Consider the following 57,671-nt stretch of genomic DNA (forward strand, 5'->3'; position numbering starts at 1 on the left):
CAGCAGCCATAAGGTCATGGCCAAACCGGTGAAGTTGTAGCCGTCACTGAACAGGAAAGGTTTCCAGTATTCGGAGATCAATTCGATCATCGCGTCATCCCTCGCACGCCCTGGTTGTAGCGCCGTTCAAGCACGCGCAAGACATAGTTCGAAGCGCTGGTGATCAGCAGGTACAGCGCTGCCGCCAGCAACAGAAAATCCAGCATGTTGAAGGTGCTTTTGCCGGCCTCCTGCGCGACCTTGACCAGGTCCGACAAGCCGATGATCGACACCAGCGCCGTAGCCTTGAGCAGCACCAGCCAGTTGTTGCCCAGACTCGGCAAGGCAAAGCGCATCATCTGCGGGAACACCACGCAGTAAAACCGCTGCCAACGGCTCAGGCCAAACGACGCACCAGCCTCCTGTTGCCCCCGAGGGACACTGAGGATCGCGCCACGAAAGGTCTCGGTGAAATACGCGCCGTAGATAAATCCCAGGGTCACGATACCGGCCACGAACGGGTCGATTTCCATGTACGGCCATTGCATGAACTCGGTCAGGCTGCTCAGCCAGCCTTGCAGGCTGTAGAAGATCAGCAACATCAACACCAGGTCCGGTACACCGCGAATCAGCGTGGTGTAAAAGGTTGCCGGCAGGTTCAGCAGCCGCAGCGGCGAAAGCTTGGCCGCCGCACCGAGCAAACCCAGCAGCATGCTGACCAGCAGCGACAGCGCCGAGAGTTTCAGGGTCACCCAGGTGCCGTGCAGCAGCAGTGGGCCATAGCCTTGCAGGGCCGAGAGATCCAGGCCCAGAGCATTGAGGAAGGTATTCACGCAAGTCACCTGTCTTGAAGCACCACAGCGAGGCATTGGGTCGTGAACCACGGCCCAATGCTTCAGGTGCGCTGATCAGTTGTTGTAGAGGTCCAGATCGCCGAAGTATTTCTTCTGGATCTGCGCGTAGATGCCCTTCTCGTGCAGGGCCTTGATGGCGGTGTTCAACATGCCTTTGAGCTCGTCGTTGTCCTTGCGTACACCGATGGCGATATCCGCCGGCACCAGCGGATCACTGATGCCTTGGCTGTTCTTGAAGGGGGCGCCTTGTGGCGACTCAAGGAAGCTCATCTGCGCTTGCAGCTTGTCCTGAATCGAGGCGTCGAGGCGGCCGTAAACCAGATCGGCGTAGACCTGATCCTGGTTCTGATAGGCGCGCAGTTTCACCCCGCCCGGCGCCAGTTTGGCCCTGGCGTAGGTTTCCTGAATGGTGCCTTGCATGAAACCAATGGTCTTGCCCTTGAGCGACTCGGCGGTGGGCTCAAGCCCCGAATCCTTGCGGGTGACGATGGCGGTCGGGCCGGCATACAGACGGTCGGTGAAATCGATCTGCTTCTTGCGGGCGTCGGTGACGGTCATCGACGACTCGATGGCATCGAACTTGCCGGCCTTGAGCGCAGGAATCAGCCCGTCGAAGTCATTGCTGACCCACACACACTTGAGCTTCAGTTCGGCGCAGATTGCGTTGCCCAGGTCTACGCCAAAGCCTTGCACGCCACCGTCGGCAGTGGTCGACTCAAACGGCGGGTAGCTTGGGTTGGTGCCGAAGCGCAGTTCGGTCCACTCTTTGGCGCTAGCGCCGGCCGAGCAGAACAGCATCGCGAGTACAGGCAACGTCAGCCATTGGGTTTTCATCTTCATAAGTCCCGATTTGATTGGAATTATCGCGACCGGGCACAAATGCCCGGGCGCCTTTATGGGCAGGAACAGAGAGTCGATGCGGCGTCTGCCGCAGCAGCGTTCTTATTGTTTGTGTTCGGTGCACCGCCAAAGGCCGGCCACACCCCACCCTGAAACCCTTGGCGCAGACGGCTTCGAATGGAACGCCAGAATGCCAACAGTCGATTGTGCCGAGGTGTCGAAAGGACCGTCGCAGACAGCTCGCTTGTGCTGATGTCAGCATTTTCACAGCCGATCCTGTCGTGAATGCCCTATTAGGGGATTTTTGCGATGAAGGCGTTTGCAGGTATTACAAAAATGCAGACCGGACCTGCATCTATCACGGTTGTACATCGCAAATTTGCACTGTTACGATCCGGCATCGTTCGCGCGCGAACACTTCTATAAAGAACAATAAAAGCAGGGAGTTAGTGATGACTGCTCAGGTTTCATCCCAGGCGACCCGCGGCATTGATGCCAGCGCCAACGACGTGCTGGCCGAGGTCCGCAACCATATTGGCCACCTGACCCTCAATCGCCCCGCCGGCCTCAACGCCATTACCCTGGACATGGTCCGCAGCCTGCACCAACAGCTCGATGCCTGGTCGAAAGACCCGCATATCCATGCCGTGGTGTTGCGCGGGGCTGGCGAAAAGGCCTTCTGCGCCGGTGGCGATATCCGTTCGCTGTACGACAGTTTCAAAAGCGGCGGCACCCTGCATGAAGACTTCTTCGTCGAGGAATACGCCCTCGACCTGGCGATCCACCATTACCGCAAACCGGTACTGGCGTTGATGGACGGTTTCGTCCTCGGCGGCGGCATGGGCCTGGTGCAAGGCGCAGACCTGCGAGTGGTCACCGAACGCAGCCGCCTGGCAATGCCGGAAGTGGCCATCGGTTATTTCCCGGACGTTGGCGGCAGCTACTTCCTGCCACGGATTCCCGGCGAACTGGGCATCTACCTTGGCGTCAGCGGCGTGCAGATCCGCGCCGCCGATGCGCTGTATTGCGGGTTGGCGGATTGGTACCTGGAAAGCCAGAAACTCGCCGAACTGGATCAACACCTCGACAGCCTCGAGTGGCACGACACCCCGCTCAAGGACCTGCAAGGCCTGCTGGCGAAACTCGCGCTACAGCAACTGCCCGATGCACCGTTGCAGGCACTGCGACCAACGATCGACCACTTCTTCGCCCTGCCGGACGTACCGAGCATCGTTGAGCAACTGCGTACCGTCACGGTTGCCGACAGTCACGATTGGGCAATGACCACTGCCGATTTACTCGACAGTCGTTCACCGCTGGCCATGGGTGTAACGTTAGAGATGCTGCGTCGCGGCCGTCAGCTGAGCCTGGAAAACTGCTTCGCCCTCGAACTGCACCTCGATCGCCAGTGGTTTGAACGCGGCGACCTGATCGAAGGCGTCCGCGCCTTGCTGATCGACAAAGACAAGAGCCCACGCTGGAACCCTCCGACCGTGCAGGCGCTGGACGCCAAGCAGGTTGCGAGTTTCTTCAGCGGTTTTGACCAGAGCGGGAGCTGAGCCATGCACGATATCGAATTGACCGAAGAACAAGTGATGATCCGCGACATGGCCCGGGATTTTGCCCGCGGCGAAATCGCCCCTCACGCCCAGGCCTGGGAAAAAGCCGGCTGGATCGATGATGCGCTGGTGGCCAAGATGGGCGAGCTGGGTTTGCTCGGTATGGTGGTTCCCGAGGAATGGGGCGGCACTTACGTCGACTACGTGGCCTACGCGCTGGCGGTGGAAGAGATTTCTGCCGGCGACGGTGCGACCGGTGCCTTGATGAGCATCCACAACTCGGTGGGCTGCGGGCCGGTTCTCAACTACGGCACTGAAGAACAGAAACAGACCTGGCTGGCGGATCTGGCCAGCGGTCAGGCCATCGGCTGCTTCTGCCTGACCGAGCCGCAGGCCGGTTCCGAGGCGCATAACCTGCGCACCCGCGCCGAACTGCGCGACGGCCAGTGGGTGATCAATGGCGCCAAGCAGTTCGTCAGCAACGGTCGACGGGCAAAACTGGCGATTGTGTTTGCGGTGACCGACCCGGAGCTGGGCAAGAAAGGCTTGTCGGCGTTCCTGGTGCCAACCGACACACCGGGTTTTATCGTCGACCGCAGCGAACACAAGATGGGTATCCGCGCTTCCGACACCTGCGCGGTGACGCTGAACAACTGCACGATCCCCGAAGCCAATCTGCTCGGTGAGCGCGGCAAGGGTTTGGCGATTGCCTTGTCCAACCTTGAAGGCGGTCGCATCGGCATCGCCGCGCAGGCACTGGGCATCGCCCGTGCAGCGTTCGAAGCAGCGCTGGCCTACGCCCGTGACCGGGTGCAGTTCGACAAACCGATCATCGAGCACCAAAGCGTCGCCAACATGCTCGCCGACATGCACACCCGGCTGAACGCCGCACGCCTGCTGATCCTCCATGCCGCGCGGTTGCGCAGCGCCGGCAAGCCATGCCTGTCGGAAGCCTCGCAGGCCAAGCTGTTTGCCTCGGAGATGGCTGAGAAAGTCTGCTCGTCCGCGATACAGATTCACGGCGGCTACGGCTATCTGGAAGATTATCCGGTGGAACGCTATTACCGCGATGCGCGGATCACGCAGATTTACGAAGGGTCGAGCGAGATTCAGCGGATGGTGATTGCGCGGGAGCTCAAGAACTACCTGGTGTGAGGCCCTAAAAGCATCGCGGGCAAGCCTTGTTCCTACGGATTCAGGTGATCCGTAGGAGCAAGGCTTGCCCGCGATGACGTCAGTGAGGACGCTGCATTACTTACCGACGAACTGCGCCTCACGCTTGGCAATAAACGCCGCCATGCCTTCTTTCTGGTCCTGTGTGGCAAACGCCGCATGGAACACCCGGCGTTCAAAGCGCACGCCTTCGGACAGGCTGACTTCAAAGGCGCGGTTGACGCTTTCCTTGACCATCATCGCAATCGGCAAGGACTTCTTGGCAATCAACGCGGCAACCTTCAGCGCTTCATCCAGCAACTCATCCACCGGCACGATGCGCGCAACGATGCCGCAGCGTTCCGCTTCCACCGCATCGATCAGGCGGCCGCTGAGGCACATTTCCATGGCTTTGGCCTTGCCAACGGCGCGAGTCAGGCGCTGGGTGCCGCCCATGCCCGGCAACACGCCGAGGTTGATTTCCGGCTGGCCGAATTTGGCGTTGTCGCCGGCCAGAATGAAGTCGCACATCAGCGCCAGCTCACAGCCACCACCCAACGCAAAACCGGCGACCGCGGCAATAATCGGTTTGCGTCGGTTGGCCACCCGGTCACAGTCGCTGAACAGGTCGTCAAGGTAGATCTGCGGGTAGGTCAGCTCGGCCATTTCCTTGATGTCGGCACCGGCGGCAAAGGCCTTTTTCGAGCCGGTCAGCACGATGCAGCCGATTTCCGGATTGGCTTCCAGACCGTCCAGCGCGTGGTTCAGCTCGCTGACGATCTGCGCATTCAAGGCATTCAGGGCTTGCGGGCGGTTGAGGGTGATCAGACCCACGCGACCCTGGACTTCCAACAAAATCGTTTCGTAGCTCATGCAACGTTCCTTCTCAAAGATTGCGCGAAATAACCATGCGCTGAATATCGCTGGTGCCTTCATAGATCTGACAAACCCGCACGTCGCGGTAGATCCGCTCCAGCGGGAAGTCGCTCAGGTAACCGTAACCACCGAGGGTTTGCAAGGCCGTCGAGCAGACCTTTTCGGCCATTTCCGAGGCGAACAGCTTGGCCATCGAGGCTTCCACCAGCGCCGGTTTGCCGCTGTCACGCAGGGCGGCGGCGTAATGCACCATTTGCCGGGCGACAGCGATTTGCGTGGCCATGTCAGCCAAACGGAAGGCAACCGCCTGATGCTCGATGATCGGCTTGCCGAAACTCTCGCGCTCGCGGGCGTAATCGCGGGCAGCTTCGAACGCGGCGCGGGCCATGCCGACCGACTGCGAAGCAATCCCGACGCGCCCGCCTTCAAGGTTGGCCAGGGCGATTTTGTAGCCTTCGCCCTCCTCGCCCAGACGATTGGCCACCGGCACCTTCACATCCTCAAAGAGGATTTGGCAGGTGTCCGAGGCGTGCTGGCCGAGCTTGTCTTCAACCCGCGCAACCTTGTAGCCCGGTGAATCGGTGGGCACGATAAAGGCACTGATCCCGCGTTTGCCGGCGCTCGGGTCGGTGACCGCGAAGACGATCACTACCCCGGCGTTTTGCCCCGAGGTAATGAACTGCTTGCAGCCGTTGAGCACGTAATGATCGCCGTTCAGGCGGGCGCGGGTTTTCAGGCTGCTGGCGTCGGAACCGGCCTGCGGCTCGGTCAGCGCGAACGCCCCGAGCATGGCGCCGCTGGCCAACGGCTTGAGGAAGCGCTCTTTCTGATCGTCGTTGCCGAACTTGAGGATCGGCACGCAACCCACCGAGTTGTGCACGCTCATGATGGTCGAGCAGGCGCCATCGCCAGCGGCGATTTCTTCCAGGGCCATGGCGTACGCCAGGTAACCGGTGTCGCAACCGCCCCACTGCTCCGGTACCAACATGCCGAAGAAGCCCAGCTCGGCCATCTCGCCGATGGCTTCCTTGGGAAAGCGGTGCTCGCGATCCCACTCGGCGGCGAACGGCTTGAGCCGTTCCTGGGCAAATTGCCGGGCCGCGTCGCTGATTTGTAGTTGTTCGTCAGTCGGTAGCATGTTGATTCCTTAGTACAGGCATTCAACGGCCATGGCCGTGGCTTCACCGCCGCCGATGCAGATCGCTGCGACGCCGCGTTTCAGGCCTTTCTGGCGCAAGGCCGAGAGCAAGGTCACAAGTATCCGCGCACCCGAAGCGCCGATCGGGTGACCCAGCGCACAGGCGCCACCGTGGACGTTGACCTTGCTGTGGGGGATTTCCAGCTTGGTCATCGTCACCAGGCTGACCACCGCGAAGGCTTCGTTGACTTCGAACAGCTCGACCTCATCCAGCGACCAGCCGGTTTTCTTCAGCAGTTTCTTGATCGCGCCCACCGGTGCCACCGGGAACAGCTCCGGCGTATCAGCGAAAGCTGCGTGACCATGGATCACTGCCAGTGGTTTCAGGCCACGTTTTTCAGCTTCTGAACGACGCATCAGCAGCAACGCCGCCGCGCCGTCGGAAATCGAACTGGAGTTGGCCGCCGTCACGGTGCCGCCGTCACGGAACGCCGGTTTCAGGCTGGCGATCTTGTCCAGTTTGGCTTTCGGTGGTTGTTCGTCATCGGTGATGAGTTTCTGCTCTTTGCCGACCATGACCTGCAGCGGAACGATTTCAGCGTTGAAGCTGCCGTCCTTGATCGCCTGTTGCGCGCGCGTGGTCGAAGCGATTGCGAACTCATCTTGCGCTTCACGCGTGAAGCCGTTGGCCTCGGCGCAGTCCTCGGCGAAGGTGCCCATCAGGCGGCCCTTGTCGTAGGCGTCTTCCAGGCCGTCGAGGAACATGTGGTCAAGCACTTTGCCGTGGCCCATGCGGTAGCCGCTGCGCGCACGATCCAACAAGTAAGGTGCGTTGGACATGCTTTCCATCCCGCCAGCAACCACCACGTCGGCACTGCCGGCCAGCAGCATGTCGTGGGCCAGGATGGCGGCTTCCATGCCCGAACCGCACATTTTGTTCAGGGTGGTGCAACGGGTCGATTTGTCCAACCCGGCACCCAGCGCGGCTTGACGGGCCGGAGCCTGGCCGAGGCCGGCGGACAGCACGCAACCAAACAGCACTTCTTCTACCGCGTCGGCGGCCACACCGGCACGCTCGACGGCGGCGCGGATCGCAGCAGCGCCCAGTTGTGGCGCGCTGAGGCTTTTCAGTTCACCTTGAAAACCACCCATCGGGGTGCGGACGGCGCTGACGATAACGATTGGATCGTGGGACATTGTCATGACAAATACTCCTTATTTGGCGGCCATACGCAAGGCACCGTCGAGACGGATCACCTCGCCGTTGAGCATGCTGTTTTCTATGATATGCCTGACCAACGCGGCGTACTCAACCGGTTTGCCAAGGCGTGGCGGGAACGGCACGCCAGCGGCCAGCGAGTCGCGAACCTCCTGGGTCATGCCGGCCATCATCGGCGTTTCGAAGATGCCTGGGGCGATGGTCATCACCCGGATGCCGTAGCGCGCCAGTTCACGGGCGGCAGGCAAGGTCAGGCTGGCAATCGCGCCTTTGGAGGCAGCGTAGGCGGCCTGGCCGATCTGGCCGTCGAAGGCCGCCACCGAAGCGGTGTTGATGATCACCCCGCGCTCGCCGTCTTCATTGGCTTCGGTTTCGGCAATCGCCGCAGCCGCCAGGCGCAGCATGTTGAAGCTACCGATCAGGTTGACGTTGATCACCTGGCTGAAACTGGCCAGTGCGTGCGGGCCGTTCTTGCCGAGGATTTTCTCGCCACGGACCACACCGGCACAGTTGACCAGCCCGTGCAGGCCACCAAACGCTGCGACCGCTGCCTGCACCGCCGCTTCTGCCGCCGCTTCCTGACTGATGTCCGCGACGACGCAATGCGCGCCGAGCCGTTTTGCCTGGGCCGCGACGGCTTCGGCATTCAGGTCCACCAGCATGACTTTGGCACCGGCACCCACCAGCATCTCAGCCGTGGCCGCGCCCAGGCCCGACGCACCGCCGGTGACGAGAAAAACCTTGTTTTCGATCTGCATCATTGTTTCCTTGGATTCAAGCTGAAACGTTCTTCGCCGTGGCCTCTTGAGCCTTGGCGATTTCCTGGTTGCGCAAGATAAAGCGCTGCAATTTGCCGCTTGGGGTTTTCGGCAATTCGCTGACAAATTCGATTTCACGCGGGTATGAGTGCGCCGCCAATCGCTTGCGCACATGCTGGCGCAGCTCCTCGACAAGCTCAGGGGATGCACGGTATTGCGCGCTGAGCACGACGAAGGCTTTCACCAGTTCGGTGCGTTCCGGGTCCGGTTTGCCGATCACCGCTGCTTCAACCACGGCGGGGTGTTCGATCAACGCACTCTCCACGTCGAACGGACCGACCCGGTAGCCGGAGGTGGTGATCACGTCGTCGCTGCGGCCGACGAAGCTGATGCTGCCGTCCGGGTTCAGTTCAACGGTATCGCCACTCAGGTAATAGTTGCCGACGAAAGCCTTGGTCGGCGCACCTTCGTAACCGGCAAACCAGCACATCGGCGATTGCGTGCGATCAATAGCGAGAATGCCCGGCTGACCGACCGACAGTTCGTTATAGGCCTCATCCAGCACCACGATCCTGTGACCCGGCGAGGCAAACCCTGCCGCTCCAACATGCACCGGATGCTCAAGGCCATGGTGGTTGCACAGCACCATACCGAGTTCGGTCTGGCCGTAATGGTCGTGGATCAGCACGCCGAGATTGTCGGCGAACCAGCGGATCACTTCCGGGTTCAACGGTTCGCCGGCGCTGCTGACAATCCGCAGTTTGCCTTTGATCGAACGGGCGAACTCCTCGCCGCCGGCGATCAGCAAACGGTAGGCGGTCGGTGAACCGGTGAGGTTGGTGATGCCGTATTTGTTGATCACCCGGCAGGTGCTTTCAAGGGTGAACGGGCCATCGTAAAAGGTGATCGGATGGCCCATGGACAACGGTCCGGTCACACCAAAGTAGATGCCATAAGCCCAGCCCGGATCGGCGACATTCCAGAACGCATCTTCAGGGCGCAGGTCCACCGCGTCGCGGGTGTAACTCTGGAACGCGACAATGGCCTTGAGCGGCACCGACAGGGCTTTCGACGGGCCGGTGGTGCCCGAAGTGAACATCAGCAGGAACGGGTCTTCGCCGTCCAGCTGCACGGGTTCACATTGAGCGGAATAATTGGGCAGTTCGGCCCAGAAACTGAAATCACCGCGGACGATGCCCTGACCTTTCGGGCCGCCGACGGTGACGATGGTCGGGCAGTCGGCAACGTCATTGAGTTTTGGACGATTGACCGCGTCGGTCACCACCACGGCGGCGCAGGAACTGTTGAGGCGGTGTTCGATGGCTTTCGGGCCGAAGGCGGTAAACAACGGCTGGTAGACCGCGCCGATGCGCCAGGTGGCGAACACCACAATCAGCAATTCGACATTGCGTGGCAACAGGCCGGCAACCTTGTCGCCCTTCTTCACGCCTTGAGCCAGCAGGAAATTGGCAAAGCGCGCAGCTTTGTCCTGCAGATCGCTGAAGGTGTACGTGGCGCTGGCACCGTCGCGGCCCTCCCAGAACAAGGCAATGCGCCCGGGTATCGCATGGCGGTCGCAGCATTCAACGCAGGCGTTGAGTGCGGTCAACGAGCCGCTGAGCGCAGCATCGACGGTGTGCTGATAGTTGAACTGTGAAGTCGCAGACAGGTAATCGCGCATTGCCAGAATCCCTCTGTATTTTTATTGGGTTGGGGGAACCGTAAAAATCCAGGAAATACTCGCTCCGCGGGCGGCGCGGGACAATGGTCAAAGCTTTCAAGTTGCGTGACTGGTTTGGCCAAGACAAGGATGCAAAATCCACGTGGCGAGGGAGCTTGCTCCCGCCGGGGTGCGTAGCAGCCCCAAAATCTGCAATTGCGTTCTATCAGAAGGTCACTATCAACGGGCTTTGCGACCGCTTCGCGATCGAACGGGAGCAAGCTCCCTCGCCACAGGAGTCAATTACTGTCCTGCTTCGTTGAGGATCAGGCTACGGTAATGCCCCGGATTGGACCCCGACCACTTGCGAAACGCCTTGTAGAACGAACTGGCATCGGCAAACCCGAGCCGCGTGGCGATCTCGGCGAAGCTGATCGAAGGTTCTGCCAGCCAGACAATCGCCAGCTCCTTGCGCACGCTGTCCTTCAAGCCTTGATAGGTTTGCCCTTCTTCTGCCAAGCGTCGACGCAGTGTCGAAGCGGACATGCACAGGCGCTGCGCCAGGCTGTCGGTTTCCGGCCACTGTTCGGCAGGCAGATGCCGCAAATCGTGTTTGATCCGGCTGGCGAGGCTTTGCGGATCGCGATACTTGACCAGGATATTGGCCGGTGCATGGGCTAAAAAGCGCTTGAGCTCGTCGCTGCTGCGCTTGATTGGCAGATCCAGGCAATCCGCCGAGAAAATCATCCGTGTACGCGGTCGGTCGAAGCGCAGGTTCTCGGAGAACATCACCTTATAGTCATCGCAGAAGTCCGGTTCCGCGCAGCGCAGTTCGATGGCCAGAATCGGTATCCGCCGCCCCGCCAGCCAGCAGGCAACACCATGGACGATCATCCAGTAGGTGAAATAAGTGAAGGCGCGACGCGGTTCCTGGTCGTCTTCGAGCAGGACGATTTCCGCCAGGCTTTGCTGATGAACCAGCTGCGCCGGCATGCGCTCCAGCATCAACGACAGAAACCCCAGCCCGGCGGTCAACCCGGCTGCCAACGTCGGCTGGGCCATGGCGCAACGACAGAGAAACTCCAGGCTGCCGGATTTCAACCGGCGCGGGTCCATGCCAAAGAACTCATCGTCCATGCGCCGCGCCAACAGTCGCCACAACCGTGCGTAGGCCGTGGCCGGAACACGCGCACCCGCCACACAGAGCAAGCGCGGTTCAATCCCGACCTTGAGCAAGACTTCAGTGCTGACAGCACTCGACTCGCAGCTTTGCAGCAATGCTTCGCGCACCAAATGAATGGAGATGGTGTCTTTTTCCGACATTGAACGTGGTGAACCCTGTTTTTTGTTTGTCGGCCATCTTAGCGCAGGCACAGGATCCGTAGGAGCAAGGCTTGCCCGCGAAATTGGCTATGAGGTTCATCAGGTACAGCACGTTATCGTTTTTCGCGGGCAAGCCTTGCTCCTACTCTTGTTCAGCTGCCGTTCAGGCAAATGACAATCACCTCTATTTAGTAATGAGTATCATTATGTTACAAATTAGCATCCACTCCATAGATGACGCGGTGCTGAATGCTGGTTCCCTTTCTGATCATGCTGCGCGAAGGCGTTGAAGCGGCGTTAATCGTCGGCATCATTGCCAGTTATCTCAAGCAAACCGGACGCGGCCAATGGATGCCCGCGATGTGGGTCGGGGTCTTCCTCGCCGTCGCGCTGGCCCTGCTGGTGGGCGGTGGCCTGGAACTGGTCAGCGCTGAATTCCCGCAAAAACAACAGGAACTCTTCGAGGGCGTCATCGGCCTGATCGCCGTCGCGGTTTTGAGCTCCATGGTGTTCTGGATGCGCAAGGTCGCGCGCTCGATCAAGCATTCGCTGCACGTTTCTCTCGATCACGCGCTGGCCGGCTCCAGGCACCAGGTTACCGCGCTGATCGCCATGGTGTTTTTCGCGGTTGCCCGTGAAGGCCTGGAAACCGTGTTCTTCCTGCTCGCGGTATTCCAGCAAAGCGAAGGCCCCGGGGCGCCGATCGGGGCCCTGCTCGGCCTGCTGCTGTCGATGGTCATCGGTTTCCTTATCTACAGCGGCAGCATGCGCCTGAACCTGTCGGCTTTCTTCCGCTGGACCGGGCTGTTCATTCTGGTGGTGGCGGCCGGCATTCTCGCAAGCTCAGTGCGCGCACTGCATGAAGCCGGGCTGTGGAATCACCTGCAAACCGTGCTCTTCGATTTCAGCGCAACCCTGCCGATGGATGGCCCGTTGGGTTCGGTGCTGGCCGGCATGTTCGGTTATCAGGATGCCCCGACCGTCAGCACCCTCGGCGTCTACCTGATTTATCTGCTGGTCGCGCTGGTGATGTTCTTCCTCCCGACTGGCGCGCCGGCCAAACCGGCCACCACGCCACCCTCTTCCGTCTCCAGCCATTAAGGGCATTCATGTCAAACCAGGCCCCTCTTCAGACCTCGCCTCCCCGCGCCCTGCGCTGGGCGGTGGCCGGTTCGGTGATCGTGATGATCGCCGCCGGCGGGTTGTTCTACTACGCCTCGCAAATGGCCGCGGCCAAGCGTCAGACAAATCATGACGAGATCACCGTCACGATTAATCCGCACAGTTGCGAGCCGAATGCGCTGACCGTTCCAGCGGGCCGCAGCAGTTTTCGCATCGTCAACCACTCGGATCGCGCGGTTGAATGGGAGATTCTCGACGGTGTGCTGGTGCTTGAGGAACGCGAAAACATCGCCCCCGGCCTGAGCCAGGTGATCACCGCCAACCTGCTGCCGGGTGATTATGCGATTACCTGCGGCTTGCTCAGCAATCCGCGCGGCACGCTGCACGTCACGCCCACCGTCGCATCCGATGCTGCGGCGCAGGCACGGCCGTCGATGGTGGCATTTATCGGTCCGTTGTCGGAGTTTCGGGTTTACCTGAGCAGTCAGGGCACCGCACTGATCAACGCTGTCACCGCGTTGCAACAGGCAATCGACGCCGGTGACCTGAGTCAGGCCCAGGCACTCTACGTGCCGGCCCGCGTGGCCTATCAACGCCTCGCCCCGGCGGCTCAACGCCTGGCGGAGCTGGACAAAGTTATCAATGCTCGCGCCGATTACTTTGAAAAGCGCGAACAGGATCCGCAGTTCGTCGGCTTCCACCGCCTCGAGTACGCGCTGTTCCAGCAACGAAACATCAACGGTATGGCGCCGGTCGCCCAGCGTCTGGTCGCCGACGTCACCGAACTCAAACAGCAATTGTTGGCTCAATCGCTGCCGCCAGAACAACTGGTGAGCATCGTCGCCCGCAATCTCCGCAACATGGCCGATGTACGCGCCAGCAGCGGTGAAGAAGAACGTTACAGCCACATCGACCTCAACGGATTCGCCGCCAACCTGGACGTGACCCGCAAAGTGGTCGATCTGTTGCGTCCGTTACTGACCAAGCCTGCCGCCGCGTTACTGACTCGATTGGACACGGCGACTCACGCTCTCGATGCCGAGCTCAATGGCTTGCGAGTCAAAGACGGCTACAGCAGTTACGACAGTGTTGGCGCCGATCAGCGCACCCGAATCGCCGACAAGGCCAAGGTTCTGGCCGATGCACTCGATGGAATCGATCCCGCCCTTGGCCTCTCCGGCCTATAAGCAGAAGACCTATTCAGATGAACGATTTAGACCAGTTTAATGCCCAGCGTCGCCGCGTACTGTTGGGCATGGGCGCCGCCGGTGTCGCATTGGCGGGTAGCACGTTGAGCTGCCCGGCCATGGCCGCCAGCCCGGCGCAAGTCACTGAAGCACCGAACAGCGACAAAACCCAGGATCGCCATGACTTCCACGGTCAGCACCAGACCGGCATCGTCACCCCACGCCCGGCGTGCGGCATGCTGGTGTCGTTCGACGTATTGGCCACCGACCGCGAAGACCTTGAGCGGCTGTTTCGCACGTTGAACCAACGCATTGCGTTCCTGATGACCGGCGGCCCGGTGGCTCAGGTCGACCCGAAGTTCCCACCCGTGGACTCGGGAATTCTTGGCCCGGTGGTGACACCCGACAACCTGACTATCACCGTCTCGGTGGGTGAATCGCTGTTCGACGAGCGTTTCGGCCTGGCCAGCGCCAAGCCCAAGCGATTGATCCGCATGGTCGGCTTCCCCAACGATGCACTGCAACCCGAACTCTGCCACGGCGACCTGAGCCTGCAGTTCTGCGCCAACACCGCCGACACCAATATTCACGCCTTGCGCGACATCGTGAAGAACCTGCCGGACCTGCTGCTGGTGCGCTGGAAACAGGAAGGCAGCGTACCGCCGCAAGCACCGGCAAAGCCTGGAACACCTGCGCAAAGTGCGCGCAACTTCCTCGGTTTTCGTGACGGCTCGGCCAACCCGGATTCCAACGACAAGAAAACCATGGAGCAGATTGTCTGGGTGCAACCAGGCAGCGATGAGCCGGCCTGGGCAGCCAATGGCAGCTATCAGGCGGTGCGGATTATCCGCAACCTCGTCGAGCGTTGGGATCGCACGCCACTGCAAGAACAGGAAAGCATTCTCGGTCGGGTCAAAAGTACCGGCGCGCCCATCGGCGGTAGCCATGAAAGCCAGGTGCCCGACTATGCCAAAGACCCTCACGGCAAACTGACCAAAATGGACGCGCACATCCGCCTGGCCAACCCGCGCACTGCCGCGACCCAGGCCAATCTGATCCTGCGTCGGCCGTTCAATTATTCCAACGGCGTGAGCAAAAACGGTCAGCTGGAAATGGGCTTGCTGTTCATCTGCTACCAGGCCGACCTGCACAACGGTTTCATCACTGTGCAAACCCGACTCAACGGTGAACCTCTGGAGGAATACCTCAAGCCCATCGGCGGCGGCTATTTCTTCACCTTGCCGGGCGTAACCGGCGACAAAGACTTTATCGGTCGCTCATTGCTCGATGCTACTCAACCGAAAACCACGGCTTAACCCCCTAAACACAACAAACCCACGGAAAAGTCCCATGAAGAAGTCGCCTCTCGCTTTGCTGATCGCCCTTGGCTTGCTCCACGCTCCACTGTCGGCTTTCGCCACCACAGCGCCGCTGGATCTGGTGGGGCCGATCTCGGATTACAAAATCTACGTCACCGAGCAGCTCGACGGGTTTGCCAGCCACACCCAGCAATTCACCGACGCGGTGAAGAAAGGTGACCTGGCCACTGCTCAAAAACTCTATGCGCCCACCCGTGTTTACTACGAGTCGATCGAGCCGATTGCCGAGCTGTTCAGTGACCTCGATGCGTCCATCGACTCGCGCGTCAACGACCACGAAAAAGGTGTCAAGGCTGAAGACTTCACCGGTTTCCACCGCATCGAATACAGCCTGTTCTCCGAGAAAAGCACCGAGGGCCTTGGTGATCTGGCCGACGGTTTGAACAAAGACGTCAAGGACCTGCAAACCCGCGTTGCCGGCCTGACCTTCCCGCCGGAAAAAGTCGTGGGCGGCGCCGCTACATTGCTCGAAGAAGTCGCTGCCACCAAGATCTCCGGCGAAGAAGACCGCTACAGCCACACCGACCTGTATGACTTCCAGGGCAACATCGACGGCGCGAAGAAAATCGTCGACCTGTTCCGTCCGCAACTCGAGAAACAGGACAAGGCCTTCGTCGCCAAAGTCGACAAGAACTTCGCCAGCGTGAACACGATTCTGGCCAAGTACAAAACCGCTGGCGGCGGTTTCGAGACCTACGACAAGGTCAAGGAAAACGACCGCAAGGCGCTGGTCGGCCCGGTCAATACCCTGGCGGAAGACCTGTCGACCCTGCGTGGAAAACTAGGCCTGAACTAAGGCCGCGCAATTTATGTGGCGAGGGGGCTTGCCCCCGTTTGGCAGGTCCGCGCTCGGGCGCGGCAGTCGTATATCCGTTGAACGCGGTATTTCTGATCGACCGCGATCGCAGATTCAGGGCCGTTTCACGACCCAACGGGGGCAAGCCCCCTCGCCACAGCCACCCTACAGTCTGAAAAGTCATGCAGTTGACCTCCATAAACCGTTAGCCAGCTTCCTTTTATTTCAGGCCCACGCCATGATGCAGCTCTCTAACCGCCCGCCCGCGAACGAGCGCTCATGTCCGTGCAACAAACGCCTCCCGCCCGCTCCACGGCGATCACCCTGCAGATCGTCTCCATCGTCTTTTATACCTTTGTTGCGTTCCTCTGTATTGGCCTGCCAATTGCTGTATTGCCGGGCTATGTCCATGAGCAACTGGGGTTCAGCGCTGTCATTGCCGGGCTGACCATCGGCTCGCAGTACCTGGCCACCCTGCTCAGCCGGCCCATGGCGGGCCGTATGTCTGACAACATCGGCACCAAATGGGCGATTGTCTACGGGTTACTGGGGATCATGCTCAGTGGCGTGCTGACGCTGCTGTCGACCTTGTTGCAGAGCCTGCCGTTGCTGAGCCTGATGATTCTGATCGGCGGCCGATTGTTGTTGGGGATCGCCCAAGGCTTGATCGGCGTCGGCACCATCAGTTGGTGCATGGGCCAGGTGGGAGCCGAACACACCGCCCGCTCGATTTCCTGGAACGGCATTGCCTCCTATGGCGCGATTGCGATTGGTGCGCCACTGGGTGTGGTGATGGTCAGTCAGTTGGGGTTCGTGAGCCTTGGGATTGCGCTCTCGGTACTGGCGCTGGCAGCGCTGCTGCTGATTCGTAACAAGCCCTCAGTGCCGGTCATTCGCGGTGAGCGGTTGCCGTTCTGGGCGGTGTTCGGGCGCGTCGCCCCCTTTGGCGCCAGCCTGAGTCTGGCTTCGATCGGCTACGGCACGCTCACCACCTTTATTACCCTGTTCTATATCAGTCGCGGCTGGACCGGTGCAGCCTGGTGCCTGACGGTCTTTGGCATCTGTTTCATCCTCTCGCGCCTGCTGTTTATCTCCAGCATCAACCGCTTTGGCGGGTTCAACTCGGCCATCGCCTGCATGAGCATCGAAACCCTGGGGCTGGGCCTGCTCTGGTTGGCCCCGTCGACGGCCGTGGCGTTGATGGGGGCGGGGCTGACCGGGTTCGGTCTGTCGCTGGTCTACCCGGCATTGGGTGTCGAGGCCATCAAGCAAGTGCCAAGCAGCAGCCGTGGCGCCGGCTTGAGTGCCTATGCGGTGTTTTTCGATCTGGCACTGGCGATTGCCGGGCCGTTGATGGGTGCGGTGGCGCTGAATCTGGGGTACTCGTGGATTTTCTTCTGCGCGGCGCTGTTGTCGATCACCGGACTGGGGCTGACCCTGCTGCTGAAACGTCGCTCAGCACTCAGCCCGTCGTAAGACCCTGGCGTCTACGGCAACGTCTGGTCAGCCGTCTGCATTCCCGCCCCGCTTGGCTTGCTCAGGGTTTGAGCAAAGAATCTCCCCGCTTCGGAGATCAGGTTACGGTGAATGCCCTCGCGGTCAACGCCCTCAGCATCGGTGCACAAGGCCGGCATCGCCGCGAGTTGCTCCTGGGTACACGGTGCCATGAACACGAAATGCCCGGCCCCCGCCAGCAGTTTGAAATCCGGAGCAACGGGTAGCTTACGAGCGAGCGCAGCAGCGTTTTTATCGAGGGCGACCAGTTTGTCGCCATCGCCGCTATAGAGCAGCACCGGCACATGCACACCGGCCAAGGTATGACGGCCGAACTTCAGGCTCAATGGCGCCATCAGTAACAGCGCGTGAACCCGTGGGTCAGCGACTGGTTGCAAGTCATCGCGGTCGACAATCAGTTCACCGTTGGTGCTGCAGGCGTCTCCGTCGTCGGGGCGTTCTTTACAGTACAGGCGTAAACGATTCAGGTCCGGCGTGGCGCCCGAAAGAATCAACGCCGTTTCGCCACCGGCCGAATAACCGATCACTCCGACCTCGTCGGGATTGACGAACGGCGACAGCATGGGATCGGCCAGGGTTGCGGTGATGGCTTCGGAAATCTGGATCGGCCGGCCATAAAGGTTGCTTAACGTACCGAGGCGGCTGTGGTCCTTGGAGTTGTCACCGGGATGAATCACCGCCACCACCACAAAGCCTTTGCGTGCCAGCGATGTGGCAAGGTCATGCAACGCCAGTGGGGTGCCGATGTTGCCGTGGGAGAGCATCAACATCGGAAAGCGGCCAATTGCGACCCTTGCGTCTTCGGTCGCCTGGATTTGATAACCCTCGAGCTTTCTTGAATGCTCGATGCCGGTCGACGGGTAAAAGGCGATGGCCCGCATGGGTTGTGAATCCAGCGGATCGAGAAACGTCAGCTCATGGTAGCCAACGCTCCAATGAGGGTGCGGCGCAGGCGCGGCTTGCACTGAATTCAGGCTGCTGAGCAGGCAAATCAGTAACATTGCACAAAGACGCATCATGGGATGCCCCACCTTGTTACCCGATTGGAATACCCGTTTTCCGCCAATCCCTTGGATTAAAGCCTTGCGCCGACGATTGCGGCTTTCAAGGTCTATGCAGAACGGGGCCGATAACCCGAGACTGCATAACCTGGGCCAACAACTAAAACGACAGCGCTTTTGATACAGATACAGAAAGACTCCGTACCCCGATCGTTTTACGACGATCAGAATACAGAGTCTAGTGGGTATTGCCTGAGCTTTTTAACTCTTTACGCAAGCCTTACGCGGCAGCGAACAATTGCTCGCTGATGTGCGCCTGAGCATCGCTCATGGCTTTGTTGCGAACGTCGTCACCGTAAGCCAGGCCATGGGCGCGGACGAACTCGATGTCGGTGATGCCCATGAAGCCCAGCATGACTTTCAAATACTCTTCGTGACCTACGCCAGTCGCTTGACCCACGTGCATCCCGCCAGAAGTCGACACCACCACGACTTTCTTGTTGCCGCACAGGCCTTCAGGGCCGGCTTCGGTGTAGCGGAAAGTCTGGCCGGCAACGGCAATGCGGTCGATCCAGGCCTTGAGCTGGGTCGGGATGGTGAAGTTGTACATCGGCGCTGCGATCACGACGGCATCGGCAGCGAGGAATTCGGCCAGGGTCGAAGCGCTCAATTCAGCTTCGTGCTGTTGTGCGGCGTTGCGCAGCTCGGCGGTGGTACCGGCAGCGACCAGCGTCGCGGCAGAGAAATGGCTGATGGCATCGCTGGCCAGGTCGCGGTAAGTCACCACGGCAGCAGGCTCGGCGGTTTTCCAGGCCTGGACGACACTGTGGCTCAGCTGACGGGAAGCAGAGTTGTCACCAAGGATGCTCGAATCGATGTGCAAGAGTTTCATGTGGGATCTCCAAGTGAGGATCGCCACCGGGCGATCTGATGGAGACAATCCTACAGATGAAACCAATAGCTGATTAGTCAGCAACAATGCGATAGTTTGTCCCACTGATAGGACAGTCGAGTGAAACCATGCAAGACCTCAATGACCTTTACTACTTCGCCAAAGTCGTCGAAGCCGGCGGTTTCGCCGCCGCCGGGCGCGTGTTGGGCATTCCCAAGTCGCGGCTGTCGCGGCGTATCGCCGAACTTGAAGAGCGTCTGGGTGCCCGCCTCCTCCAGCGCACCACCCGCCAGCTCAAGCTGACCGCTGTCGGCGAGCGCTATTTGCGCCATTGCCAGGCAATGCTGCTGGAGGCCGAAATGGCTGACGAGGCCGTCGCCAGCATGTCCAGCGAACCCCGAGGGCGCTTGCGGGTTTCCTGCCCCGTTGGGCTGGCTCATGAGTTTTTGCCATCGGTCATCAGCACGTTTCTGGAACGCTTCCCCCAAGTGCAATTGGAGATGCAGTTGCTCAATCGCCGGGTCGACCTGGTGACCGAAGGCATCGATGTCGCCTTGAGAGTGCGCGATCTGGGTGATGAAGACCCGCTGCTGGTCACCCGACGTTTGCGCCAGGCGCAAATGGTGATGATCGCCAGCCCGGCCTTTATACGCGAGCATCCCATCAACAGCCCGGAAGATCTGAAGCAGGTTCCGGTGCTCGGCGCCCTGGAAGCTGATCGCATGGTGCATGTGCGCATGCTCGACGCTCAGGGCACAACGTGCGACCTGACGCTGGAAGCACGACTGGGGATCGATGATTTCATCGTGCGCAAAGCCTGCACGCTGGCGGGACTTGGCTTCACCCTGCTGCCGATGATGTACTGCGAAGAAGAACTGGAAAACGGCTCGCTGGTGCAGTTGTTGCCCGAGTGGTCACTGCCTGGCGGTTGGCTGCTGGCGGTCTACCCTCATCGGCGCGGTTTGCTGCCGGCGGTGCGCGCCTGGATTGACCATTTGACCGAATCATTCAAAGCCTGCGGGGATCGACTGTTATGAAGGCCAAACCGATGACTGAAGAAGACGTGGCGCGTTTCTGCCTGGCACTGCCCGGCGCGCAAGAAGATTACAAATGGGGTGGCGTGCGGGTGTTTTCAGTGGCTGGAACCAAGATGTTCGCCCTGATAAACCTGCGGGGTGAATCATTGGCGTTCAAGGTCGACAAAGAGCTGTTTCTGGGGCATGTCGACCGCCCGGGTATCGGGCCGGCACCCTATTTGGCAAGGGCGCAGTGGATCATCATGCAAACGCCCTACCCACTTGGCGCCGATGAACTGCAAGGCTTGCTGCAACGTTCTCACCAACTGGTGGTGAGCAAGTTGCCCAAGCGCGTGCAGGTCGGTTTATTGCTTTAGAAGAGCCTGAAGAGGCCGGCACCAAGAAACAACTGGTCGATCCAGAACACCTCGTGCAACAGCACGATGATCCAGAACACCAGTTGATAAGACACTTTGCGGGTCTTGTGCCGAAACACTTGCTGGGCAAGCAAGGCGCCCGGCCAGCCACCGGCCAGTTCGATTGCGTGCAACACGTTTTCCGGTGTACGCCAGCTGTCGGCCCGGGCCTTGCGCTTGTCGTGCCAGTACAGGAGGAACGCCAGCAGGCTGACAATCCCATAGGCCGCGAGCGGAATCAGCGAAATCCCGCGCCACCACATAAGCATCGAGCCAATTGCCGGCAAAGCGCACAGCGCCAGGAACACCAGGCCTTTGAGGCGCGGGTTTTGAATCCCGCGCCCATTGCGTGGCTCAATCATGATGTAGCCGCCGCCCAGTCGACCCAACCGAACTGCCAGGTTGCCAGGATCAACAAGCCGAACACGATCCGGTACCAGGCAAACGCAGCGTAGCTGTGGCTGGCGATGAACTTGAGCAAGCCCTTGACCGCGATCATCGCGAATATAAACGCAGTGACGAAGCCGATGGCGAACACCGGGAGGTCAGCCGCCTGAAACAGGTCGCGATACTTGTAGCCGGAGTACACCGCAGCGCCGACCATGGTCGGCATGGCCAGGAAGAACGAAAACTCGGTGGCGGTTTTCCGCGACAGGCCAAACAACAAGCCGCCGATGATCGTCGAACCGGAGCGCGAAGTGCCGGGAATCATTGCCAGGCACTGGGCAAAACCGACCTTCAGGGCATCTTTCCAGGTGATCTCGTCGACAGTTTCGGCGTGCACGCTGTGCTCGCGACGCTCAGCCCACAACATGATGACCCCGCCCACTACCAGCGCCGTCGCCACGGTGATCGGGTTGAACAGGTATTTGTGGATCATATTGGCGAAGATCACCCCCAGCACCACAGCCGGCATGAAAGCGATCAACAGGTTGACGGTAAACCGTTGAGCATTGCGCTGCGTTGGCAACCCGGTCACCACGTCGAGGATCTTGCGGCGAAACTCCCAGACCACAGCCAGGATCGCACCGAGCTGGATAATGATGTTGAATGCCTTCTCGCGCTCGCCACCGAAGTTAAGCAAATCCGCGACGATAATCTGGTGCCCGGTACTGGAAATGGGCAAAAACTCTGTCAGTCCCTCTACAACGCCAAGAATCAAAGCCTGAACGGCGGTCCAAAAATCCATCAATCCCCCAATGAAACCATGCCTCCAAGGCATGCCTCGTTAATCAAATTCAAGCGTCCACTGCGATCAGCGTCACCGAATGACAATTCGCACGATCCCCACGCGAAGCCGTAAAACCCCGTAAAAAATCAGCGCAACTTCAGGTTTTTGCTGACGCGGCCGAAATCCTATCAGACATGCCTGAATTACGCTGCGCCGTAATTGGACTTGAGTAGGGTTGGCTCAACAGCAAAAGCGTGCCTGAATGCTGGCGGTCGTTTATGACAAGAACAAGAAAAAACCAGGAGTAACACGGTTATGAATAGCTTGCGCAGTGTGTCGATCAGCCGCCGTCTGTGGCTCATCCTGATTGTGGCTGTGCTGATGCTGTTGACGTTGGGTGTGCTGATGCTCAATCAGATCCACGATGACCTTTATCAGGCCAAGGCCCAGAAAACCCAGCATGTGGTGCAGACGGCCAGCGGCATTCTGGCCTTTTACCACGACCTGGAAACCGCCGGCACCCTGACCCGCGAAGCGGCGCAGAAACAGGCATTGAGCGTGGTGCGCGGATTGCGCTACGACCAGAACGACTACTTCTGGATCAACGACCTGACACCCGTGATGGTCATGCACCCGACCAATCCGAAACTCGAAGGCCAGAACCTTTCCACGATCAAGGATCCGGACGGCTTCGCGTTGTTCAACGAGATGGCGGCCCTCGCCAAGGCCAAGGGCGCCGGCATGGTTGACTATCGCTGGCCAAAGCCGGGTGCCAGTACACCGGTCCAGAAGACCTCCTACGTGAAACTCTTCGAGCCTTGGGGCTGGGTCATTGGTTCGGGTGTGTACATCGATGACATGCAGGCCGAGTTTTACGCACAAATGTGGCAGACATCGCTTGTCGGGCTTGCCATTGCTGTCCTTATGGCACTGCTGGTGATCCTGATTGCGCGCAGTATCGTGCGCCCACTCCAGGAAACCGTGCACGCCATGGCCAATATCGCCAGCGGTGAAAGCGACCTGACCCGTAGCCTTGATACCCATGGTCAGGACGAAGTGACCGAATTGGCGCAGCATTTCAACGCCTTCACGGAAAAACTGCGCCGGGTCATCACTCAATTGCAGCTGTCCGCCAGTGCCCTGGGGCAGTCATCCAGCGACTTGGGCAACGATGCGGCCCAGGCCCAGGCGCGCAGCCAGCAACAGTCCCAACAAATGGAGCTGGTGGCGACCGCGATCAATGAAGTGACCTATGGCGTGCAGGACGTGGCCAGGAATGCCGAACACGCCGCCAGCGAAATGCGCGATGCGCAAGCGCAGGCACAACAGGGGCAAGTGAACATCGATGGGAGCTTGCAGCAGATCGATCAACTGTCGAGCACCATCGATCAAGCCGTTGAGGTTATCCGCACCCTGGCCACCGAAAGCACACAGATCGGCAGCGTGCTCGAAGTGATCCGCTCGATCGCCGAACAGACCAATCTGCTGGCGCTCAATGCGGCCATTGAAGCGGCCCGTGCCGGTGAGCAAGGACGGGGCTTCGCCGTGGTGGCCGATGAAGTCCGGTTGCTGGCACAGCGCACGCAAAAGTCCACGGCTGAAATCCAGTCGATGATCGAGCGCTTGCAGAGCCATTCCGAGGCGGCAGTCAAAGTGATCGGCGACAGCAGTCGCGCCTCGCAACTGACCATTGAACAGGCCGGATTGGCGGGTGCCAGCCTGAACGCGATCGGCCAGGCCCTGAACAATCTCAACGGCCTGAACGCCTCGATTGCCAGCGCAACCCTGCAACAGGCGCATGTGGTCGAGGACATCAACCAGAACGTCACCCAGGCCGCGGGTTTGTCCCACAGCACCGCCTTGGCCGCTGAGCAGTCGAGCGTCGCAAGCGTGCATTTGAAAGAACTCAGTGAGCAGTTGAATGGCCTGCTCAAGCAGTTTCGGGTGTAGACGAACCTTGCGCTGAAACACTGCCCATGTGGGAGCGTGGCTTGCCCGCGAAGAACGATAACGCGCAATGCCTGAAAAACTGCGGTGTTCGCTTCGCGGGCAAGCCACGCTCCCACAGGGTCCGCGTCTTAACTGACCGGCTTCGGGCAAGCCCCCCCTCGCCACAATCCCCACCTGCGTTACAATCGGCGCCCTTTTCAACTTCACCAAGGATCCTTCATGTCCGGGCTTGAACTGTTTGCCGCCGCACTCGGCGTGATTGCCGTCTGGTTGACGGTCAAACAGAACCCTTGGTGCTGGCCGATCGGACTGGTCATGGTGCTGCTCTATAGCTGGATCTTCTTCGAGGTAAAGCTGTATTCGGACATGCTGCTGCAGGTGATTTACGCCGGCTTGCAGCTCTATGGCTGGTGGCAATGGACCCGTGCCGGCGAAGCGCAACATGGCCGGCAAGTTACGCAACTGGATGGCCGCTCGATGTGGGCAGGATTGGCCGTCGGTGCCGTCGGCAGCTTGCTGCTGGGCGCGGCCATGGCTCATTGGACCGACGCCGCGCAACCCTGGCTGGACGCAGCATTGACCGGTTTCAGTCTGGTGGCGCAACTGTGGATGGCGCAAAAGCGCCTGCAATGCTGGCCGCTGTGGATTGCCGTCGATGTGATTTTCGTCGGGCTGTTTATCTACAAGGGCTTGTACCTGACGGCTGCGCTCTATGGTCTGTTTACGCTGATCGCCGTGCAAGGCTGGCGCGAATGGCAGGCCGATCCGGCGTTGCGCGCATGAAGGTCCTGGTACTCACCGGCCCGGAGTCCAGTGGCAAAAGCTGGTTATCGGCAGAGCTTCAACGCCACTTTGGTGGGTTGCTGGTGGGTGAATTCGTTCGTTACTTCATTGAGCAGAACCCTCGTGATACCTGCCTTGCCGATATCCCGCAGATAGCTCGTGGTCAAATGGCCTGGGAAGACAGCGCCCGAGCCCAGCGACCCGCGCTGCTGATTCTCGACACGCACCTGTTAAGCAATGTGTTGTGGAGCCAAACCCTGTTTGGCGAATGCCCCGCCTGGATCGAAGACGCGCTGCTGGCAAGGCACTATGACTTGCACTTGTTGCTTTCCCCTGAGGTGGTGGACTGGACGGATGACGGCCAACGCTGCCAACCGGATCTGAACCAGCGCCTGGCGTTCTTCAACGCAACAAAAGCCTGGCTGGAACAACACCAGCAACGACTACAAGTCATCAATGGCGATTGGGCCGAGCGCCGTCGTCAGGCCTTTGCTGCCGTGGAGCAATTGCTCACGCCGTGAAAGCACCTGCATTTGAGGGAGCACATGTCCGTTCTTGAAACACTCCAGTGCCGTGTAACAGGCCTGTTAACGGTCCTTATACCCTTGTCATGCTGACTGTTAAGTCATTGGTACACTCGCCCGCAAACACTTGATTTAGAGCTTTTCGCCAGATAGGAGCGGCTCGCGATGGCCGGTACCGTCTCACGGTTGATACAGCTCATACATCTCCCCGCCCGAAATACCACGTAACCCATTGAATTAAATCAACAAATAAAAAGCGGCACGGCTTCTGCTCTCTCCTTCACAACGCTGACCAAGGCCAGCGCACAAAAGACGAGGGAGTGCCGACGTGGAGACAATCGATAAAGGCTTTATCCGCCTCCTGCTGATCGGATGTGCGTTCAGCTCTGTCATCAGTCTGCCTGTCCGGGCCGCCGATGGAATCATCGTCATCCAGCGGGAAGTTCAAACGCGTAACGCGACTCGCCGCCCCATGGTTCCCGACCCCACCCCCCTGACCGTCAATGCCAACCCGTCCAAACAAGTCATCAGTGCAACCAATGAACTGTCGGACAGTGACATTTCCGGCATCAGCAGCGGTGCAAGCATCGCCGGCACGATCACTCAAGCCACCGGCACGCTGAGCGGCAACATCAATGGTCAGACACAGTTGCCCGGTTTGTCCGCAGGACATTCCGCGGGCTCCGGCAACGGTATTGCCAACAGGATCGACGGCACCATCCAGCAAGGCCTGGGCAGTCTGAATGTTATCGGGGGGACAATGAAATGAATCGCACTCTGCTGATTCTGGCCATGTTTTGCAGTGCGCCGACCTTTGCCCAACCGCCTGTCATCGATACGGCCACCATCGACAACTCCGGCAGTCAGTACCAGGGCAACTTCTCGGTCAACCAGGCTGCCGGCGATCAGCAACAACAGGCCAACGCCCGAGCCATCGCCATTGACACCGACGCCAGCGCCACCACGCAGATTCGCCAACGGTTGCGTACTCAGGTCGATCCCAGGATCGATGCCCAGTCAGCCATTAAAGGCAACGCCTTCAGTAACGGCAATGGCGTACTGGGGGTCAACCAGAGTTCGGGCGCCAGCAATCAGCAAGCCAACGCCCTGCGGATAAGCATCAGTGCTACGCCGCAAAGTATCGACGACAGCGTCCTCAAGCAACAGAACGTGGCGCTGCTCAACAGCTCCGATTCAACGGATCCTACTCCTGGCCATCGCCAGGTCGCTGCCAGCGACCAGGCCTTCACCGGTAGCCGTGGGGTGATCCAGTTGAATCAGAGCGCCGGGGTGGGAAACCGAACGGCCAACACCCTGAGCGTACGGGTCGCGGATTGACCCAAAAGGTAAAAAAACAACACTTAACCTAAAAATAAAGTACGGAGAATCAGCATGAAACCCTCAATGGCACTCAAGCCTCTGGTTTTCGCAATCGCTGCGGTAATGGCTATTGCAGTACAAGCTGGCCAGCGTGATGACGAGCATCATCATCGTCATCACGTAAATCCAAAAGACACCACCAATGCCGGCGCCACTGCCAACGCCACGGACAAACAAACCAGCACTGGCAACTACATCAGCAATGAAGGGACTAAAAACACTGCCAACATGACCAATTCGGCCACGGGCGCCTCCGGTAACGTGGGTGTCAACGTTGCAGCAGGCGACGGCAACCAACAAGACAACGCTGCCGCCATCGCCAGCGGTGACGGCTCGTTTGTCTTCGGGTCTGTGGTAGCAACCGCCAAAGTCACGCAAACCCAAAGCAACAACGAGGTCTACAACCAATCCACCAACAACAGCGCCAATATGAGTGGTTCGGCTAACGGCGGCAGCGGCAACATGGGCATCAACATGGCTGCTGGCGACCTTAACCAACAGAAAAACACCATGGCGATCGCTGTGTCTGGCGGCAAGCACGCGACTGCAACCGCGAGTGCCGACCAATCAGGCCCAGGCCTGAGGGTGGATAACGACGCCGATCGGACCTACCGCCTGGATACGCTGTCGCGTACCGTCTCAGCCAGCGGTCATCAGTCTTTCAGCGAGGCATCCAAATCGCACTCTGCTTCGGACTTTACCAAGCGCTTGGATACCGCCTTTGCTACGCACGAAGCTACGAAATCTGCTTCGAGCTCTGCCAGCGCCTCTGCCAGCGCCGATGCCAGCGCCGCCGCCAGCGCCGCTGCTTCGCATGCTGCTTTGAAAGCTAGTCTGGATGTGGACGTGGATGTGGACGTTAGCTCTAGCAGGACTAATGGCTGGCACACCAGCAGCAGGAGTGCGACTTTCGACGCCGATATCGACGCATCGCTCGCCGCATCGATCGACAAATCGCGCAGCGCATCGAACAGCGCATCGCACAGCGCATCGAGCAGCGCATCGCGCAGCGCATCTAGCAGCGCATCGCGCGACGCATCGGGCAGCGCATCGTTCGCCGCTTCTGGCAGTGAATCGAAAGATAAATCGCAAAGCTTCAGCGAGTCCAGCGCCTTTGACTTGAGCAACACCGTGTCCTGGCAAGTGCTGACCCCAACTGGCTGGGCAAACCCTGTGACCAACACTGCTAACCTGAACGGTTCGGTGAATGGTGGCAGTGGCAACCTGGGCGTCAACGTGGCTGCCGGTGCTGGCAACCAGCAAAGCAACTCGCTGTCCATTGCATCCGGTTGCAGAACCTGCCTGTAAACCTGGCTCCAGAGTCTGGAGAGCCCCCTTCGGGGGGCTTTTTTTCACTCTTGCACGAGGGCTTCCGATCATGCGCATTTTCGCCCTGGCGTTCCTGGTTTTTCTGGCTGGTCTGAGCGAAGCGGGACAAATGCCGCTTTCCGTCTTGCCCGGCGGAGCGGTCGTTTTCAAACCGGTCCAGAGCATGCGTGAGCGCAAATTTGCCGACCTGGTCCAACAGAAAACCGACTTCAGTTGCGGTGCAGCTTCCCTGGCGACCATATTGCGCCAGGCCTATTGGCTGGACGTAACCGAGGCACAAATCATCGAAGGCATGCTGGCTCACTCCGACCAGAATCTGGTCCGCGTCCAGGGCTTCTCCATGCTCGACATGAAGCGTTACGTCGAAAGTATCGGCATGCGGGCCCGTGGTTATCGGGTAACGCCGGAAACTCTGACCAGCGTCGCCATTCCGGTCATCGTGCTCATGGACATCCGCGGCTACAAGCACTTCGTGGTCATGCAAAAAGCGGAGAAAGACTGGGTGTATATCGGTGATCCGGTACTCGGTCACAGACGCTTCAAGTTCGACGATTTTGTCAAAGGCTGGAACGGCATCATCTTCGCCGTCATAGGCCAGGGCTACGACAAGACCAACGTCTTGCGCGATCCGCCTTTGCCACTGACCGCCAAGAACCGCATCAACACCTTCAGTCCGGTGCGGGACACAGAATTGATGGATTTCGGATTCATCCAGAGCGACTTTTTCTAATGACAAGGGAGCACGAAGCTCCGGGAGTATCCAATGAAGACTCCATACTGGCTGGCCGTCGTTTGCCTGGCCGCCAGCCTGCCAACACAAGCACTCACGTTCAAACCGATTGAACTCAAGGATCAGGAGTTGGCGACCCTTCGCGGCCGGTATGTCATGCCGGGTCGGATCATCAGTTTCGGGATTGTCATGACCAGTACCTGGCAAAATGCCAGCGGCGAAGTGATCGGGGCAACCTCCTCGATGCAGATTCAGGAATCGACCATCAAGCCACAGTTCTATGTGTCGATGATCGACAAGAAAGGTGATGGTTCACCGGTCTCCCAGGGTTCCGGCAATGTCAGCGGCGGCGCCGGCCTCAGCACCACCCAGGGCGTAACCCAGGTCGTGCGCGCCGCTGGCGACTACAACAGCGCCTACAACAATGTCGACATCAACGTCAAAGAAGCCAACCAGGCACCACAAATGGATACCCAGGGCCAGCCATTGGCCGCCGGTACGACCCTGTCTGCGTCCAACGCTGCCGGCACCTTCAGTATGTCGTCAAGTAACACTGGCGTGCAGTTGAGCATCCAGGCCAACAACAATCAGGGCAGTACCGTGCAACGCCTTGCCCAGGGCGGCCTGATGCAGAACGCGACCTTGCTCGGCGGAAGAAACCAGGTGAACAACCTGACGTCCCTCAATGTTGTCCTGCGCAATAACCTGCCGACCGTCGGGGCGCTGGACTGCAATCTGGACCAACTAAAAGGCCTACGCACTCTAGGATACTGATCTACGCTGAGTCTCATTGAATGTAGTCAGAAGGGACGACAAACCCATGCACAGATCTTTTACGTTCAGAGCTGTCGTTTGTTTGAGTACCTTGGTCCCGGCCACTTTGCTGCAAGCCGCACCGGACCCCCAGGTAGAAGCCTTAAAACAAGAACTCATGGAGCTGAAACAGCGTTACCAAGAACAACAAAACGCGCTGATGGTACTTGAGCAGCGCGTTAAACAAGTCGAAGAAACACCAGCAACACCTGCTCCCAAGCGCCTGACCCGCTCCCCTGCCGAGAAGACCGCAGGCGCCAAGACCGTGGCCACGGGTGCCCCGGGGACCAGTTCGTATGGGCAGTCGCTCAAGGACGACTCGGGACCGGCGCAAAGCGTGTCCAACCTGTATGACGAAGCCAGCGGTTTCTTCGGTGGTGGCAAGTTCAGTTTCGAAACGGGCATGACCTATACCCACTACGATACCCGTGCATTGGTGCTCAATGGCTTTCTGGCCCTTGACTCGATTTTTCTCGGCAACATCAACATTGACCGCATCAAGGCCGACAACTGGACCCTGGACCTGACAGGCCGCTACAACGTGGCGCAACGCTGGCAGTTCGATATCAACGTCCCGGTTGTCTACCGAGAATCGACATACTCTTCTGGTGGTGCAGGAGGCGCAGCCCCGGTCTCATCCGACGCCACCGTCAAGCGCGATCCGACCATAGGCGATGTCAACTTTGGTGTTGCCTACAAGTTCCTGGATGAATCGGAAAACCTGCCCGACGCGGTCGTCACTCTGCGAGTCAAGGCGCCGACCGGCAAAAATCCGTACGGAATCAAGCTGATCAAGGACCCGGGCAACGACAATTTGTCGGTACCTCAGTCACTCCCTACCGGCAACGGTGTCTGGTCGATTACCCCGGGTATCTCACTGGTCAAGACCTTCGACCCTGCCGTGCTCTTCGGCAGCCTGTCCTATACCTACAACATGCAGGACTCCTTCAGCGATATCAGCCCCACTGTAAATTCTACGGTTCCGGGAGACGTGAAACTCGGCGATTCCTGGCAGATCGGCGCCGGCATTGCGTTTGCCTTGAACGAGAAAATGAGTATGTCGTTTTCGTTTTCCGACCAATTCGCCCGCAAAAGCAAAGTCAAACCCAGCGGCCAGGACTGGCAATCAATCCCGGACAGCGACTACAACGCTGCCAACTTCAACATCGGCCTGACCATGGCGGCAACCGACAAACTGACGATAGTCCCCAACCTCGCCATCGGCTTGACCCAGGATGCACCGGCCTTCTCCTTCAGCCTGAAATTCCCGTACTACTTCTAAACATCACGCAAGGAAAAGGCCCGCTGCGACGTAAATCGCAGCGGGCCTTTTCGTTTCTCCGCGCCCTAGCGGATCTGGTGCTTATGCAGCAATCGGTAAAAAGTCGGCCGGGAAACGCCCAGTACTCGAGCGGCCACACTGAGGTTGTCACTGTGGCGGTTCAATACGTCGCACAATGCCTGGCGTTCGGCGCGGGTCTTGTAGTCTTCCAGAGTGCCCATTGGCGTGGTAATCACCTGTTGGCCAATCAACCCCAGGTCCCGTGCCTCGATCTGTCGGCCTTCAGCCAGCACCAACCCTCGACGCACCCGGTTCGCCAGCTCACGGACATTGCCCGGCCAGTCGTGCTTGCCCATGGCGATCAGCGCGTCTTCGCTGAAACTGCGCGGCCGACGTCCGGTTTCCTGGCTGTAAAAGTGGGAAAAATGGTTGGCCAGCAACGCCAGGTCGCCATGACGCTCGCGTAGCGGCACAGTGACCACCTGCAGGACGTTGAGCCGGTAGTACAAATCCTCGCGAAAACTCTTGGCCTCGATCGCAGCTTCCAGGTCCACGTGAGTGGCTGCCAAGACCCGGACATCCACCGGAATAAGCTGACTGCCCCCCACCCGTTCGATGTGCTTTTCCTGCAGGAAACGCAACAGGTTCGCTTGCAGTTCAAGGGGCAGATCACCTATTTCATCCAGAAACAGGGTGCCACCATTGGCGGCTTCAATGCGTCCGACTTTACGTTGGTGTGCACCGGTAAAAGCGCCCTTTTCGTGACCAAACAGCTCGGACTGAATCAGATGCTCGGGAATCGCCCCGCAATTGATCGCGACAAACGGTTTACTGTGGCGTTGCGACTGACGGTGCAAGGTTCTGGCGACCAGCTCTTTACCGGTACCACTTTCCCCTCGAATCAACACCGGCGACTCGGTAGGCGCCAATTTGCTCAGCAATTTGCGCAGTTCGCGGATCGGCCGACTGTCGCCCAGCAGTTCATGCTCGGGCTGGTGGACGTGAATCGTGCCCTGGCCGCGCAAACGGGCCATGCCAAACGCCCGCCCAAGGGTCACTTGAACCCTGGAGACGTCAAACGGCAAGGTATGGAAATCGAAAAACCATTCGCAGACAAAATCGCCGGCATTCTGCAACCGCAGGACTTCCTGGTTGAGAACAGCGATCCATTCAGTGCCGCTACGGCTGATCAGTTCCTTGACGGCTTCAGGACGCTCAAAATGAACAGGTTTAAGGCGCAGCAGGCCGACATCACAGGAACGATGGGAAGCGTTCTCCAGGGTACAACTGTCGACATCCCAGCCGATCGTACGCAGGCCGGGTAATAAGCGATGGCAGTCGTCACACGGATCAACCACTAGCAAACGTCGCAATGCAGGCGTTTCGGTCATGACTGTTCCTTGGCGCCAAAAATTAGAAAATTTATTAGAAACAGTCGTTTGGCGTCCCTGAATGTAACGTTAGCAAGATCTTGACGCGGCCTTGTATCGTTTAATAATAAGGTCAACGTTGTTTACGTTATAAAACCTGCCCATATTAGCGACCTGATACGTTTGAACCTTTCATCCAGCTTTCAACGCGCCCCTTGTCATTGCCTTTATAAAAGAAAGTTGAAAATTCTTTTGAATGTGTGTGACCCGCCCCCCCATTGCGCGCATCAGTACAAGTAACCAGCCGAACGGTAAGCCCAACCGACGGCACATCACTTGATTGGGCACAGACGAGAGAAGACCCCATGAACGCCCCGCTCCGTATCAACGAAGCTCTTTTGATTGCCGACCGCGCATTTACCCCCTTCCAATGCGTGGCCTGGGCTCCACAGGACGGCACCGGCGAACTCAGCCTGACCGTCATCGACCGCACCAGCACCCCTATCGGCCGCAAACAGATCCCCAGCAGCACCTATACCGACCCGGCCCAACTTGCATCCTTGCTGGAACAAGTTCGCGCCGAATTGAGCGAGGAAGGTTATCAGTTGCAATCCTGGACAATGCCGCAGTAAACAAAAAGTGCGGATCACTGCGCCGTGATCCGCACTTTTTTATCGATACCTCTCAAGATATCCCCTCCTCTTCGACCCTCTCGGTTAAGGCTTTATTGCGATAGACGGTCGTATAAGCCAGACCAACTTGTCAGCGGTTCGCAAAGACATTGTTCTGGCACAGAACGACGCTCCGTCTGTGATTTCAGACCGTTGTGCATTGCATCAATCAGGGATTGAATATTTCCTTCAAGGTCTTCCTCCGAGGTTCTGGATCTGGTCGACTCGCAAGGAGATGCGACATGCCCATCCATAACGCTTTTGCCTTCGCGGCCCCTCTCGGCACAGCGGGACAACTCGACTCAAGTTTTGCATCATCCGGCAAGGCCTGGGTGCAGTTCGCGGGCAGCCTTTCAAGTATGGCCAACGATGTGGCGGTCGATTCGATGGGCCGCTTGCTGGTCGCGGCCAAGGTCGGAACCTGGGACGGTTACGGTTATGGGCTGGCCCGATTACTTGAGGATGGCTCAGCGGATCGGAGCTTCGGCATGGAGGGCAGCATTACCGGACAGTTCGCAAGCGGCTTCGAAGCCACAGGAGGCAAGGTTCGAGAACTGCCCGATGGAAAAATCCTGTTATCCGGCCTGCATTACGAAAGCCCCCACCGCACACTCCCGGCACTGGCAATGTTTGACTCGCAGGGACACCCGGTTCTGCAATTTGGCGACCGGGGGGTACAGATCGTGCGTTTGCCCGGTGATTTGTCCAGAGGCCTGCGTGACGACTGGTTACCACCGGGAGTCTCGGGCGCCGAAGCCTGCGACTTTCGGGTACTGGCCGACGGCCGAATCCTGCTGTTGGCCAACCATCACTACAAATTCGCGGATCACGTCGGCATCCTGATACGGCTCAATCCGGACGGGACACTGGACGAGACATTCAACGGCCACGGATTTGTCATGGTCAGGCACCTGCTGATGAATACCTGGCTGAGCAGCCTCCTGTTGCAGGCAGATGGTCGGATTGTGGTCGCCGGATCGATCAACCTGCCGCAGGAAGGTTTGCTGGCACGCTTCGACAGCACCGGCCGGCTGGACGAAGACTTCGCTGAAGACGGCTTTTTAAGCTTCAAGGTCCAGGGGCGCAGTGCCCAGGTGAGTCAGGTGATCGAGCAACCGGATGGGCGCCTGCAGTGTTTCGGTAGCAGCCGCGACCCGATGCAATGCCTGTCGCTGACCGTGCGCAACAATGGTCGGCCGGACACTCATTGCAATAACGGTCACGCGCGACTCACTGAAATAGGTAACAGCGGCTGCCAATGGACAGCCGCCCAGGTGCTCGCCGATGGCCGGGTGCTCAGCGTCGGAGCAACCATTGGCGGCATTGCAGCGGATTTTCTTTTGGCGCGGCATCTCCCGGACGGACGCCTGGATCGCCATTTTGCCAATGGCCAAGGGTGGGTTCGTACTCGCCTGGGGCGCAGCCTGGACACCGCAACCTCGCTGGCCGTGCAGGCTGACGAGCGAATTGTGGTCAGCGGCTACTCGCTGGACGGCCACTACCGGGCGGTATTGGCGCGCTATCTGGGGTAGTGCTGTGTCGTTGTTGCGCTGCAGGTGCGCCGTCACCTATTGATAATGAAACTCAAGAGCTTGATCTTCCGGGACTGTTACGGCAAGTTGCGCGCTTCTTGATAGAAGGAGCAACTGATGTCCGGCTCAATGGCCCAGGCGTTTACACACAATTTCCTCGGGCATTCACCGCGCTGGTACAAGGCAAGCATTCTCGCCTTCCTGATTTTCAACCCGCTGGTGCTGTGGACGGCAGGTCCGGTAGCGGCTGGCTGGTTGCTGGTGGCTGAGTTCATTTTCACCCTGGCCATGGCACTCAAATGCTACCCGCTGATGCCGGGCGGCCTGTTGATGGTCGAAGCGCTGCTATTGCGCATGACCACACCTGAAGCACTGTATGACGAGCTGTTGCATAACTTTCCGGTGATCCTGCTGCTGATGTTCATGGTGGCGGGCATTTACTTCATGAAAGACCTGCTGCTGTTTCTGTTTTCGCGGCTATTGCTCGGGGTTCGCTCCAAGGCACTGCTGGGGCTGATGTTCTGTTTTCTGTCGGCGTTTCTGTCGGCGTTTCTCGACGCCTTGACGGTGACCGCCGTGATCATCAGCGCGGCCGTAGGGTTTTACTCGGTCTATCACCGTGTGGCATCGGGCAACGATCCACGGCAGGACAGCGAATTCAGCGATGATCAGAACCTGCCGGTCCTGCATCACGAAGACCTTGAACAATTCCGTTCATTCCTGCGCAGTTTGTTGATGCACGGCGCAGTGGGCACCGCGCTCGGTGGTGTCTGCACCTTGGTGGGTGAGCCGCAGAACCTGCTGATCGGCCATGAAATGGGTTGGCACTTTGCAGACTTCTTCCTGAAGGTCGCCCCGGTCTCGCTGCCAGTACTGGTCGCGGGCCTGGTGACCTGTGTGTTGCTGGAGAAACTGCGCTGGTTTGGTTATGGCACCTTGCTGCCAGACAACGTTCGCGCGGTGCTGGCCAACTATGCGGCACAGGACAACGCCGAACGCACCGCCCGCCAACGCGCTGCACTGCTGGTACAAGGCGCGGCCGCGCTGATTCTGATTGCCGGGTTGGCGTTTCACATTGCCGAGGTCGGGCTGATCGGCTTGATGGTGATCGTCTTGATCACGGCGTTCACCGGCATTACCGAAGAGCACCGGATCGGCAATGCCTTCAAGGATGCGATGCCGTTTACCGCCTTGCTGGTGGTGTTCTTCGCCGTTGTGGCAGTGATTCACGATCAGCAACTGTTCACGCCGTTGATCCAGTGGGTGCTGTCCCTGCCGGCAGATCAGCAACCGGGCATGTTGTTTATCGCCAATGGCGTGTTGTCGGCCATCAGCGATAACGTGTTCGTGGCGACGATCTACATCACCGAGGTGAAACAGGCATTCATCTCCGGCCATATGAGCCGCGAGCATTTCGAAACGCTGGCGATTGCCATCAATACCGGCACCAACCTGCCTAGCGTGGCAACACCCAATGGTCAGGCAGCGTTCCTGTTTCTGCTGACCTCGGCAATTGCCCCACTGATTCGGCTGTCCTACGGGCGCATGGTCTGGATGGCATTGCCGTACACCGTGGTGATGGGCGTGCTGGGCTGGTATGCGGTGAGCTACTGGTTGTAACACTTACCTTGTGGGAGCGAGCCTGCTCGCTCCCACAAGGGGTTTGTATGAAGTATTGCCTGACTCAGCCGAGGCTGTGCCAGACGCGACCGTCACGGGTCAGTAACTCATCGGCAGCCGTTGGACCATTTTCACCTGCTGCATAGGTTTGCACACTGGCATCCTCTTTCCAGGCATCGAGGAACGGCTGAACCGCACGCCAGCCATTTTCGATGTTGTCAGCGCGCTGAAACAGCGTTTGATCACCGGTCAGGCAGTCGTAGATCAAGGTTTCATACCCAGTGGACGGCTGCATCTCGAAGTAATCCTTGTAGGCAAAGCCCAGCTCGATGTTAGCCATGTTCAGTGCCGGCCCGGGACGCTTGGCCAGCAGGTCGAACCACATCCCTTCATTGGGCTGAATCTGGATCCTGAGGTAAGTCGGTTGTAGCTCATCGACTTCGGTGTCGCGAAACTGCGCGTAGGGTGCAGGCTTGAAGCAGATGGCGATTTCGGTGTCGCGTACGCTCATGCGCTTGCCGGTGCGCAAGTAGAACGGCACGCCGACCCAACGCCAGTTATCGATCATCACCTTGAGCGCAACGAAGGTTTCCGTCGTGCTGTCTGGCGCGACATTGGGTTCTTCGCAGTAACCGGCCAACGGCTTTCCGGCGATTTCACCGGCAACATACTGACCGCGTACCGAGTTGGCTCGCGCCTCTTCGGTGGACCAGGGACGAATCGCCCCGACCACCTTGGCTTTTTCACCACGCACCGCATCGGCACCGAAGGCCGCCGGCGGTTCCATCGCAACCATCGCCAGCAACTGGAACAGGTGATTAGGCACCATGTCCCGTAGCGCCCCCGTGTGCTCATAAAAACTGCCACGGGTTTCGACGCCAACGGTTTCTGCCGCGGTGATTTGTACGTGGTCGATGTAATGGTTGTTCCAGAACGCTTCAAACAGGCTGTTGGAGAACCGACTGACCAAAATGTTCTGCACGGTCTCCTTGCCCAGATAATGGTCGATCCGGTAAATCTGTTTCTCCGTCATGACCTTGAGCAAGCATGCGTTCAAGGCTTCGGCGGTGTGCAGATCGGAACCGAAGGGTTTTTCGACCACGACCCGGCGGAAGGCGTCGTCGCCCTCTTCCAGCAGCCCGGACGAGCCCAGACGACGCACCACTTCACTGAAAAAGCGCGGCGCGGTGGCCAGATAGAACACCGCGTTGCCGGTACCACTCTCGGCGATTTTTGCGTCGAGCGCCTGATAGGTGCTGTCGTCGAGAAAATCGCCCTGGACATAGCTGATGCCCTTGGCCAGCTTGGCCCAGAGCACCGGGTCCAGAGAGTCATGGCCGACCTTGTTGGCCGCCTCGGCGCGAATGAAGTCTTCAAGCTTTTTGGCGAAGTCCGCGTCGCTGATCGCATTGTGGTCGACACCGATGATCCGCAATCCATCGCCAAGCAAACCGTCACGACTGAGGTTGTACAGCGCCGGCATCAGCAAGCGCTTCACCAGGTCGCCGTGAGCACCGAACAGGAACAGCGTGGTGGGTGGTGCGGGGTGTGCCTTGGATTTCTTGCGGATCGAAGTCATTTTTTCGGCGTCTCGACATGGCCGCCAAAGCCGAAGCGCATGGCCGACAGCAGCTTGTCGCCATAGGTACTTTGCTGGCGCGAACGGAAACGGGCAAACAGCGAGTTGGACAATACCGGCACCGGAACCGACTGTTCCATGGCCGCTTCGATGGTCCAGCGACCTTCGCCGCTGTCAGCCACGGCACCGGAGTAGCCATCGAGCTTCGGATCGCTGGCCAAGGCATCGGCCGTCAGGTCCAGCAACCAGGACGAGACGACGCTGCCACGACGCCAGACTTCGGCAATATCGGCCACATTCAGATCAAAGCGCTGATCTTCCGGCAGGTTTTCCGAGGCTTTGGTCTTGAGGATGTCGAAACCCTCGGCAAATGCCTGCATCATCCCGTATTCGATGCCGTTGTGAATCATCTTCACAAAGTGCCCGGAACCAGCAGGGCCGGCATGAATATAGCCGCGTTCGGCACGATCATCTTCAGCCACCCGGTCCTTGGTCCGCGGGATATCACCCAAGCCCGGCGCCAGTGCGTCGAACAGCGGGTCGAGGCGATCAACCACGTCAGCGTCACCGCCGATCATCATGCAGTAACCGCGCTCCAGCCCCCAAACTCCGCCGGAGGTGCCGACATCGATGTACTTCAGGCCCTTTTCCGACAAGGTTTTCGCCCGACGGATATCGTCCTTATAGAAGGTGTTGCCGCCATCGATGATCACATCGCCGGCGTCCAGCAACTGGCTCAGGGTGTCGATGGTTTCTTCGGTTGGCGCGCCTGCTGGCAGCATGACCCAGACCGCTCGGGGTTTATCCAGTGCCGCGACCAGTGCCGGCAAGTCCGCAACGCCAGTGGCGCCCTCTTCACTCAGGGTCTCAACAAACGCGGTGTTACGGTCATAGACCACAGTGGTGTGCCCATTGAGCATCAGGCGCCGCGCAATGTTGCCGCCCATGCGGCCCAGTCCGATAATCCCCAGTTGCATGTGCTGATGCTCCTTACTACAAATAAAGGTGTGCCAAAGGTTATAGCGCAATGAGCCTGATTAAGGTTAGTCCAGAGCGCTGCAACATAGTTTCCGGACGATTTGCCCGAGCTATAGGGATAACGTCCAAAACGTTGGCGAAGACACAGGGACCGCAAAAAATAAAAAAGTTCCATAAATAACAAAAAGAAACCAGAATCGGCGCCGACAGTGGTTCGGCCTTGGCTCCAGAGCAATCCAACCACAGATGTGACACGCCATTTGCGAGGTGAGCAATGGGCACCGTAGTAAACGCACTGCCTCCACAGACCCTTTACGTCACTATTCGTCGTGACGAATTGCGCCAGCTCAAAGCCGAACGCGAACAACTGCTCGACCAGGTCGCGCAATTGCGCCTGTTGCTTGCCCAGGCACAACTGCCTGCACAGCCGGTAACGCGCTGAAATCGAACAACAGCCACTACACAAGCTGTCAGTTAGCTGAACGACACTCACAAATTTTTCACATCTGCCTGATGATAATTCATCGGTTATAGCCGCTCACTTTGTGAGCGGTGCAATTGTTGGTGTCTGGAAATGCTCCAGTATCCGCAGTAATTAATCGGATGGAGCGCTGAATGGCGATGTTTAAACGCAGCAATACGTCTGCGAAAGGTTTCGACTGGGCAGGACTTGGCTGGCTTTTCCTGTTCTTCTGGTATTTCTCCGGCATCACCCAACTCCTCATCCTCTTGTCTGACACCGCGGGTTTCGCCGGTTTCCGCCAAGCCTTCATCATGAGCGCCATCTGGCTGGCACCGATGCTGCTGTTCCCAGCGCGCACGCGCTTGCTGGCGGCAGTCATCGGTGTCGTGCTCTGGGCCTGCTCGATGGCGAGCCTGGGTTACTTCTTCATCTATCAGCAGGAATTCTCGCAAAGCGTCATCTTCATCATGTTCGAATCGAACGTGTCGGAAGCTGGCGAATACATGACTCAGTATTTCGCCTGGTGGATGGTCCTGGCCTTCCTGGCGCATACCGCCGTTGCAGTATTGCTGTGGACGCGTCTGCGCCCGGTTTACCTCTCTCGTGGCAAAGCCCTGCTGACCGCGACTGCCATTCTGGTCGCCATTATCGGTTATCCGCTGATCAAGCAGACGGCCCGTACCGGCAGCTTCGCCAGCGGCCTCGAAAAATTCGAAACCCGAGTCGAGCCAGCGGTGCCGTGGCAGATGATGGTTGCCTATCGTCGCTACCGTGAAACGCTCGGCAGCATGCAAGGCATGCTCGACAACGCCAGTCAGATCCCGCCGCTGCACAACTTCAAGGATGCAATGGCGAACCAGCCCGCGACCCTGGTGCTGGTGATTGGCGAATCGACCAACCGTCAGCGCATGAGCCTGTATGGCTACCCGCGTGAAACCACGCCGGAACTCGACAAGCTCAAGGATCAACTGGCAGTTTTCGACAACGTCGTTACCCCGCGCCCTTACACCATCGAGGCGCTGCAACAGGTTCTGACCTTCGCCGATGAAGAAAATCCAGACCTGTACCTGAAGACGCCATCCCTGGTCAGCATGATGAAACAGGCGGGTTACAAGACCTTCTGGATCACCAACCAGCAGACCATGACCAAGCGCAACACCATGCTCACGACGTTCTCCGAGCAGGCTGATGAACAGGTCTACCTGAACAACAACCGCAACCAGAACGCCCGCCAGTACGATGGCGATGTATTGGAACCATTCTCCAAGGCCCTGGCCGACAGCGCTCCGCGCAAGCTCATCGTCGTGCATTTGCTCGGCACGCACATGAGTTACCAGTACCGTTATCCGCCAACGTTCGACAAATTCAACGATCGTCAGGGTGTACCGGCAGGCATCAGCGATGATCAGTTGCCGACCTACAACAGCTACGACAATGCGGTTTTGTACAACGACTTCGTGGTGTCGAGCCTGATCAAGGACTACGCCAAGACCGATCCAAACGGCTTCCTGCTGTACCTCTCCGACCACGGTGAAGACGTTTTCGACTCCGCAGGTCACACCACGCTGGGTCGTAACGAAGCCAAACCGACTGCGCCGATGTACACGATTCCGTTCATCGCCTGGGCTTCGCCAAAATGGCGAGAAGCCCACGACTGGAGCTTTGCCGCGGACCTGCAACGGCCTTACAGCAGTTCGCAGCTGATCCACACCTGGGCAGACCTTGCAGGCTTGAGTTTCGATGAACTGGACCGCAGCAAGAGCCTGGTCAGCGACAGCTTCAAACCGCGCCCGCTGTTGATCGGCAACCCTTATGAGCGCGAACAGAAAGCGCTGATCGACTTCAGCCTGATGAAACCCAAGGCTGCTGCTGTCAGCGCCTCAACCATCAAGCCGTAATCTCTTCGGGGGCTGGTTCCAGCCCCCGCTTTCTGCGCAGCATTGATGTGCACGCCCCCAGAGGCGCCCTTCTTGTTTAAAGCGACTTGATCCAGAACAGCATCCGGCCATGAGCGGGATCGAACATCCCCGCCGAAAACCCGAACTTGCTATAGGAACCCTGTGCGACGGCATTGCCTTCCAGCACTTCCAGAGTGATTTTGCAGCAGCCACGCTGACGGGCAATGTCCTCGACCTTTTGCAGCATTTTCTGGCTCAGGCCCAGCCCGCGAAACTTTCCGACCACCATGACGTCATGGACATTGACCAGTGGACGGCAAGCAAAGGTCGAGAAACCTTCGAAGCAATTCACCAGCCCGGCAGGCTCCCCGTGAACGAACGCCAGGACACTGAACGCATGGGGTCGCTTGGCCAGCTCGCCGGGCAACTGCTGCAAGACATCGGCCGATAACGGTGTGCCACCGCCCATCGGGTCTTCAGCGTATTGATTCAGAACCAGACTGATCGCTTCGGCGTGTATCGGATTGCTGTAGCTGGCCTGGAGTACCAGGATTTCTGCGGATTCCATTTCCATCCTCGATCAAACAATGAGTGTGCATCCCTGCGCGCATCGTCTTCCTGCGCCTGGGTCAGACGACATTAGCGTGACTGGAACGCTTCGGACAACCGCCAAATCATCACAACCCGGTGTTTTTAGCGCAATGCGCTATAGGGCAACGTCCTTCGTCACTCGTACGCACAAAAAGCAGGACCTTTCCGATTTTTACGAAAGCTAAATACACAGAATATAAACAACACAGCCGGCGACACGTTTTAAACATCGCTACACCACTGATAAACAGGGCCTTTGCGCACACAACGCACTCAATAGCCCACTGTAGGATTCCTACAACAAGGTTTTATCGGTCACCCAAAAGCATTGACAGTCCGTTTATATCCGGCAACTCTTGTACCCAGCGCAAACAAAAAACATGAGATTGCCAACTATGAACCACTCCCCTTTCCCTCTCGTCGAGATCAGCGGCACCCCCTTCGACCGCGGCCTCCAATACGGCCAAGCGGTCAGCCAGCGCATTCACAAAAGCATCGAGATCTACTCTGTCCAGCTGCTGAAGATGGGCTACACCTGGGCCGACATCCGTGGCTTTGCCAATGAGTTCGTGCCCAGCATCGAAGCATTCGAGCCGGAGTACGCTCAGGAAATGCGCGGTATCGCCGAGGGTGCAGGCTGCGATTTCGAAGCTATCGTGCTGATCAACGCCCGCACCGAGATCATCCAGCTGGGCCGACGCAAGGCTCGCCTGCCAGATCCGGATGGCTGCACTGGCGCGGTGATTCTGCCGACGGCATCGGCCGCCAACGAAGTGATTCACGGACAAAACTGGGACTGGCGCGCGGAATGTGCCGAGAGCGCCATTGTGCTGAAAGTCCTGCGCGAAGACGGCCCGGATGTACTGACCTTCACCGAAGCCGGCGGCCTGGCCCGCAACGGCTTGAACTCGATCGGCACCGCAATCACCGCCAACTACCTGGAGTCCGAACGCGACTACACCCAGGTCGGCGTGCCACTGCCATTCATTCGACGCAAGGCGCTGGAGGCCGCGCATTTTGCGCTGTCGATCAAGGTGGTCGCCACCACCGCCAAATCCACCTCCAACAACATGATGCTCAGTCACGCTGGTGGCTATGCGATCAACTTTGAATGCGCCCCGGATGAAGTCTTCCCGATTCAGGCCGAACAGGGGTTGCTGGTACACGCCAACCATTGGCAGAGCCCGGTGGCATTGGGCAAGTTGCGTGAAGCCGGCTTGAACAGCGTTCCCGAAAGCCTCTATCGCGACGTGCGTGTGCGGCAAATCCTCAGCGAAACGCCCGGGCAATTGACCGCCGAGCACCTGAAAAAAGCTTTCTTCGATGACTTCGGCACGCCGTGGGCGGTGTGTCGCCCGCCGCTTTCCAACATGGCCGGCAACCTGTCGGCTACCGTTGCCATGGTGGTGATGCGCCCGGCCAAGGGCTTGATGGAAGTCGCACCGCTGCCGGCCGTGAACCGAGAATTCACCGCCTATTCGCTGGCCATGGAGGGCGACATCAACCGCTACCTCAAGTAACTCACGCGACACCCTGCCCTGCGGGCGGCACGACAAGAACAATGACAATAAACAACTAACGGTTTGCGACGCTTGCCGGCTCTCACCGTCGCAAACCGCCCATGGAGAATCACTCCCGTGCATACATTCACTCGTATCGCCCTGACGCTAGGGTTCAGCAGTCTCGCTCTTGGCAGTCTCAACGCCACCGCCAACACCTTGCGTGTAGCCCTCAACGCGGATATTCGCAGCACCGATCCCGGCGTCAATCGCGACGAAAACACCGACGCGGTGATCCTGCACATTGTCGAAGGCCTGGTGGCTTACCGCGAAGACGCCTCGGTCGGCATGCTGCTGGCCAGCAAGGTCGAGGTGTCGGCCGATGGCCTCGAGTACCGCTTCACCCTGCGTGACGGGGTGAAGTTTCATGACGGCGCCGCCCTCACGTCCGCCGAGGTGCTGTGGACCTGGAAACGCTATCTCGACCCGCAAACCCAATGGCGCTGTCTCGCAGACTTCGATGGCCGCGGGGTGGCAAAAGTCGCCGACATCAGCGCGCCGGATCCGTTGACCGTGGTCTTCACGCTGGACAAACCCAATGGCCTGTTCCTCGCACAAATGGCCCGTTCCGATTGCGGCGGCACCGGCATCCTGCACCCGTCCTCTGTCGATGCGAACGGCAAGTGGCAAGCGCCGATCGGTACCGGGCCGTTCAAGCTTGCCGAATGGAAACCGGGGCAATATGTCGATCTGCAACGCTTTGCCGACTACAGCGCCCGCCCGGAGACGGGCACCGACGGCTACACCGGCAACAAGCAGGCGTTTATCGATAACCTGCGCTTCATGGTCATCCCCGATGCGGCAGCCGCCAAAGCCGCGCTGCAATCGAAAGGGGTCGACGTGCTGCCCGATGTCACGGTGATGGATGCCCACGAACTCGGCACCTTGCCAGGCATCAAGACCTCCAGCAGTGCCAACATGTCGCTCAACGCCCTGCTGTTCCAGACCCGCGATCCACTGCTCAAGGACGTGCGTATTCGGCGTGCCATCGCGCTGTCGCTGGACAGCGAACAAATGGTCCAGGCACTCACCGAAGGCACGTCCCACGCCAACAACTCGGTGGTGCCAGACACCAGCCCCTACCACAAGAACGTTCAGAAGCTGGGCTACAAAGCCAACATCGAAGAAGCCAAGCGTCTGCTCAAGGAAGCCGGTTACAACGGCCAGCAGCTGAAAATCATCACCAACAAACGCTACCAGAGCGTGTTCGACATGGCGGTACTGAGCCAGGCCATGGCCCAGGCGGCCGGGTTGAACATCGATATCGAAACCCTCGAATGGGGTACTCAACTGGAGCGCTACCAGAGCGGTGCGTACCAGATCATGGCGTTCTCCTATTCGGCGCGTTTTGACGCAGCGCTGAACTTCGAGTCGGTGATGGGCGACAAAAACCAGCAACCCCGCAAGGTCTGGGACAACCCCCAGGCGCAGGGCTGGATGCTTGAGTCCATGCGCGAAATCGTACCGGGCAAACGTCAGGCCCTGTTCGATCAGTTGCACCAACAGATGCTTGCCGATGTACCGATGGTGGTGATGTACAACGGCAGCACCGTCGGAGCCTTTCAGGATCGGGTCGAAGGTTACCGCTCCTGGCCCATCGCCAAACCGCGCCTGTGGGGCGTGAAACTGGCCGACTAGGAGATCGATCATGCTGCGATTTATCGCTCAACGCCTGGCACTGTCGGTGCCGACCCTGTTGCTGATCTCCGTGGTGGTGTTCGCGCTGATCCGCTTCATCCCCGGCGACCCGGCGCTGCTGATGCTCGGCGATATGGCCGACCCGCAAAGCCTGGCCAGCACCCGCGCGGCATTGGGGTTGGATCACTCGATCGGCGTGCAGTTCGCGTATTGGTTGCAATCGGTGCTCAGTGGCGACCTCGGCGTGTCGATCACCAGCAAACAACCGGTGCTCGAACTGATCCTCGACCGCTTCTCGGTCAGCGCCAGCATCGTGCTGGTGGCGGTGCTGCTGGCGGCGTTGATTGCCGTTCCAGCAGGCCTGTTCGCGGCCTGGAAACAGGACAGCGCGCTGGACCTCGGGCTGGTCACCGGCGCAACCCTGTTGCTGTCGATTCCCAGCTTCTGGCTCGGTTTGCTGTTGCTCTACGCGTTCGGGATCAAGCTCAACTGGCTGCCCGTGGTCGGTTATGTGCCGTTCGCCCAGAATCCCGGTGAAGCCGTGACCTATCTGGTGCTGCCGATTGTCACCCTGACGCTGGTGGAATTGGGCGCCATTACCCGGATGGCCCGGGCCAGCACCATCGAGGTGCTGCGGCTGGAATACATCGCCCACGCCAGAACCAAGGGTTTATCGGAACGCGCGGTGCTGTGGCGCCACGCACTGCCGAATGCCTTTGCGCCGACCTGGACCTTGATCGGCCTGATCCTCGGCAATTTGCTGGGCGGCATCGCAGTGCTGGAAACAGTGTTCACCCTGCCCGGCATCGGTCGCTTGATGGTCGACGCTATCTACGCTCGCGACTACCCCGTGCTGCAAGGCTGCCTGCTACTGATCACTTTCATCTACGTGGCGGTCAACCTGCTGGTCGACCTGCTCTATCCACTCTTCGACCCAAGGGTGAAATTATGACCGTCTCCCGGCTTTCCGTGAGCGCTACACCGGCGCGTCGCCCACTGCGCTGGCCACCGGCGAATGCCTTGATTGGCGGCACCTTGCTGGCTCTGCTGATCAGCATGGCCCTGCTTGGTGTGTTCTGGACACCTTACGACCCGCTGAAAATCGATCTATTGTCTCGCCTCAAGGCACCCTCGGCGCTGCATTGGCTAGGCACCGACGAGTTTGGCCGTGACGTGCTCAGCCGCTTGATCATCGGTGCGCGCACCAGTTTGTGGATCAGCTTGCTGACCGTGTGCCTGGCGCTGTTTTTCGGCAGTGTGATCGGCATGCTCGCCGGTTACCTGCGGGGCTGGACCGATCGAGTTCTGATGATGATCAACGATGCATTGCTGGCGTTCCCCGGCATCCTGATGGCGCTGGGCTTGATGGCGATCATCGGGGCCAGCCAGTACGGCATCGTTTTGGCGTTGAGCATCGCTTATACACCGTCGGTGGTTCGGGTGGTGCGCGGCAGTGTGCTGTCGCTGCGTGAACGCGAGTTCATCGAAGCCTCACGGGTGATCGGCAATTCGGAGTTCTACACGCTGTACCGCCACGTCGCCCCCAACTGTGTTGCGCCGCTCTGCGTACTCGCCACCAGCATGTTCGGCTGGACGCTGCTGTCGGAAAGCGCCTTGAGCTTCCTCGGTCTGGGTGTTCCGCCACCCGCAGCGACCTGGGGCAACATGCTCGCCGCCAGCCGCCCGTACATTGCCAACGCCTCCTGGCTCGGCCTGTTCCCAGGGTTGTTCATCGCCTTGGCGCTGGTCGCCATCAACCTGTTCGGCGACGCCCTGCGCGACCGCCTCGACCCTCGAATGAGCCGTTGATCATGCCCAGTCCAAAACTGTTGCTTGAAGTCGACCATCTGCTGATCCGCGCTGGTGCCGAAGGCCCGTTGGCGGTCAACGACCTGAGTTTTACCGTCGCGCCCGGCGAGATTGTCGCGCTGGTGGGCGAATCCGGGAGCGGCAAGACCATGGCCGCACGCGCAGCGATTGGCCTGCTGCCACTGCCGATGGAAGTCTGTGGTGGTGCGATCCGCTTCGAAGGCCAGGACCTCCATCAGCTGAGTTGTGCGCAATTGCGTGATATCCGCGGTGCTCGAATCGGCATGGTGTTCCAGGAACCGATGGTTTCGCTCAACCCGGCCATCCGCATTGGCGAGCAAATGGCCGAAGGTCTGCGCCTGCACACCGACCTGAACAAGGCACAGATTCGCCAACGCTGCGTGGACATGCTGACGCGCATCGGCATCACCGACCCCGAGCGCTGCCTGAGCGCCTATCCCCATGAGTTTTCCGGCGGCATGCGCCAGCGGATCATGCTCGCCTCGGTGATGCTGCTGCGCCCGGCGTTGCTGATTGCTGACGAACCCACCACCGCCCTCGATTGCCTGGCGCAACTGGACGTGATCGAGCTGATGCTGGAGCTGACCCGCGAGCAAGGCACGGCGATCCTGTTCATCAGCCACGACCTGTCGCTGGTGGCGCGTTACGCCCACAAGGTGGTGGTCATGCGCCACGGTCAGGCCGTGGAGCAAGGTTCGATCAATCACATTCTGCTGGCCCCGCAACACGCCTACACCCGCCAATTGCTCGAAGCGCTGCCCAAGCGCGGCGAACTGGCCGCGTTGCCAGCGACCGACAAACCGCTGGTGGAAATTACCGGCGTCAGCATCGAGCATCCGGGGCATGCACGGTTCTGGGGTAAATCTCAGCCCAAGCGCGCCGTGCACAGTGCCAACCTGAGCATCGCCCCCGGTGAAACCCTGGCGTTGGTCGGCGGCAGTGGCTCGGGTAAAACCACACTGGGCCGCGCACTGGTGGGACTGGTCAAACCCTGTGCCGGCGAGATTCGCTTCAAGGGCATCGATATCCTCAAGGCCGGTCAGCGAGATCATCGGCTGCAATGCCAGATGATCTTTCAAGACCCCTACTCGTCCCTCGATCCGCGGATGCGCATTGGCGAAACCCTCGCCGAACCGTTGCGCCATCTGCCGGAGCTAAGCGAGGAGCAAAAACGTCAGCGTGTCGCCACCACGCTGGTGGATATCGGTTTGTCGGAAGCGTTCATGGAGCGCTTTCCCCATCAACTGTCGGGCGGTCAACGCCAGCGAGTGGCCATTGGTCGAGCGCTGGTACGGCACCCGCAATTGGTGATCGCCGACGAACCGATTTCGGCGCTGGACATGACCATCCAGAAGCAAATCCTTGAACTGTTCGAGCGCTTGCAGGCGCAGTACGGTTTTGCCTGCCTGTTCATTTCCCATGACCTGGCGGCCGTCGAACGCATCGCCCATCGGGTGGCGGTCATGCACCAGGGCCATATCGTGGAAATCGGCAGCCGCGAAGCGGTCTTCGATAATCCCTTGCACCCCTACACCCGCCAATTACTGGCAGCCGCAAGCCCATTGGAACAATTGGCAAGCGGCGGTTACCGGCTGCGACCAAAACCCGAAAACCTGCAGCCCACACCTTAATCATCACTGACTTTGCCTCGGACGCCTTCAGACATCACTGAATGCGTCCATGGCGAAGCCATGCCCGAAAAACAACAACGAGCCCTCACAGGAGCCAACACCATGAACGCCAGACTCATGCAGCACTTGACCTTGATCGGCGGCACCAGCCTGCTGCCGATGGCCGCCGAAGCGGAATTCCTCAAGGACAGCAAGGCCACGCTGGACTCGAAAAACTACTACTTCAACCGCGACTACCGCGAAGGTAATGGCCAGTCCAAGCGTGATGAATGGGCCCAGGGATTTCTGCTGAACCTGCAATCGGGCTACACCGAAGGCACGGTCGGTTTTGGCCTGGATGCACTCGGCATGCTCGGGCTGAAGCTCGACTCCAGCCCGGATCGCTCCGGCAGCGGTTTGTTATCCCGAGAAAGCACAGCCGAACCGGGCAAACCGAGTTACGCCAGACGTGCCCACGACAGCTATTCCAAGGTAGGCCTGACCGCCAAGGCCCGCGTTGCCAAGAGCGAGCTGCGAGTCGGCCATTTGCTGCCCGACTTGCCGCTGCTGCAACCGAACACCAGCCGAGTCCTGCCGCAGAGCTTCGAAGGCGCCCTGCTCAGCTCCAGCGACATCAAGGGCCTGACCTTACGCGGCGGGCAGATCGATCAGGTCAAACAGCGGGAATCGACCAACTACGAAAAGATGGGACTGACCAGCCAGAACGGCGCTTACAAGAGCTCGGCAAAAAGCGATGAGTTCCGTTTCGGCGGCGCTGATTACCGGTTCAACCCAACGCTTACCGGTAGCTATTACTACGCGCAGCTTGAGGACATATATCAGCAGCACTACGTCGGCCTCAAGCACAGCCTGGCGCTGGGCGGCGGTACGCTGAAGAGCGATATTCGCTATTTCAGTGCTGACGCTGCCGGTGCAGGCCTGGCCGGCACCGTCGACAACCGCGCATTGAGCACGCGCTTCATGTATGCGATTGCCGGACACTCCATCGGTGGCGGCTTCCAGCAGCAGTACGGTGAAACACCGTTTGCGTATGTCGACGGCAGCAACACTTACCTGTTCACCGAATACCAACTGAGCAACTTCTCGCAAACCAGGGAACGCGCGTGGCACGCCCGCTACGATTTTGACTTTGCTACGGTGGGCATTCCGGGGCTGCTGTTCTCCACACGCTACGCCAAGGGCGATCAGGCGCAGATCAAAAAATTTCTCGGCGAAGGCCGGGAGTGGGAACGAGACATCGACCTCGGCTACACCATCCAGAGCGGACCGCTGAAGAACGTCAGCGCCCGCTGGCGCAACGGTATGAGCAAAAGCAACTACCAACGCGACACCAACGAAAACCGCCTGGTCCTCAGTTACAGCGTCAAACTTTGGTAAGAAAACATTAAAAATCGCAGGCTGCGCCGTCTCCAACAAAGGGCTGGCGTAGCCTGCGATCTTTCCATGTGCAAAAAAGTATCAGTGCAAGTGCTACCAATGATTTGTCATCGCGTGTGTTGAGGGCTGTAATCAGCCTCAGATTCTTCCTACCTCCGGAAGACACAAAAACAATAACTGTCCTTCTGCTGCCCCCTGGGCTCAGAAGAGGAGTGCGCGATGAAACCCACTGTAAAAGCTCTGCTTGCCTGCACCTGCATGACCCTCAGCAGCGTCAGCCTTGGCGCACAAACCTTGACCATTGCCACCGTCAACAACAGCGACATGATCCGCATGCAAAAGCTCTCGAAAACCTTCGAGGCCGAGCACCCGGAGATCAAGCTCAATTGGGTGGTACTGGAAGAAAACGTCCTGCGTCAGCGCCTGACCACCGACATCGCCACCCAGGGCGGCCAGTTCGATGTGTTGACCATCGGCATGTACGAAGCTGCACTGTGGGGCGCCAAGGGCTGGCTGGAACCGACGAAGGATCTCCCCGCCGGTTACGCGCTCGACGACGTATTCCCTTCCGTGCGTGAAGGCCTGTCGGTCAAGGGCACGCTGTACGCCCTGCCGTTCTATGCCGAAAGCTCCATGACCTATTACCGCACCGACCTGTTCAAGAATGCAGGCCTGGCGATGCCCGAGCATCCGACCTGGGAGCAGATCGGCGAATTCGCTGGCAAACTCAACAAACCCGACCAGGAACAGTACGGTATCTGCCTGCGCGGCAAGGCCGGCTGGGGCGAGAATATGGCGCTGATCACCACCATCGCCAATGCCTATGGCGCTCGCTGGTTCGATGAGAAATGGCAGCCGGAATTCAGCGGTCCCGAGTGGAAGAACGCGCTGAGCTTCTACGCCGACACCATGAAAAAGTCCGGCCCGCCGGGTGCTTCCAGCAACGGTTTCAACGAGAACCTCGCGCTGTTCAACAGCGGCAAGTGTGCGATCTGGGTCGACGCCAGCGTCGCCGGCTCGTTCGTCACCGACAAGACTCAAAGCAAAGTCAGCGAGCACGTCGGCTTCACTTACGCGCCCCATCAAGTGACCGACAAAGGCTCGGCCTGGTTGTACTCCTGGGCGCTGGCGATTCCCACCAGCTCCAAAGCCAAGGACGCGGCAAAAACCTTCAGTGCCTGGGCCACCTCCAAAGAGTACGGCGCGCTGGTGGCCGAGAAGGACGGCATCGCCAACGTGCCGCCTGGCACTCGCGCCTCAACCTACAGCGAGGCCTACATGAATGCCGCGCCGTTCGCCAAGGTCACGCTGGAATCGCTGAAGGTTGCCGATCCGGGCAAACCGACCCTCAAGCCGGTGCCCTACATCGGCATTCAGTTGGTGACCATTCCCGAGTTCCAGGCCGTTGGCACCCAGGTCGGCAAGCTGTTCTCTGCCGCGCTGATCGGCCAGACCACCGTCGACCAGGCTCTGGCGGCCGCCCAGCAAACCACCGAACGTGAAATGAAGCGCGCGGGTTATCCCAAGTAACCGGCAGACCTCTAATTGTGGCGAGGGAGCTTGCTCCCGCTGGGCCGGTCCGCGTTCGGGCGAAGCGGCCCCAAAACCGGCGAATGCGATTTGTCAGCGAACGCATCGACGAGATTGGCGTGGGCTTCGCCCACGAGCGGGAGCAAGCTCCCTCGCCACAGGGAACTCGCTGTACAACGAGTAAGTGATCGCCATGAATACCTCGACTCTCAAAGCACAAATGGACATTCCGGCGCCGCTGCGTAAAAGCCGGCTGGCCAACCCGGGCTGGTTTCTGGTCAGCCCTTCGGTGGCGCTGTTGCTGCTGTGGATGATCGTGCCGCTGGGCATGACCCTGTACTTTTCGCTGATCCGCTACAACCTGCTGTACCCCGGCGACAACGCCTTCGTCGGGCTGGAGAACTTCAGCTACTTCCTGACCGATTCGGGCTTCCTGCCCGGCGCCACCAATACCTTGTTGCTGGTCGGCAGCGTGCTGCTGATCAGCGTGGTGTTCGGGGTGTTGATCAGTGCCCTGCTGGAGGCCAGTGAGTTCCTCGGCCGCGGCATCGTGCGGGTGATGTTGATCTCGCCGTTCTTCATCATGCCCACCGTCGGTGCGCTGATCTGGAAGAACCTGATCTTCCATCCGGTCTCGGGGATTCTCGCGGCCGTGTGGAAGCTCTTCGGCGCACAACCGGTGGACTGGCTCGCGCATTACCCGCTGCTGTCGATCATCATCATTGTCTCGTGGCAATGGCTGCCCTTCGCGATCCTGATCCTGATGACCGCCATGCAGTCACTCGATCAGGAACAGAAAGAAGCCGCGCGCCTGGATGGCGCCGGCCCCATCGCGATCTTCTGGCACCTGACCCTGCCGCACCTGGCACGGCCGATTGCAGTGGTGGTGATGATCGAAACCATCTTCCTGCTCTCGGTGTTTGCCGAAATCTTCACCACCACCAACGGTGGCCCCGGCTACGCCTCGACCAACCTCGCCTACCTGATCTACAACCAGGCGCTGGTGCAGTTCGACGTCGGCATGGCCTCGGCCGGTGGCTTGATTGCGGTGGTGATTGCCAACATTGCGGCGATCATCCTGGTGCGGATGATCGGCAAAAACCTGACAGATAAAGCCTGAGGCCTGCGCCATGACTCTTCAACAAACCCGCCGCCTGCAAAGCCTGTTGCTCGGTACCCTGGCCTGGGCCATCGCGATCCTGATTTTCTTCCCGATCTTCTGGATGGTGCTGACCAGTTTCAAAACCGAAATCGACGCGTTCGCCACGCCGCCGCAGTTCATCTTCACGCCAACTTTAGAGAACTACCTGCACGTCAACGAGCGCAGCGGCTACTTCAGCTTCGCCTGGAACTCGGTGGTGATTTCGTTCAGCGCGACGGCCCTGTGCCTGCTGATCGCGGTGCCGGCGGCGTACTCCATGGCGTTCTACGAAACCCAGCGCACCAAGGGCACGCTGCTGTGGATGCTCTCGACCAAGATGCTGCCGCCAGTCGGCGTGCTGATGCCGATCTACCTGCTGGCCAAGAGTTTCGGCCTGCTCGATACGCGGATCGCGCTGATCATCATCTACACGTTGATCAACCTGCCGATTGTGGTCTGGATGATTTACACCTACTTCAAGGACATTCCCAAGGACATCCTCGAAGCCGCGCGCCTGGATGGCGCCACGCTGTGGCAGGAAATGGTCCGGGTGCTGCTGCCGATTGCCAAGGGCGGACTGGCATCGACCGTGTTGCTGTCGTTGATCCTGTGCTGGAACGAGGCGTTCTGGTCGCTGAACCTCACCTCCTCCAAAGCCGCGCCATTGACTGCATTGATCGCCTCGTACTCCAGTCCCGAAGGGTTGTTCTGGGCCAAGTTGTCGGCGGTCTCGACGCTGGCCTGCGCACCGATCCTGATCTTCGGCTGGATCAGCCAGAAACAACTGGTCCGCGGCCTGTCCTTCGGCGCCGTGAAATAACGCCCCTTTCGAATCATTAAAAGCGGAGGCCCGTCATGGCCCATCTGAAAATCAAGAATCTGCAAAAAGGTTTCGAAGGCTTTTCCATCATCAAAGGCATCGACCTTGAAGTGAACGACCGCGAGTTCGTGGTCTTCGTAGGCCCGTCCGGGTGTGGTAAATCAACCTTGCTACGGCTGATCGCCGGGCTTGAAGAAGTCAGCGCCGGCACCATCGAACTCGATGGCCGCGACATCACCGAAGTCAGCCCGGCCAAGCGTGACCTGGCGATGGTATTCCAGACCTACGCCTTGTATCCGCACATGAGCGTGCGCAAGAACATGTCCTTCGCCCTCGACCTGGCCGGAGTGAACAAGGCCGAGGTGGAGAAAAAAGTCAACGAAGCGGCACGGATTCTCGAACTCGGGCCGATGCTCGAACGCAAGCCGAAACAGCTCTCCGGTGGTCAGCGTCAGCGCGTGGCGATTGGCCGGGCGATTGTGCGCAACCCGAAAATCTTCCTGTTCGATGAACCACTGTCCAACCTCGACGCCGCCCTGCGAGTACAGATGCGCCTGGAGCTGGCACGACTGCATAAAGAACTGCAGGCAACGATGATCTACGTGACCCACGACCAGGTCGAAGCCATGACCCTGGCTGACAAGGTCGTGGTGCTCAACGGTGGCCGGATCGAACAGGTCGGCTCGCCGCTGGAGCTCTATCACCAGCCGGCCAACCTGTTTGTCGCAGGCTTTCTCGGCACCCCGAAAATGGGCTTTCTCAAGGGCAAGGTCACCCGTGTCGAACGCCAGAACTGCGAAGTGCTACTGGACGCCGGCACTCGCATCACATTGCCGCTGAGCGGTGCCAACCTGAGCATTGGCGGCGCGGTGACGCTGGGTATTCGTCCGGAACACCTGAACCTCGCGTTACCCGGCGACTGCACCTTGCAAGTCACCGCCGACGTCAGCGAACGCCTGGGCAGCGACACCTTCTGCCACGTGCTGACCGCCTCCGGTGAAGCCCTGACCATGCGCATTCGCGGCGATCTGGCGAGTCGTTATGGCGAACAACTTAGCCTGCACCTGGACGCCGAACACTGCCACTTATTCGATGCCAACGGGGTGGCAGTGGCCAGACCGCTGCGTGCCGCTGCCTGATTGCCGAGATCCGACATGAAACTGAACAAGCCCAACCTTACCCGTCTGGCACCTGAAGTGGCTCTGCCCGCCTACACCCTGAGTGCGACTCGCCAAGGTATCGCACACATCGGCGTCGGCGGTTTCCATCGCGCCCATCAGGCCTATTACACCGATGCCTTGATGAACACTGGAGAAGGCCTGGACTGGAGCATCTGCGGCATCGGCCTGCGTGCCGAAGATCGCCGCGCCCGGGATGACCTGGCCAGCCAGGATTACCTGTTCACGCTGTTTGAACTGGGCGACAGCGGCGACACCGAAGTACGGGTCATCGGTGCCATCAGCGACATGCTGCTGGCCGAAGACGACACCCAGGCGCTGATCGATAAACTCGCCAGCCCGGACATTCGCATCGTCTCGCTGACCATCACCGAGGGGGGTTATTGCATTGACGACAGCACGGGTGAGTTCATGGCCCAGCTGCCACAGATCCAGCATGACCTGGCGCATCCGAACGCACCGAAAACCGTGTTCGGTTTCCTCTGTGCGGCCCTGGCCAAACGCCGCGCCACCGGCATTCCAGCGTTCACCCTGATGTCCTGCGATAACCTGCCACACAACGGCGCGGTCACCCGTAAGGCCCTGCTGGCCTTCGCCGCCCTGCGCGATGCCGATCTGCGGGACTGGATCGGCGCAAACGTCAGTTTCCCCAACGCCATGGTCGACCGCATCACACCGATGACCAGCTCGGCTCACCGCTTGCACCTGCACGACGAACACGGCATCGACGATCTATGGCCAGTGGTCTGCGAACCTTTCGTGCAATGGGTGCTGGAAGACAACTTCGTCAACGGTCGTCCGGCCTGGGAAAAAGTCGGTGTGCAGTTCACCGACGACGTCACGCCTTACGAAGAGATGAAAATCAAACTGCTCAACGGCAGTCACCTGGCCCTGACCTACCTGGGCTTTCTCAAGGGCTATCGCTTCGTCCACGAAACCATGAACGATCCGTTGTTCGTGCGTTACATGCGCGCCTATATGGACCTCGACGTAACGCCGCAATTGGCGCCGGTGCCGGGCATCGACCTGACGCAGTACAAGAACACCCTGGTCGAGCGTTTCTCCAATCAGGCGATTGCCGATCAACTGGCGCGGGTTTGCTCCGACGGCTCATCGAAGTTTCCGAAATTCACCGTACCAACCATCAACCGCTTGATTGCCGATGGTCGCGAGACCAAGCGTGCGGCATTGGTAGTGGCCGCGTGGGCGATTTATTTGAAGGGCGTGGATGAGAATGGCGATACCTACCCGATTCCCGACCCACGGGCAGAGTTCTGTCAGGCGCTGGTGGCCGATGATGCGTTGATCACTCAGCGGATGCTGGAGGTTGAGGAAATCTTTGGCACGGCGATCCCCCACTCTGCGGAGTTTGTTGCAGCGTTTGAATGGTGCTGCAACAGCTTGCGTGAGCATGGCGTGACGCGGACGCTGGAGCGGGTGTTGGCCGGTTGATCGTTCCCACGCGCAGCAAAGGAATGCAACCCGTGACGCTCCGCGTCACATCCAGAAGCGGACGCAGAGCGTCCATTGAGGTATTCCCGCGCGGAGCGTGGGAACGATCTTTGGCAGGGTGTTTCCATGACAAACCGATTATTCCTCGGCATCGACTGCGGCACCCAGGGCACCAAAGCGCTGATCCTCGATTCGCGCAGCGGTAAAGTTCTCGGTCAAGGCGCCGCCGCCCACAGCCTGATCAGCAGCGCCAATGGCCGTCGTGAACAAGACCCGGCCCAATGGCTTGAAGCCTTGACCCTCGCCACTCGCCAGGCCTTACTCGCCGCCAACATCAGCGGTCGGGAGATTCTCGGCATCGGCGTCTCAGGCCAGCAACATGGCCTGGTCCTGCTCGATGAACAAGGTCAGGTCCTGCGCCCGGCCAAGCTCTGGTGCGACACTGAAACCACCGCAGAAAACCAGCGATTGCTGACTCATCTGGGCGGCGAAAGTGGCTCGTTGGAACGCCTCGGCGTGGCCATCGCACCGGGCTATACCGTGTCCAAACTGTTATGGACCCAAGAGCAGCATCCGCAAATTTTCGCCCGCATCGCTCACATTCTGTTGCCCCACGACTACCTCAACTATTGGCTGACCGGGCGCTGCTGCAGCGAGTTCGGCGATGCTTCGGGTACCGGCTACTTCAATGTGCGAAGCCGCCAATGGGATCTGCAGCTACTTCGTGACATCGACCCCAGTGGGCGCTTGCAAGCGGCGCTGCCCGAACTGCTGGAGGCGCATCAGGCGGTCGGCACGATTTTGCCGGACATCGCCGAACGATTGGGCATCAACCCAAAGGCGCTGGTCGCCAGCGGTGGCGGCGACAACATGATGGGCGCCCTCGGCACCGGCAATATCCAGCCCGGTGCAATCACCATGAGCCTGGGCTCTTCGGGCACCGTGTATGCCTACGCCGAACAGCCCAACGTCAGCCCGGACGCGGCAGTCGCAACGTTCTGCTCCTCCAGTGGCGGCTGGCTGCCGTTGATTTGCACAATGAACCTGACCAACGCGACCAGCGCCGTGCGTGAGCTGTTCGATCTCGACCTCTCACAATTCAATGCCCGGGTCGAGCAGTCACCGATTGGCGCCGAAGGCGTGAGCATGCTGCCGTTCCTCAACGGCGAGCGCGTCCCCGCCCTGCCCCATGCCACCGGCAGCCTGCTGGGGCTGAACATGAGCAACCTGACCCAGGCCAACCTCTGCCGCGCGGTGGTTGAAGGCACCACTTTCGGTTTGCGTTATGGTCTGGACCTATTGCGTCACAACGGATTGCAGAGCCGCAGCATTCGCCTCACCGGTGGTGGCTCAAAAAGCCCGGCATGGCGGCAGATGGTCGCCGACATCATGAATACCCCGGTGGTGTGCACCGAACACAGCGAGGCCGCAGCCCTCGGTGCAGCGATTCAGGCGGCGTGGTGCGAGTCGGCCGCCGGTACCCAGCAAAGTCTGTTGGCGTTGTGCGAGCGCTGTGTCAGCCTCGACCCCAGCAGCGAAACCCAACCCGTTGCGGTGAATGTAGCGGCCTACCAACAGGCCTATGAGCGTTATCGCCAACAGGTCGCAACCCTTTAAAGAGTGAACAACTATGTATCTGGTGTGTGGAGAAGCACTGTTCGATTTCTTCAGCGAAAACGCGGCCAGCAGTCAGGCTTCGACCGTGAATTACAAGGCAATTGCCGGCGGATCACCATTCAACGTGGCGGTCGGCTTACGTCGATTGGGGGTGGACTCGGCGCTGTTCGCCGGGCTGTCCACCGACTACCTCGGCCGTCGCTTGCAGCAGGTGTTAGCTGATGAAGGGGTACGTGCTGATTACTTGCTGGACTTCGACGCGCCAACCACCCTGGCGATGGTCGCGGTCGGTGCCAATGGCTCGCCACATTACAGCTTTCGCGGTGAAGGTTGCGCTGATCGCCAGCTCACGCTCGCCCATCTGCCAGAGTTGAGTGATGAGGTGCGCGGTCTGCACATCGGCTCGTTCTCGCTGGTGGTGCAACCGATTGCCGACACACTGCTGGCGCTGGTACGTCGGGAAAGCGGTAAACGCCTGATCAGCCTCGATCCGAATGTACGGCTTAATCCCGAGCCGGACATCGAATTGTGGCGTTCGCGGATTGCCGAGTT

General features: G+C 59.3%; 53 protein-coding genes (2 of these 53 cut by a window edge). 36 read left to right on the plus strand and 17 right to left on the minus strand.

Annotated elements, in window-relative coordinates; genetic code table 11:
• The 3 genes from AABM55_RS15650 to AABM55_RS15660 form a co-directional block, all read right to left on the minus strand.
• Positions 1–90: the 5' end (the start) of an ABC transporter permease gene (locus AABM55_RS15650; RefSeq protein WP_103316471.1), read on the minus strand. 621 nt of this gene lie to the left of the window's left edge; the window shows 90 of its 711 coding nt (coding positions 1–90); the start codon lies at positions 88–90; its stop codon lies off the left edge, out of view.
• A complete protein-coding gene (locus tag AABM55_RS15655) occupies positions 87–812 on the minus strand; it encodes an ABC transporter permease (protein ID WP_102667261.1) in 726 nt (241 codons plus the stop codon). The genes AABM55_RS15650 and AABM55_RS15655 overlap by 4 nt, the downstream gene beginning before the upstream one ends.
• A 75-nt stretch (positions 813–887) precedes the next feature.
• Positions 888–1,667 carry a transporter substrate-binding domain-containing protein gene (locus AABM55_RS15660; RefSeq protein ID WP_054597486.1) on the minus strand — a complete coding sequence of 260 codons (780 nt, stop codon included), beginning with the start codon at positions 1,665–1,667 and terminating at the stop codon, positions 888–890.
• A gap of 458 nt (positions 1,668–2,125) precedes the next feature.
• Between AABM55_RS15660 and AABM55_RS15665 the strand changes: the two genes are divergently transcribed.
• Both AABM55_RS15665 and AABM55_RS15670 read left to right on the plus strand, forming a co-directional pair.
• Positions 2,126–3,232: an enoyl-CoA hydratase/isomerase family protein gene (locus AABM55_RS15665; RefSeq protein ID WP_347926852.1), complete on the plus strand. Its 1,107-nt coding sequence runs from the start codon at positions 2,126–2,128 to the stop codon at positions 3,230–3,232.
• Between the two features lie 3 nt (positions 3,233–3,235).
• On the plus strand, positions 3,236–4,387 hold the full coding sequence (locus AABM55_RS15670; protein ID WP_103316477.1) for an acyl-CoA dehydrogenase family protein: 1,152 nt from the start codon (positions 3,236–3,238) through the stop codon (positions 4,385–4,387).
• Positions 4,388–4,483: 96 nt separating this feature from the next.
• Here the strand turns inward: AABM55_RS15670 and AABM55_RS15675 are convergent, their stop codons facing one another.
• The 6 genes from AABM55_RS15675 to AABM55_RS15700 form a co-directional block, all read right to left on the minus strand.
• On the minus strand, positions 4,484–5,257 hold the full coding sequence (locus tag AABM55_RS15675) for an enoyl-CoA hydratase (protein ID WP_347926854.1): 774 nt from the start codon (positions 5,255–5,257) through the stop codon (positions 4,484–4,486).
• 13 nt (positions 5,258–5,270) lie between these two features.
• Complete coding sequence (locus AABM55_RS15680; protein WP_103316482.1) at positions 5,271–6,398, minus strand: acyl-CoA dehydrogenase; 1,128 nt, start codon at positions 6,396–6,398, stop codon at positions 5,271–5,273.
• Between the two features lie 9 nt (positions 6,399–6,407).
• The gene (locus tag AABM55_RS15685; RefSeq protein ID WP_347926856.1) at positions 6,408–7,601 is read right to left on the minus strand and encodes an acetyl-CoA C-acyltransferase; all 1,194 of its coding nucleotides are present in this window, start codon (positions 7,599–7,601) and stop codon (positions 6,408–6,410) included.
• A 12-nt stretch (positions 7,602–7,613) separates the two neighbouring features.
• Positions 7,614–8,375 (minus strand): SDR family NAD(P)-dependent oxidoreductase, encoded by a 762-nt coding sequence (locus AABM55_RS15690; RefSeq protein WP_054597492.1) that lies wholly within the window; start codon positions 8,373–8,375, stop codon positions 7,614–7,616.
• A 16-nt stretch (positions 8,376–8,391) separates the two neighbouring features.
• Positions 8,392–10,056: an AMP-binding protein gene (locus AABM55_RS15695; RefSeq protein WP_347926859.1), complete on the minus strand. Its 1,665-nt coding sequence runs from the start codon at positions 10,054–10,056 to the stop codon at positions 8,392–8,394.
• Positions 10,057–10,338: 282 nt separating this feature from the next.
• Positions 10,339–11,358 (minus strand): AraC family transcriptional regulator, encoded by a 1,020-nt coding sequence (locus AABM55_RS15700; RefSeq protein ID WP_347926861.1) that lies wholly within the window; start codon positions 11,356–11,358, stop codon positions 10,339–10,341.
• Between the two features lie 249 nt (positions 11,359–11,607).
• Here AABM55_RS15700 and efeU point away from each other — a divergent pair, with 249 nt between their 5' ends.
• The 5 genes from efeU (at position 11,608) to AABM55_RS15725 (ending at position 17,318) form a co-directional block, all read left to right on the plus strand.
• Positions 11,608–12,459, plus strand: a complete 852-nt coding sequence (gene efeU, locus AABM55_RS15705) for an iron uptake transporter permease EfeU (protein WP_347926862.1) — start codon at positions 11,608–11,610, stop codon at positions 12,457–12,459.
• Between the two features lie 8 nt (positions 12,460–12,467).
• Positions 12,468–13,667 carry an iron uptake system protein EfeO gene (gene efeO, locus AABM55_RS15710; protein WP_347926864.1) on the plus strand — a complete coding sequence of 400 codons (1,200 nt, stop codon included), beginning with the start codon at positions 12,468–12,470 and terminating at the stop codon, positions 13,665–13,667.
• Positions 13,668–13,684: 17 nt separating this feature from the next.
• On the plus strand, positions 13,685–14,983 hold the full coding sequence (gene efeB, locus AABM55_RS15715) for an iron uptake transporter deferrochelatase/peroxidase subunit (RefSeq protein ID WP_347926866.1): 1,299 nt from the start codon (positions 13,685–13,687) through the stop codon (positions 14,981–14,983).
• Between the two features lie 34 nt (positions 14,984–15,017).
• A complete protein-coding gene (efeO, locus tag AABM55_RS15720) occupies positions 15,018–15,842 on the plus strand; it encodes an iron uptake system protein EfeO (protein ID WP_054597499.1) in 825 nt (274 codons plus the stop codon).
• 279 nt (positions 15,843–16,121) lie between these two features.
• Complete coding sequence (locus AABM55_RS15725) at positions 16,122–17,318, plus strand: MFS transporter (RefSeq protein WP_347926867.1); 1,197 nt, start codon at positions 16,122–16,124, stop codon at positions 17,316–17,318.
• Between the two features lie 11 nt (positions 17,319–17,329).
• Here the strand turns inward: AABM55_RS15725 and AABM55_RS15730 are convergent, their stop codons facing one another.
• On the minus strand, positions 17,330–18,376 hold the full coding sequence (locus AABM55_RS15730; protein ID WP_347926869.1) for a dienelactone hydrolase: 1,047 nt from the start codon (positions 18,374–18,376) through the stop codon (positions 17,330–17,332).
• Between the two features lie 262 nt (positions 18,377–18,638).
• Positions 18,639–19,250 (minus strand): FMN-dependent NADH-azoreductase, encoded by a 612-nt coding sequence (locus tag AABM55_RS15735; RefSeq protein ID WP_347926871.1) that lies wholly within the window; start codon positions 19,248–19,250, stop codon positions 18,639–18,641.
• A 128-nt stretch (positions 19,251–19,378) separates the two neighbouring features.
• Between AABM55_RS15735 and AABM55_RS15740 the strand changes: the two genes are divergently transcribed.
• Both AABM55_RS15740 and AABM55_RS15745 read left to right on the plus strand, forming a co-directional pair.
• Positions 19,379–20,287, plus strand: coding sequence for a LysR substrate-binding domain-containing protein (locus AABM55_RS15740; protein ID WP_054597503.1), 909 nt, complete (start codon positions 19,379–19,381; stop codon positions 20,285–20,287).
• A complete protein-coding gene (locus AABM55_RS15745) occupies positions 20,284–20,643 on the plus strand; it encodes an MmcQ/YjbR family DNA-binding protein (protein ID WP_347926873.1) in 360 nt (119 codons plus the stop codon). Before AABM55_RS15740 ends, AABM55_RS15745 begins: the two co-directional genes overlap by 4 nt.
• On the opposite strand, the gene AABM55_RS15750 is transcribed toward AABM55_RS15745, so the two are convergent.
• Positions 20,640–21,044, minus strand: a complete 405-nt coding sequence (locus tag AABM55_RS15750; RefSeq protein ID WP_347926875.1) for a DUF1294 domain-containing protein — start codon at positions 21,042–21,044, stop codon at positions 20,640–20,642. The two genes, AABM55_RS15745 and AABM55_RS15750, sit on opposite strands and share 4 nt — an antisense overlap.
• Positions 21,041–21,871, minus strand: a complete 831-nt coding sequence (locus tag AABM55_RS15755; protein WP_347926876.1) for an undecaprenyl-diphosphate phosphatase — start codon at positions 21,869–21,871, stop codon at positions 21,041–21,043. The genes AABM55_RS15750 and AABM55_RS15755 overlap by 4 nt, the downstream gene beginning before the upstream one ends.
• Before the next feature lie 297 nt (positions 21,872–22,168).
• Here AABM55_RS15755 and AABM55_RS15760 point away from each other — a divergent pair, with 297 nt between their 5' ends.
• From AABM55_RS15760 to AABM55_RS15800, 9 genes are all read left to right on the plus strand, one after another.
• Positions 22,169–23,803, plus strand: a complete 1,635-nt coding sequence (locus AABM55_RS15760) for a methyl-accepting chemotaxis protein (RefSeq protein ID WP_347926878.1) — start codon at positions 22,169–22,171, stop codon at positions 23,801–23,803.
• Positions 23,804–24,022: 219 nt separating this feature from the next.
• On the plus strand, positions 24,023–24,586 hold the full coding sequence (gene pnuC, locus AABM55_RS15765; protein WP_103316511.1) for a nicotinamide riboside transporter PnuC: 564 nt from the start codon (positions 24,023–24,025) through the stop codon (positions 24,584–24,586).
• Positions 24,583–25,107, plus strand: a complete 525-nt coding sequence (locus tag AABM55_RS15770; protein WP_347926880.1) for an AAA family ATPase — start codon at positions 24,583–24,585, stop codon at positions 25,105–25,107. Before pnuC ends, AABM55_RS15770 begins: the two co-directional genes overlap by 4 nt.
• A gap of 331 nt (positions 25,108–25,438) precedes the next feature.
• A complete protein-coding gene (locus AABM55_RS15775) occupies positions 25,439–25,879 on the plus strand; it encodes a hypothetical protein (RefSeq protein WP_347926882.1) in 441 nt (146 codons plus the stop codon).
• Positions 25,876–26,448, plus strand: a complete 573-nt coding sequence (locus AABM55_RS15780) for an adhesin (protein ID WP_347926884.1) — start codon at positions 25,876–25,878, stop codon at positions 26,446–26,448. Before AABM55_RS15775 ends, AABM55_RS15780 begins: the two co-directional genes overlap by 4 nt.
• Before the next feature lie 54 nt (positions 26,449–26,502).
• The gene (locus tag AABM55_RS15785; protein ID WP_347926885.1) at positions 26,503–27,798 is read left to right on the plus strand and encodes a heme utilization protein; all 1,296 of its coding nucleotides are present in this window, start codon (positions 26,503–26,505) and stop codon (positions 27,796–27,798) included.
• 70 nt (positions 27,799–27,868) lie between these two features.
• Complete coding sequence (locus AABM55_RS15790) at positions 27,869–28,549, plus strand: C39 family peptidase (protein WP_347926887.1); 681 nt, start codon at positions 27,869–27,871, stop codon at positions 28,547–28,549.
• A gap of 33 nt (positions 28,550–28,582) precedes the next feature.
• Entirely contained in the window at positions 28,583–29,323 is a 741-nt protein-coding gene (locus AABM55_RS15795) for a hypothetical protein (RefSeq protein WP_347926888.1), read from the plus strand.
• A gap of 46 nt (positions 29,324–29,369) precedes the next feature.
• Positions 29,370–30,644 carry a hypothetical protein gene (locus AABM55_RS15800; protein ID WP_347926890.1) on the plus strand — a complete coding sequence of 425 codons (1,275 nt, stop codon included), beginning with the start codon at positions 29,370–29,372 and terminating at the stop codon, positions 30,642–30,644.
• 65 nt (positions 30,645–30,709) lie between these two features.
• Here AABM55_RS15800 and AABM55_RS15805 read toward each other — a convergent pair whose 3' ends face one another.
• Positions 30,710–32,035: a sigma-54 dependent transcriptional regulator gene (locus tag AABM55_RS15805; RefSeq protein ID WP_347926892.1), complete on the minus strand. Its 1,326-nt coding sequence runs from the start codon at positions 32,033–32,035 to the stop codon at positions 30,710–30,712.
• Between the two features lie 344 nt (positions 32,036–32,379).
• On the opposite strand from AABM55_RS15805, the gene AABM55_RS15810 reads away from it, so the two are divergent.
• From AABM55_RS15810 to nhaB, 3 genes are all read left to right on the plus strand, one after another.
• Positions 32,380–32,646, plus strand: a complete 267-nt coding sequence (locus AABM55_RS15810) for a hypothetical protein (protein ID WP_054597516.1) — start codon at positions 32,380–32,382, stop codon at positions 32,644–32,646.
• Between the two features lie 281 nt (positions 32,647–32,927).
• Positions 32,928–34,217, plus strand: a complete 1,290-nt coding sequence (locus AABM55_RS15815) for a hypothetical protein (protein ID WP_347926894.1) — start codon at positions 32,928–32,930, stop codon at positions 34,215–34,217.
• Between the two features lie 117 nt (positions 34,218–34,334).
• Complete coding sequence (gene nhaB / locus AABM55_RS15820; protein WP_054597518.1) at positions 34,335–35,837, plus strand: sodium/proton antiporter NhaB; 1,503 nt, start codon at positions 34,335–34,337, stop codon at positions 35,835–35,837.
• A 64-nt stretch (positions 35,838–35,901) separates the two neighbouring features.
• On the opposite strand, the gene zwf is transcribed toward nhaB, so the two are convergent.
• Both zwf and gnd read right to left on the minus strand, forming a co-directional pair.
• Positions 35,902–37,416: a glucose-6-phosphate dehydrogenase gene (gene zwf / locus AABM55_RS15825; RefSeq protein ID WP_347926896.1), complete on the minus strand. Its 1,515-nt coding sequence runs from the start codon at positions 37,414–37,416 to the stop codon at positions 35,902–35,904.
• Entirely contained in the window at positions 37,413–38,417 is a 1,005-nt protein-coding gene (gnd, locus tag AABM55_RS15830; protein WP_256583829.1) for a phosphogluconate dehydrogenase (NAD(+)-dependent, decarboxylating), read from the minus strand. The genes zwf and gnd overlap by 4 nt, the downstream gene beginning before the upstream one ends.
• 251 nt (positions 38,418–38,668) lie before the next feature.
• Here gnd and AABM55_RS15835 point away from each other — a divergent pair, with 251 nt between their 5' ends.
• Positions 38,669–38,836, plus strand: a complete 168-nt coding sequence (locus AABM55_RS15835; RefSeq protein WP_177474896.1) for a DUF6026 family protein — start codon at positions 38,669–38,671, stop codon at positions 38,834–38,836.
• A gap of 173 nt (positions 38,837–39,009) precedes the next feature.
• Positions 39,010–40,755 (plus strand): phosphoethanolamine transferase CptA, encoded by a 1,746-nt coding sequence (locus AABM55_RS15840; RefSeq protein WP_347926897.1) that lies wholly within the window; start codon positions 39,010–39,012, stop codon positions 40,753–40,755.
• Between the two features lie 76 nt (positions 40,756–40,831).
• Here AABM55_RS15840 and AABM55_RS15845 read toward each other — a convergent pair whose 3' ends face one another.
• The gene (locus tag AABM55_RS15845) at positions 40,832–41,323 is read right to left on the minus strand and encodes a GNAT family N-acetyltransferase (protein ID WP_347926899.1); all 492 of its coding nucleotides are present in this window, start codon (positions 41,321–41,323) and stop codon (positions 40,832–40,834) included.
• Between the two features lie 418 nt (positions 41,324–41,741).
• Here AABM55_RS15845 and AABM55_RS15850 point away from each other — a divergent pair, with 418 nt between their 5' ends.
• The 13 genes from AABM55_RS15850 to AABM55_RS15910 all read left to right on the plus strand — a co-directional run.
• Complete coding sequence (locus AABM55_RS15850; protein WP_081013824.1) at positions 41,742–42,866, plus strand: C45 family peptidase; 1,125 nt, start codon at positions 41,742–41,744, stop codon at positions 42,864–42,866.
• A gap of 141 nt (positions 42,867–43,007) precedes the next feature.
• Positions 43,008–44,543, plus strand: a complete 1,536-nt coding sequence (locus AABM55_RS15855; RefSeq protein WP_347930042.1) for an ABC transporter substrate-binding protein — start codon at positions 43,008–43,010, stop codon at positions 44,541–44,543.
• A gap of 10 nt (positions 44,544–44,553) precedes the next feature.
• Positions 44,554–45,495 (plus strand): ABC transporter permease, encoded by a 942-nt coding sequence (locus tag AABM55_RS15860; RefSeq protein ID WP_347926901.1) that lies wholly within the window; start codon positions 44,554–44,556, stop codon positions 45,493–45,495.
• Positions 45,492–46,352 (plus strand): ABC transporter permease, encoded by an 861-nt coding sequence (locus AABM55_RS15865; RefSeq protein WP_347926903.1) that lies wholly within the window; start codon positions 45,492–45,494, stop codon positions 46,350–46,352. Before AABM55_RS15860 ends, AABM55_RS15865 begins: the two co-directional genes overlap by 4 nt.
• Positions 46,353–46,354: 2 nt before the next feature.
• Positions 46,355–48,004: an ABC transporter ATP-binding protein gene (locus AABM55_RS15870; RefSeq protein WP_347926905.1), complete on the plus strand. Its 1,650-nt coding sequence runs from the start codon at positions 46,355–46,357 to the stop codon at positions 48,002–48,004.
• Between the two features lie 102 nt (positions 48,005–48,106).
• A complete protein-coding gene (locus tag AABM55_RS15875) occupies positions 48,107–49,381 on the plus strand; it encodes an OprD family porin (protein ID WP_347926907.1) in 1,275 nt (424 codons plus the stop codon).
• A gap of 219 nt (positions 49,382–49,600) precedes the next feature.
• A complete protein-coding gene (locus AABM55_RS15880) occupies positions 49,601–50,911 on the plus strand; it encodes a sugar ABC transporter substrate-binding protein (RefSeq protein WP_347926909.1) in 1,311 nt (436 codons plus the stop codon).
• 220 nt (positions 50,912–51,131) lie between these two features.
• Positions 51,132–52,031 (plus strand): carbohydrate ABC transporter permease, encoded by a 900-nt coding sequence (locus tag AABM55_RS15885; RefSeq protein WP_256585191.1) that lies wholly within the window; start codon positions 51,132–51,134, stop codon positions 52,029–52,031.
• A gap of 10 nt (positions 52,032–52,041) precedes the next feature.
• Entirely contained in the window at positions 52,042–52,872 is an 831-nt protein-coding gene (locus AABM55_RS15890) for a carbohydrate ABC transporter permease (protein WP_054597530.1), read from the plus strand.
• Positions 52,873–52,907: 35 nt separating this feature from the next.
• Positions 52,908–54,011 (plus strand): sn-glycerol-3-phosphate ABC transporter ATP-binding protein UgpC, encoded by a 1,104-nt coding sequence (locus AABM55_RS15895; protein ID WP_347926911.1) that lies wholly within the window; start codon positions 52,908–52,910, stop codon positions 54,009–54,011.
• Between the two features lie 15 nt (positions 54,012–54,026).
• Complete coding sequence (locus AABM55_RS15900; RefSeq protein ID WP_347926913.1) at positions 54,027–55,502, plus strand: mannitol dehydrogenase family protein; 1,476 nt, start codon at positions 54,027–54,029, stop codon at positions 55,500–55,502.
• 126 nt (positions 55,503–55,628) lie between these two features.
• Positions 55,629–57,119, plus strand: coding sequence for a xylulokinase (xylB, locus tag AABM55_RS15905; protein WP_347926915.1), 1,491 nt, complete (start codon positions 55,629–55,631; stop codon positions 57,117–57,119).
• A 13-nt stretch (positions 57,120–57,132) separates the two neighbouring features.
• Positions 57,133–57,671, plus strand: the 5' portion of a protein-coding gene (locus AABM55_RS15910; protein ID WP_054597534.1) for a carbohydrate kinase. The gene runs 406 nt beyond the window's last position; the window shows 539 of its 945 coding nt (coding positions 1–539); the start codon lies at positions 57,133–57,135; its stop codon lies off the right edge, out of view.

It is taken from the genome of Pseudomonas helvetica, assembly GCF_039908645.1.
GTDB classification, from domain to species: domain Bacteria; phylum Pseudomonadota; class Gammaproteobacteria; order Pseudomonadales; family Pseudomonadaceae; genus Aquipseudomonas; species Aquipseudomonas helvetica.

Bases quoted from the DNA above. Each gene is read 5' to 3' on its own strand.
- AABM55_RS15735 (WP_347926871.1), bottom strand. From the start codon at position 19,250: ATGAAACTCTTGCACATCGATTCGAGCATCCTTGGTGACAACTCTGCT.
- pnuC (WP_103316511.1), top strand. From the start codon at position 24,023: ATGTCCGGGCTTGAACTGTTTGCCGCCGCACTCGGCGTGATTGCCGTC.
- efeU (WP_347926862.1), top strand. From the start codon at position 11,608: ATGCTGGTTCCCTTTCTGATCATGCTGCGCGAAGGCGTTGAAGCGGCG.
- AABM55_RS15895 (WP_347926911.1), top strand. From the start codon at position 52,908: ATGGCCCATCTGAAAATCAAGAATCTGCAAAAAGGTTTCGAAGGCTTT.
- AABM55_RS15750 (WP_347926875.1), bottom strand. From the start codon at position 21,044: ATGATTGAGCCACGCAATGGGCGCGGGATTCAAAACCCGCGCCTCAAA.
- AABM55_RS15690 (WP_054597492.1), bottom strand. From the start codon at position 8,375: ATGCAGATCGAAAACAAGGTTTTTCTCGTCACCGGCGGTGCGTCGGGC.
- AABM55_RS15870 (WP_347926905.1), top strand. From the start codon at position 46,355: ATGCCCAGTCCAAAACTGTTGCTTGAAGTCGACCATCTGCTGATCCGC.
- AABM55_RS15810 (WP_054597516.1), top strand. From the start codon at position 32,380: ATGAACGCCCCGCTCCGTATCAACGAAGCTCTTTTGATTGCCGACCGC.
- AABM55_RS15725 (WP_347926867.1), top strand. From the start codon at position 16,122: ATGTCCGTGCAACAAACGCCTCCCGCCCGCTCCACGGCGATCACCCTG.
- AABM55_RS15760 (WP_347926878.1), top strand. From the start codon at position 22,169: ATGAATAGCTTGCGCAGTGTGTCGATCAGCCGCCGTCTGTGGCTCATC.
- AABM55_RS15670 (WP_103316477.1), top strand. From the start codon at position 3,236: ATGCACGATATCGAATTGACCGAAGAACAAGTGATGATCCGCGACATG.
- AABM55_RS15770 (WP_347926880.1), top strand. From the start codon at position 24,583: ATGAAGGTCCTGGTACTCACCGGCCCGGAGTCCAGTGGCAAAAGCTGG.
- AABM55_RS15850 (WP_081013824.1), top strand. From the start codon at position 41,742: ATGAACCACTCCCCTTTCCCTCTCGTCGAGATCAGCGGCACCCCCTTC.
- efeB (WP_347926866.1), top strand. From the start codon at position 13,685: ATGAACGATTTAGACCAGTTTAATGCCCAGCGTCGCCGCGTACTGTTG.
- AABM55_RS15745 (WP_347926873.1), top strand. From the start codon at position 20,284: ATGAAGGCCAAACCGATGACTGAAGAAGACGTGGCGCGTTTCTGCCTG.
- AABM55_RS15885 (WP_256585191.1), top strand. From the start codon at position 51,132: ATGGACATTCCGGCGCCGCTGCGTAAAAGCCGGCTGGCCAACCCGGGC.
- AABM55_RS15665 (WP_347926852.1), top strand. From the start codon at position 2,126: ATGACTGCTCAGGTTTCATCCCAGGCGACCCGCGGCATTGATGCCAGC.
- AABM55_RS15780 (WP_347926884.1), top strand. From the start codon at position 25,876: ATGAATCGCACTCTGCTGATTCTGGCCATGTTTTGCAGTGCGCCGACC.
- AABM55_RS15660 (WP_054597486.1), bottom strand. From the start codon at position 1,667: ATGAAAACCCAATGGCTGACGTTGCCTGTACTCGCGATGCTGTTCTGC.
- AABM55_RS15900 (WP_347926913.1), top strand. From the start codon at position 54,027: ATGAAACTGAACAAGCCCAACCTTACCCGTCTGGCACCTGAAGTGGCT.
- AABM55_RS15840 (WP_347926897.1), top strand. From the start codon at position 39,010: ATGGCGATGTTTAAACGCAGCAATACGTCTGCGAAAGGTTTCGACTGG.
- nhaB (WP_054597518.1), top strand. From the start codon at position 34,335: ATGTCCGGCTCAATGGCCCAGGCGTTTACACACAATTTCCTCGGGCAT.
- AABM55_RS15865 (WP_347926903.1), top strand. From the start codon at position 45,492: ATGACCGTCTCCCGGCTTTCCGTGAGCGCTACACCGGCGCGTCGCCCA.
- AABM55_RS15730 (WP_347926869.1), bottom strand. From the start codon at position 18,376: ATGATGCGTCTTTGTGCAATGTTACTGATTTGCCTGCTCAGCAGCCTG.
- AABM55_RS15860 (WP_347926901.1), top strand. From the start codon at position 44,554: ATGCTGCGATTTATCGCTCAACGCCTGGCACTGTCGGTGCCGACCCTG.
- AABM55_RS15875 (WP_347926907.1), top strand. From the start codon at position 48,107: ATGAACGCCAGACTCATGCAGCACTTGACCTTGATCGGCGGCACCAGC.
- AABM55_RS15890 (WP_054597530.1), top strand. From the start codon at position 52,042: ATGACTCTTCAACAAACCCGCCGCCTGCAAAGCCTGTTGCTCGGTACC.
- AABM55_RS15685 (WP_347926856.1), bottom strand. From the start codon at position 7,601: ATGACAATGTCCCACGATCCAATCGTTATCGTCAGCGCCGTCCGCACC.
- AABM55_RS15680 (WP_103316482.1), bottom strand. From the start codon at position 6,398: ATGCTACCGACTGACGAACAACTACAAATCAGCGACGCGGCCCGGCAA.
- AABM55_RS15845 (WP_347926899.1), bottom strand. From the start codon at position 41,323: ATGGAATCCGCAGAAATCCTGGTACTCCAGGCCAGCTACAGCAATCCG.
- efeO (WP_054597499.1), top strand. From the start codon at position 15,018: ATGAAGAAGTCGCCTCTCGCTTTGCTGATCGCCCTTGGCTTGCTCCAC.
- AABM55_RS15695 (WP_347926859.1), bottom strand. From the start codon at position 10,056: ATGCGCGATTACCTGTCTGCGACTTCACAGTTCAACTATCAGCACACC.
- AABM55_RS15675 (WP_347926854.1), bottom strand. From the start codon at position 5,257: ATGAGCTACGAAACGATTTTGTTGGAAGTCCAGGGTCGCGTGGGTCTG.
- zwf (WP_347926896.1), bottom strand. From the start codon at position 37,416: ATGACTTCGATCCGCAAGAAATCCAAGGCACACCCCGCACCACCCACC.
- AABM55_RS15700 (WP_347926861.1), bottom strand. From the start codon at position 11,358: ATGTCGGAAAAAGACACCATCTCCATTCATTTGGTGCGCGAAGCATTG.
- AABM55_RS15740 (WP_054597503.1), top strand. From the start codon at position 19,379: ATGCAAGACCTCAATGACCTTTACTACTTCGCCAAAGTCGTCGAAGCC.
- xylB (WP_347926915.1), top strand. From the start codon at position 55,629: ATGACAAACCGATTATTCCTCGGCATCGACTGCGGCACCCAGGGCACC.
- AABM55_RS15800 (WP_347926890.1), top strand. From the start codon at position 29,370: ATGCACAGATCTTTTACGTTCAGAGCTGTCGTTTGTTTGAGTACCTTG.
- AABM55_RS15785 (WP_347926885.1), top strand. From the start codon at position 26,503: ATGAAACCCTCAATGGCACTCAAGCCTCTGGTTTTCGCAATCGCTGCG.
- AABM55_RS15805 (WP_347926892.1), bottom strand. From the start codon at position 32,035: ATGACCGAAACGCCTGCATTGCGACGTTTGCTAGTGGTTGATCCGTGT.
- AABM55_RS15815 (WP_347926894.1), top strand. From the start codon at position 32,928: ATGCCCATCCATAACGCTTTTGCCTTCGCGGCCCCTCTCGGCACAGCG.
- AABM55_RS15835 (WP_177474896.1), top strand. From the start codon at position 38,669: ATGGGCACCGTAGTAAACGCACTGCCTCCACAGACCCTTTACGTCACT.
- AABM55_RS15795 (WP_347926888.1), top strand. From the start codon at position 28,583: ATGAAGACTCCATACTGGCTGGCCGTCGTTTGCCTGGCCGCCAGCCTG.
- AABM55_RS15755 (WP_347926876.1), bottom strand. From the start codon at position 21,871: ATGGATTTTTGGACCGCCGTTCAGGCTTTGATTCTTGGCGTTGTAGAG.
- AABM55_RS15790 (WP_347926887.1), top strand. From the start codon at position 27,869: ATGCGCATTTTCGCCCTGGCGTTCCTGGTTTTTCTGGCTGGTCTGAGC.
- AABM55_RS15880 (WP_347926909.1), top strand. From the start codon at position 49,601: ATGAAACCCACTGTAAAAGCTCTGCTTGCCTGCACCTGCATGACCCTC.
- efeO (WP_347926864.1), top strand. From the start codon at position 12,468: ATGTCAAACCAGGCCCCTCTTCAGACCTCGCCTCCCCGCGCCCTGCGC.